We start from the raw sequence: 55556 nt of genomic DNA, 5'->3' as shown, positions 1-55556 counted from the left end.
TTGATCGGGCGACCTCGGGTGGGCAATGGTGCCGGTTATGACGATGTGTTGCGGGTAGAATCGGTCGAGGCACTGAGCGAGCAGTTGCCCGCTCAGTGTCAGGCGTTGCCACCGGAGGGATAGACCGGCGACGGCAGCGAGACTCAGGCCTCGTCGCGGCGGCGCACCAGTCTGGCCATGTAGAAGCCATCAAACCCGGTCGCTGCCGGGCTTATCACCTGCTCGGCCTCGAGCTGGAATTCATCGCCGCGTTGCTCAAGGAAACGGGCGACCTGATCCTGGTTTTCACTTGGCAGTATGCTGCAGGTGGCATACACCAGCTTGCCGCCGGGTTTGACCATCTGACTATAGCGATTCAGGATATCGGCCTGCAGTGCCATCAGCACCGGTAACCGGCTCTCAGTATCGCGCCATTTGGCATCCGGGTTACGCTTGAGTACGCCCAGCCCGGAGCAGGGCACATCCAGCAGCAGGCGATCGGCGGTCTCTTTCAGGCGCTTGATGGTCTTGCTGGAAGTGATCACGCGCGCCTCGACGTTGTGGGCACCGGCGCGCCGTGCGCGCTGACGCAGATTTTCCAGCTTCCACTCTTCGACATCCATCGCCAGCAAGCGCCCCTTGCCATGCATCGCCGCCGCCAGTTGCAGTGTTTTGCCACCGGCTCCGGCACAGGCGTCAATCACCCGCATGCCTGGCTCGACGTTCAAAAATGCCGCTATGTGCTGCGAGCCGGCATCCTGTTGCTCGAACCACCCTTCCTGGAAGGCGGCGGTGCGGAACAGGGCGGCGTCGTTGAGTACCTGAACGGCGTGGGCAACACCGGCCACCGGACGGGTTTCGACGCCTTCGGCGGCCAGGCGTTGCATCAGCTGGTCAACCGATCCCTTCAGGGTGTTGGCGCGCAGGTAGCGTAGCGGCGTCATACCCAGGGCCCGACGCTCCGCCGGCCACTGGTCGCCGAGTTGCTCCTCGCCGAGGGCATCCAGCCAGGCCGGGCAGCCATCCCACACCATGGGAGCGCTGCGCGCCTGCTGTTTGCGTGCTTCATAACCACTCTTGTCAAACTGACGTGCGGCGGCACAGTCCGGCATCGGCAAGTTATAGAAGTGATGCCAGATACACAACAGACTCCAGGCGGCGATACCGGCATGCTCGACCTCGACGCCAGCCAGCAGTGCGTACAGGTTCAGGCGGCGCAGCAGATCCCCGGTCACCAGCGCAATGGCGGCTTGTTCGGACGGGGCCAATCGCAGCTCGGAGAACTGGCGGGCATAGGCGCGGTCCAGGGTTGCGCCATCGCGCAGCACGTCGGCCAGAACGGCGGCAACCAGTTCGCACTGGCGCAGGGTCAGGGGTTTTTTCAGCATCGGAGATCACCGGCGGGGGAAAAATGGGCTGCGATCATAGGCTTTCACCGCGGTTGACGCAATGATTAAGCCGGCCTAAATAGCCGTTGCTGAGTCTGCGCCAGCGCCCGGGATGCCCACGCTGACACGCCGTGAGGCCATGCTGGCAACGCTACCGCGCCTCGCTGTCGAGAGGGGGCCGCATAGGGCTAACCAGTCGATGGCATGAGTGATCCCCCACCTGAGAGATGACTGGTTGGCAACGACTCATTAGTCGCGATCGGTCAGTGACGGGCGCGTAGGCATGCGCAGCAGGTGCAGGCTGACCAGCAGGGCTATCAATAGCAAACCGCCACGGACACCATTGTGTTGCAACAGCCAGATGGAGTAACCGATCCCGGCCCACATCAGGCCGAGCATGATGATTTTGTGGCGCCGCGCCATACCGCCGCCATCCTGATAATGACGCAGATAAGGAGCAAACCAGCGGTGATGCAGCAACCAGTGATGAAATCGCGGCGAGCTGCGGGCAAAACACCAGGCGGCCAGTAACAAAAACGGCGTGGTAGGCACCAGCGGAAGCAGTATGCCTGCCACCGCCAGGGCCACAAAGACAAAACCGAGAAGTTGCAGCAACAGCATGATTTCGCTCGTCTAAATGAGATCTACTATCACTATGCCTGAAGTGTAGACCGGGATCACGCCATGATCGCTGTTTTTGTCTTGGTTTTAGTCTTGATATCCAATATATTGGATTTGATCCAATAAATAGGTTGTTGCAACCATAACCATAGCAGGGCATCACCAGCGGAGGTGTAGGATGGCACAGGCTGATTTTCAACGCTTGCTGGCCACGCGTTTGCGCCAGTTGCGCGAACAGCAGGGCTGGTCGTTGGAGCAGCTCGCCGAACAGGCCGGTGTCAGTCGCTCGAACATCTCTAGCATAGAGCGCGGCCAGAGTAGTCCGACCGCGGCGGTGCTGGACCGATTGGCAACGGCGTTGGGGATCCCGCTGGCATCGCTGTTTGCCGGGCTGCAGGTTAAGCCGACAGAGTCTCCCTGCTATCGTCATGACGAGCAGGATGTGTGGGTCGATCCGGCGTCCGGTTATCAGCGGCGACGGCTGACCGCATTGCAGGCAGCTCCGTTGCAGATGGTGGAGGTGGTTTTTCCGCCCGGGCAACGAGTCAGCTATGAGCCATTGCCACTGGCAACGGATTGGCACCAGCAGATCTGGATGCTGGAGGGGCGCATGCAGATCCATAGCGCAGGGATCGATTGGCAACTGATGCCAGGCGATTGCCTGTGTATGAGCATCGAAGGAGGCACCGAATTTTTCAACCCGGGTGACACGTCTGCACGCTATCTGGTGGCGCTGACGCGTGGCCAGACTCTCTGAACCAAAATTGACAGCAGGAGCACGAGATGGAAATACGACTGGATGATGTCACGGATCCGCGGGTGATCATGTTGCTGGAAGAGCACTTGCGCGACATGCGCGCCGACTCGCCGCCGGAGAGCACTCACGCGCTGGACTGCACGGCCTTGCAGGCGGCCGACGTCAGTTTCTGGACGCTGTGGCAACAGGATCAGGTTGCCGGTTGCATTGCGTTGAAGATGCTGAGCCCTGACCATGGCGAGATCAAATCCATGCGCGTTGCCCCCGCTTTTCGTCGTCAGGGACTGGCGCGCGCACTGCTGGCTCACCTGATTGCCGAGGCGCGACGCCAGGGACTGGTTCGCTTGAGTCTGGAGACCGGCACGCCGCCGGCGTTCGAGCCATCACACCGCCTTTACGAAACCTGCGGTTTTCGCGATTGTGCTCCGTTTGCCGATTATCGCGCCGATCCCTACAGCCGCTACATGACGTTGCTGCTGGAGTAAATCCGTAGCCGGTGCGAGATAAAAAAAGACCGGTTCATAGGTTATGAACCGGTTGAGCGAAACATGAAGGTTAACAATTACAGCGGTTTGACAGTGGGGTGAAACACTAACTCAGGAACAGACTATCCAGTAACTCAGAACAGGGTGACCAGCGAATGACTGGCCAGTTGCAATGCCACTTCGGCACTGCCGCCAATCACTATGCCGATGAGCCAGGCATAACCCAGACTCCAGGTGTTGTCGAAATCGTGCATGGTGTGCTCTCCTCAGCGGATTATTCTCTGTTATGGGCCCAGTATCCTGAGCCTCTGTGACGGCATGATGACGCGCTCTGCCATCAACGCAAAATCAATGTTCAGACATGGTTTTGCGTTTTGTTGCTAATAGCTATTCAAGTGTCATGCCAATCTGTTCGATGCCCATATGAGGCGGCAATATCAGCGTTTTCGTAGCAATTTTGCCGAATTTTAGCGGTGTAGATGATAACTGTTTGCACAATTGCACCTGTTTGGTGCGTAACGCTGGCGCAACAGGACTGATCCAGAGACTCTGTTGCGACGTACATCATTTGTAGCTGGCACTGGCTGAGCTAACATAATGACAAGCAAGCCAATTTTATGAGGCGAACATGGTTGACAGCGTTATTTCTCCGCGCGCTGAGCCCGGCATCGTAGTCGGAATCAGCGCTTGCCTGCTCGGGCACAAGGTGCGTTATGACGGTGGCCATAAGCGGGCTGACTTCTGTGAGCAGATCTTGAGTCACTACTTCCAGTTTGAACCCGTCTGTCCTGAAGTGGCCATCGGGCTTGGGGTTCCCAGGCCGACGATTCGGCTGGTGCAGCGTCAGGGGGAGACGCGAGTGGAAGCCGGAGATGGGAGTTTCGATGTCACGCAACCGCTGACGGATTACGCGATGACGATGAGCCAGAAGTTGGGCCATCTGAGCGGTTATGTGTTCTGCGCCAAGTCGCCCAGCTGCGGTATGGAGCGGGTCCGACTCTACGGTGAGGCGGCCGGCGCCAAGGTCGGGATCGGTGTGTATGCCCGGACCCTGATGCAACAGCTGCCGCTGCTGCCGGTGGAAGAGGATGGCCGGCTGAACGATCCCGAGTTGCGGGAGAATTTTGTCATGCGGGTATTTGCGTACCATGACTGGCAGCAGCTGTGTCGCCAAGGCGTAACGCGCGGACGGTTGATCGCGTTCCACTCGCGCTACAAGTATCAGTTGCTGGCGCATCATCCCGGGGCTTATCGCGAACTGGGGCGCTATCTGGCCAATATGACCGAGCTGCCACTGCAGCACATTGCCGAACGCTACAGTGCCGGTCTGATGCAGGCGCTACGCTGTCGGGCGACGCGCCGCAATCACACCAATGTCTTGCAGCACCTGCAGGGCTATTTCAAGAAACAACTGACGGCGGCGCAGAAAGCCGAATTGCAAGGCTCTATCGACAAGTACCGTCGCGGCATCTTGCCGTTGATGGCGCCGATGACACTGTTGCAACACTATCTGCGTGAATACCCGAATGCCTATTTACAGCAGCAGGTTTACCTTCATCCCTATCCGGAAGAGCTGGCGCTGCGTTACGGACTGTAAGTGACCGATTCAAGGAGTGGCTGTGCGTATCGTATTCTGGTTTCGACATGACTTGCGGATCCACGACAACCCAGGCTTGGCGGCTGCCACCAAGGCGGCCATACAGGCAGGGGTGGTTCTTGAAGCCGTGTATGTCGCGACGCCACAAACCTGGCAGCGCCATCAGTTGGGGCCGCGGCGTGCCGACTTGCTGCTCAGGCGGGTCAACGCCCTGGGGGCTGAGCTGGCGGCACGGGGCATAGCGCTGCACTGTCTGAGTGTGCCGCGGTTTGCCGACGTGCCTGCCGCCCTGCAGCAATGGCTGGGTCTGGCGCCTGCTGCCTTATATGCCAATCGGGAACTACCGCTGGATGAGATGCGACGCGATGCGACTGTCAGTGCCCGTTTAACGCAACAGGGAATCGAGTGTCATTGGTTCGACGAACGCTGCGTCTTGCCGCCGGGACAGGTTCTGACTGCCAATGGCGATATGTTCAAGGTGTTCACTCCATTTAGCCGTGCCTGGCTCAAGCAGGTACTGGCGCAAGGAGTCCAGGTGGCGCCATTGCCTGCTCCTCAGGGCGCACCGTTGTCGTGGTCGGAGTGGCGTTGTGACTATCCGCGGCTGGACAGCGAGTCCTGGCCGGTGACGGAAAAGGCCGTACGGCAGCAGTTGTGGGACTTTGTCCGCTACCAGGCGGTCGCCTATGCCGAGTTACGGGATGTGCCATCCCTAGCGGCGACCAGCCGGCTATCACCCTATCTGGCGCTGGGTGTCATCAGCATACGGCAATGCCTGTTGGCGCTGATGGAGGCGCTTGGCCCCTTGCCGGCAGAGAAAGGCGCTCCCGGTTTTGCCTGGCTCAATGAGCTGATATGGCGTGAGTTTTACCAACATCTGCTGGCACTGGAGCCCAGGCTCAGTCGGGGGCAACCGTTCAAACCCGAGATGGCGGCGCTCGCCTGGCGTCAGGATGACGCCCAGTTTGCGCTCTGGTGTCAGGGCAGGACCGGTTATCCGATTGTCGATGCGGCCATGCGTTGCCTCAATCAGACCGGCTGGATGCATAATCGGTTAAGGATGATAGTGGCTTCGTTTTTGACCAAGGATCTGCAATTGCCATGGTGGTGGGGCGAGCGCTACTTCATGCAACAGTTGATCGATGGCGAGCTGGCAGCGAACAACGGTGGTTGGCAGTGGTCTGCGGGCACAGGTGCCGATGCTGCCCCCTGGTTCCGGATCTTCAACCCCACCACACAGAGCCAGAAATTCGACCCGGATGGTACGTTTATCCGTCGCTACCTGCCTGAGCTGGCCGATGTCCCCGCCAGTGACATTCATGCCCCGCACCGCTGGTTGCAGCTGCGAGGGCGTCAATGTGACTATCCTGCGCCCATGGTCGAACATGCCGTCGCGCGGGAACTGACCCTGGCCATGTTCCGGGCCTTGCCCGGTTGAGGTCAGCTGAGCGGCTTAGCCCGCTTGCCTGCGGCCAGGGCATCATGACACAACCGCTGTAAGTAATTGGGCAATGCCAAGGCACCGACATGGGTGCCGCCATTGTAGTACTGCAGATTGTCAATGCCGCGCATCGCCAGTTGCAGTTCTACCTGTTCGGCACTCAGCGCGGCAATGTCAGTTTGCTGACTGGCACAGGCCAGTGTCCAGCTTCCGCCGTAGAGGGTGACCGGGATCTGATACGGGCGCACGATGGCAAATACCTGGCCCAGTTCAACGAGCAGGGCGGTGACGCGCTCGGGGTGCAGCATGGGTGAGGCCAGGTGCAGGCACAGGCAACCCTGCGCTCCCAGCAGACGGGCGCATGCCCGAAAAAAGTCGGCGCTATACAGCGCTGCCGCCAGACCTTGCGGATCGGTCAGATCGAGAAGGATCAGATCAAAGCACCCGGACGCGGTTTTGACATAGTCGGCACCGTCGGCGATGACGATCTGCAGATGCGGATCGTCCAGGGCGCCTTGGTGCACGGTAAACAGGTATTCGCGAGCCATCGCGATGACAGCCGCATCGATCTCGCATACGACGATCTCTCGCAGCGTCGGGTGTTTGAGCAGTTGGCGCGCCGAGCCGCCATCCCCGCCACCGATAATCAGTGCGCGTTGTGGATGGGGTAGCGCAATCGCGGCTGGGTGGCACAGGTTCTCATGATAGACCCATTCGTCGGCTTCAGTGGTCATCACGCACTCATCCAGCCGGAATAGACGGCCAAAGCTGGCTGTTTGCAAGACCTCCAACTGTTGCAAACCGGTGTGTTGCGAGTGCAGACAAGCCTCGGGCTGCAAACACAGCGCCAGATCTCTGCTCAGGGTTTCATAGCGAACCGCTTCCGTGTGCTGCGGCTGTGCTGAGGTGGTGTGCCGGCGATGCTGGGCCATTCTGGGCTCCTTGAGACCAACGTTGATGTGCTGAGCGTAACAGCGATGTGCCAACCAGGCTGTGCGCCATGGCAGAGAGTTGTCATAGTGGCACTGATCCCTGACATGAGTTGATTCGTACTAGGATTATCATGGGGTTGCAGGAGAGGATGCGATGGCAACAGCAAGGATCGGACCGTGGAATAGCGGCATAGAGGCGGCACGCAGCAAGGGCGCCCGCAGCGAGGCGGTGATACGTTTGCTGATCCTGTTCCCGCAACTGGATAAACATCACCTTGGTTTTTTGCGTGAAATCTATAGCCCTGACATCGCCTTTTCCGATCCGGCCCACCACATCAGCGGCCTGCCGGAACTGGAGCGCTATTTTGAACACCTGTATGCCAACTTGCGTCAGGCGCAGATACAGATCAACAGTGTTCAGGAGCATGATGGCGAAGCCTGGTTGACCTGGAGCATGACTCTGTGCCACTCACGGCTCAATGGCAGTCGACCGTTTAGCTTCGATGGCGTGACCCATCTGCGTTTTTCCGATCAGGTTTATTGGCATCGTGATTACTTTGACATGGGGGCCATGCTCTATGAACGGCTACCGCTGCTCGGGCCGTTGATTGGCTGGATCAAGCGAGGAGTGGGGGGGGCAAGATGAACTGCGTGTTGATAACCGGTGCTTCATCCGGGATAGGCTATCAACTGGCGCGGGATTATGCCAGTGCCGGGTGGCAGGTGCTGGCTTGTGGCCGGAATGCGGAACGGCTGGCAGAGCTGGCTTGCCACAGCCCGCTGATTCAGCCTGTCTGCTTTGACCATGACAACCCGCAACAGGTACATGATGCCCTGACGGCACACCCCGCGCCCCAGCTAGTGATCCTCAATGCCGGCGATTGTCACTATCTGGATGATCCCGGTCAGCTGTCAGTCGCGGCGCTGCAGCCCATGTTGCATGCCAATCTGTTTGGCGCTGTGACTGTGTTGCATGAGCTGCTCCCCCGGCTGGAACGGGGCAGTCGCATCGGCTGGGTGAGTTCGGCCGTGACCCTGTTGCCGCTGCCTCGCGCCGAATTGTATGGCACCGCAAAGGCCGCAGGAGAGTACCTGGCTCGAACACTGGCCATCACATTGGCGACATATGGCTTGTCGCTGTCGTTGATCCGCCCCGGGTTTGTCGATACGCCGTTGACGCGGCGCAATGACTTTGCGATGCCAACCTTGATATCCGTCAGCGAGGCCAGTCGTCAAATCCGTGACGGACTTGCCGCTGGTCGCGCTGTTATCGACTTTCCCCGACGGCTACACTGGCCCATGCGACTCCTTTCGTGGCTGCCCGGCGGGCTGTGGCGCAGAGTGGCACTCAGGATGATCCAGCGTGCCCCGACAGTGGCCGCGGGCAAATAACTCGAATCTTCACCCTTAACCTGTATCTAGCCGGAGCGATACGATGAGAATAGCGATAGTAGGCAGTGGCATTTCGGGTCTGACCTGTGGCTACTTGCTGCACCGCCAGCATGAGATCACGCTGTTTGAGAGCGATCAGCGTATCGGGGGCCATACCCATACGTTTCCGGTGGAGTATCAGGGACAGGCATATGCCATCGACACCGGTTTTATTGTGTTCAATGATTGGACCTATCCGTTATTTCAGCGTTTGCTTGCGCGCATTGGCATCAGCGCGCAACCCACCGAGATGAGCTTCGCTGTCAGTGCGCCGGAGAGCGACTTTGAGTATAACGGTCACAATCTCGATACCCTGTTTGCCAAGCGCCAGCACCTGTTGTCGCCGCGTTTCTACCTGTTTGTTCGCGAGATACTGCGTTTTAATCGGGAAGCCAAGCTGCATCTGAGCCAAGGCCGTGCGACGCAATGGATCACGCTGGGGGACTATCTCCAGGCGCATGGCTATAGCTCATTCTTTGCCCGCCATTACATTCTGCCAATGGGCGCGGCCATCTGGTCATCATCACTCTCCGGGATGCGCGATTTCCCGCTGCATTTTTTTCTGCAATTTTTTAATAACCATGGATTGTTAAACATCGGCCACCGCCCGCAGTGGCATGTCCTGCCGGGTGGCTCAAGCAGTTATATCGCGCCACTGACTCAAGGCTGGCGACAGGGGATCCACACCGGTCGGCATATTCAGCGCATCTATCGGCATGAACGCGGCGTGCGTATCGAGTTTGCCGATCATGCTGCCGAGTTCGATGCCATCATACTGGCGTGTCACAGCGATCAGGCATTGGCGTTGCTGGGTGATGCCAGCGAGGAGGAGCGGCGGATTCTGGGGGCTATCGGTTATCGTGACAATCAGGTCTGGCTGCATACGGATACTCGTTTGCTGCCTCGTCGGCCCAAGGCGTGGGCGAGTTGGAACTATCTGTTGACCGGTGATGAGCAACAGCCTGCTGCGGTGACGTACAACATGAACCGCCTGCAGGGCATAACGGCACCGGCTACCTTCTGTGTGACGTTGAACCGGACCGATCTGATCGACGAAGCCAAGGTGCTGGCCAAGTTTGTCTACCAACACCCGGTGTTTGATCCTGCGGCCATCGCGGCACAACAGCAGCGTGAACAGATCTGCGGCCAGCGTAGTACCCATTTTTGCGGCGCCTACTGGTACAACGGTTTTCACGAAGATGGAGTACGCAGTGCCGTAGATGTCTGTCGGCGCCTGGGAGAGGATTTATGAGCGTGGTTGCGGAATCTGGCATCCAGGATGCGGCCATCTACAGTGGCTGGATCCGTCATCGTCGCTTCTATCCACGGCAACATGCCTTCGGTTACAGCCTTTACATGCTGGCGCTGGATCTTGATCGCTTGCCTGACATTGCAGCCCGCTGCCGCTGGTTTGGACTTGAACGCTGGGCCATGGTCAGTTGGTATCGCAGGGATTACCTGGCGGGATCCGATCACCAATTACCTTTAAAAGAAGCCGTGTGGCAGGAAGTGCAACGGCTTGGAGGGGCGCGCAGCATCGCAGGGGCAGATCGCGTGGTACAGCTGGCGAACCTGCGCTGCCTTGGCATCTATTTCAGTCCGGTCAATTTTTACTATTGCTACCAGGGCTCGCTGCCACGCTATCTGCTTGCCGAGGTCAGCAATACTCCCTGGGGAGAGTGGCATTGCTACCTGGTCGATCTGATGGCTCCGGTGCCCAGTGCCAAGACGTTTACGGTATCGCCTTTTATGGATTTACAGATGGAGTACCACTGGCGGGTTACGCCACCGGGGCGGCGTCTTGGGATCCACATCGAAAACCATGACGTGCATCAGACACGTAAACTGTTTGATGCCACCCTGACGTTAAAACACCATGCCATGACAAGCAGTAGCTGGCGCGGGCTGCTGCGGCATTGGCCGGTCATGACATTAAAAATCTTGCTGGGCATCTACTGGCAAGCCTGTCGATTGTTTATCAAGCGAGTACCATTCTATGGCCATTCAGGACACAAGAAACCAGCTAACCCATGATGGTAAGAGCGAAGCCAGCCTGGCGTTAGCCGACGCTGACATCGTCCAGCGGACACCACCGGAGTGGCTGACCCGTCAGGCCAAGTCACTGATATTGCACGGTCTGTCAGGTCTGCAGGGCGGACAGCTCATTTTGCATGACGGTGCTGAGCGCTATCTGTTCGGACAGGTGGATACCGCTGCGCCATTGGTTGCGGAGATCACAGTGCTCGACCGGCAGTTTTATCGCCAGGTCATACTGGGCGGCAGCCTTGGTGCCGCGGAGAGTCATCTGGCCGGACAGTGGCACAGTCCGCACATGGAGGCGGTGATTCGGTTGCTGGCGCGTAACTTGCCCTGGTTGGATCGAATCGAGCAGCGTTTTGCCTGGGCGACGTGGCCACTGCGGCGCTGGATCAGCTGGCGGGATCGTAATTCACTGCAGGGTTCCAAGCGCAATATCATGGCGCATTATGATCTGGGGAATGCCCTTTATCAGCGCTTTCTCGATCCCTTGATGCAGTACTCCTCTGCCATCTACCCCTCTGCCTCGTCCTCGCTGGCGGAGGCGCAGTGCCACAAACTGCGCCTGATCTGTGACAAGCTGGAGCTCGGTCCGCAGGATCACCTGCTGGAGATTGGTACCGGTTGGGGTGAACTGGCGATCTTTGCCGCGCGCGAGTACGGCTGCCGGGTGACCACCACCACCATTTCTGACGCGCAGCATGCCTACGCTGCGCGACGGATTGCCGAAGAGGGCCTGGAACAGCGGATCCAGTTGTTGAAACAGGACTACCGGCTGCTGGACGGGCAGTTCGACAAGCTGGTCTCCGTCGAGATGATTGAGGCGGTCGGTCATCACTATTTGCCGACCTTTTTCCAGACGTTGCAGCGCCTATTACGGCCTGGCGGGCGCTTGCTACTGCAGGCCATCACCATCGATGACCGCCGCTATGACACGTATCGTCGTGGTGTTGATTTTATCCAGCGTTATATCTTTCCCGGCGGCTGTCTGCCCTCTGTCAGCCGGATGACCGAGCTATTGAAACGCGAGACGGATATGACGCTGGTGCGGCTGATGGATTACGGCCCGCACTATGCCCGCACATTACGCGAGTGGGCACAGCGCTTTGAGGCGCAGTCGCAAGCTCTGGCCGAGCTGGGGTATGGCGACGAGTTCCGCCGCCTATGGCACTTCTATTTTGCCTACTGTGCCGGCGGATTTGCCGAGCGCAGTATCAGTCTGGTGCACTTCGAGGCGGCACGGCCCGGCCCGTTGAGCTGGCAGGGCGGGCTGGAGCCGGAGCGTTAAGCGATGGGAGGGCGTCTGGCTCTGCTCGCCGGGTTTGATCTGTTCTGGTTGCTGGCCGTTGTCCGGGGCGACACCTGGTGGCCATTACTGCTGCTGATGTTGCTACCGTTTTGGTTTCATCCGGCCGGATCCTGTCGCCGGCGTGGCTACTGGTTGGGATTGGCCATCGCCGGTGGCCTGCTGGATTCGTTATTGATCTGGCTGGGGGTGTTTCAGTTCCCGTCTTCGACCCTCTGGGTGCCTCCCTGGTTGTGGTTGCTGTGGCTCGGTTTTGTCATCGTCCTCGATTTGGGGCTCGGTCCCTGGCTGGTGCCGCGGCTGTTGTCAGGCCGTGGTTGGCAATTGGCGTTATTGGGCGCGATCAGCGGGCCTGTGGCCTATCTGTCCGCTGCCGGTTTGCAGGCCGTTACGCTACCACTGGGAGTATGGCAGACCGGCATCCTGTTGGCGCTGATCTGGATGGTGTGTTTGCCCGTACTGGTCTGGGTGTTGGCTCGGATTGGAGATGAGACCCATGGCTGTGTCGTTTCTGCGCCGCTTACTGATTTTGGGCGTCGTGTCTTGTTGCGCTGTGTCAACAGCAAACGCCGCCCCCGCAGCTGAACTGCCCTCTGTTTACCGGGTCGTGGCCACGGCTCGCGTCAGCTGGCTGTGGTGGGAGCTCTACCAGGCGACCCTGCTCACCCCTGATGGGCGCTATCAGCCCGGGCAGCGCAATCTGATGCTGACACTCGACTACGCCCGGGCCATACCGCGTCGCGATCTGCTGGACGCCACCGCCGCTGAATGGCAGCGGCTTGGTCTCGGTACTCCACAGGAGCAGGCCCGCTGGCTGGACGCGCTGGCACAGATGTGGCCCGATGTGCGCCCGGGCGATCGCCTGAGCGTCTGGCTGGATGGACAGGGAGTCAGCCACTTTTTTCATCACCAGCAGCGGCTTGGCAACATCCAGGACCCTCGCTTTGGCGATAACTTCCTGGCGATCTGGTTGTCACCGGACAGTCGGGATACGGCGTTGCGCCAACAATTGCTATCCATCATGAAGGAGCCAGCATCATGAAGACTCTCTGCCTGATCATGCTAACGATGTTGATGGGGGTGGCGGGCTGTTCGCCGCACTCCGTCGATCAGTATGCGGCACAAGGCCCGAGCCTGAAGCTGGAGACCTTTTTTACGGGCCCTTTGACCGCGCATGGCATTGTAACCAACCGGGCTGGCGAGGTGACTGAGCGCTTCTCGGTGCGCATGCAGGGCACCTGGCAGGGGGACAACGGCCGTCTGGAAGAGTGGTTCACCTTTGCCGATGGCCGCAAACAACATCGAACCTGGTGGCTGCAGCGTCTCGGTGATGGCCACTACAGCGGACGTGCCGATGATGTGCTCGATGAAGCCACTGGGCGTAGTCGCGGTTTCGCCATGAACTGGCACTATACGATGAATCTGAAGCTGGCGGACGGCGATGCGGTGAATGTGACGTTTGATGACTGGATGTTTTTATTGGATGAACAGCGGCTGATCAACCGCGCGACCATTAGCAAGTTTGGTTTTCGGGTCGGCGAGGTACTGCTCTATATTGAACAGGATGCTCCGGCTCCGCATTGAGGGGAGCGAGAGGAGGCGTGGATGTCGGTTCCTGAAATTCATACGGCGCGCCTGCGGCTGACTGTGCTCAGTGCCCGCGATGGTGCCTTGCTATACCGCTATGTCAACAACAATCGAGCTCATCTGGCCCCCTGGGAGCCGCAGCGCGACGAGGCATACTATACGCTGTCTGCTTGTGAGGACCGGCTGTTTGTCGGTTATCAACACTGGTTGCGTGGTGACGCCTTACCCTGGGTGGCGTTGCACCCTGAGACTGGAGAGATGGTCGCTTCCTGTCATGCCAGCCAGATCTCGCGGGGGGCGTTTCAGGCCTGCTATCTGGGCTATTCGATCGCAGCGGAGTATCAGGGACAGGGACTGATGCGCGAGGTCGTGGCTGGCTGCATCGATTACCTGTTTACCGAGTTGCGGTTGCATCGGGTGATGGCCAATTACATGCCTCATAACCATCGCAGCGCACGGTTATTGACGGCCCTGCAATTTGAGCGAGAGGGGTATGCCCGGCAATACCTGCAGATTGCCGGGCAATGGCAGGACCATGTGCTGACCGCCAGAATTAATCCGTACTCCTCAGGCTGAGAGCGGTGCCTTAATCCCAGGCTGCGGCCAGCGACAGCAGGGGTACCCGATCCGACAGGGCGCGCAATGCGATCAGATGGATCATCTGGCTGACACTGCTGCAGGCTTCTGGAATCACGGCCATGCGATAACCACTGGCCAGCGGGGACAGCGCCGTGTGCGTGACGCAGTTTTGCGTCATCATGCCGCACAGCAACAGCTCCGTGCAGCCGCTGGCCAGGAGGACTGCGTGCAACCGCGTATTCAAAAAGCTATCGGCATGCTGTTTAACCACCCGTGTGGCTGCCGGCACGGCCGCCAACAGCTTGGGATGCAGCTCGACGCCCGGGGTATCCGGGTTGAAGAACGGGGCCGGACCAGCGTCATTGGCCGCGATATGCTGGATCAGTATCACGTCGTCGCCAGCCGCGCTGGCATGTGCGATGGCGGTCAAGCTGTTTTCCAAAACCCGTTCGGCTTCCCATTGCGGGAACAGGCCGTCGGCAAAATAGTCGTTCTGGACATCAATGACAATCAGGGCGCGTTTTCCCGTTTTATTCGGCTTGGACATGGCCGTTCTCCTGCGGATGATGACCCTGCCATTGTGTGCCGGCCCAAAGGGTATGCCAACGACATCCTGTGCCAAAAAGCGGCAAGTTTGGGCCATACCTGCAGCAAACTAATGGCGCCGAGATGAAGCGCGGTTACCAGTGTAAGGCATAGCCATTGGCCGAGAGTTTCCCGTTCACAATTCGCAACCGGCTTCTTAGCCGGCCGGCACGGTCCTCGATATAGCCCGCCTGGCGGATAGCCAGCAGCGTCGCCTCATCGGTTATGACCGGCGCCAGGTTGCCGGCGGCCTCTATGTCCAGCGATGCCTGGAGCAGGGAGCGAAAGGAAGCCAGATCATGCAGCTCTGCCATATCGAAAGGGCGCGAGGTCACATCACCTTGCGCATGGATGGCGTTATTCGCCAGTTGGAATCCGGACGGTGCAATACGCATATGGAAGCCTGAGCGGGTGACCCGGTTCAATGCGGCGCGCCAGACAGTGCTGTCCTCAAACTGTGTCATGGCGGCCCATAACAAGGCTTGATACCCCTGAATATCAATCCCGGATAAGAGGATGCCCGTATCCAGTTTGGCGAGCTGATAGGCGTGTGTCTGATCAACCCACTCGCCCTTTTCAAGCTGACCTTGCGCTTGCAGATCAATTAATGACACCAACCCTTGGAGGTTGGCCGACGTAGTCAACTTGAGGTCGCTATTGAACAGCGCAAGGCGGCGTTCAGCCGACTCATGCTGTAACAAGCCGAGCTGGCTGTTGAATACTGGCAGCAACCAGCTGTCGTTTTGTCGCACCAGCGTCAGGGCTCCGCGCCAGTCGCCGATAGCAGTATGTTGGTCAGCAGATGAGAGCTCCAGGCTTGCCAGCTGCCAGTTGATCTGCTGCTGCCTGCGGTTTGGCGCGGCCTGCCAGTGCAGTTGAGTGGTACCGCAATGGATGACTAACGGTGCCAGGTTGAGCTGCCAGGCATCGCTTTCTAGCGTGAGTTGCGGTTCTTGCCAAAGAGCCGCGCTCAAGATCAGATGGTGCTCGCCAGCACTCAGGACGCCGGATTGTTGCCACTGACCGGGCGTGCCTCGCGACAGGATCAGGCGTGCATCATGCTGCAGCCAACCTGGCAGCGTGTAGCTGTCGATACTCAGGTAGAGATCGGCGCTGGAGAGCAGGCTCTGCCAATCCACAGTGGCACTATGTGCTAGCGGCCAATGTGCGAGCAAGCTGTTGGCATCGAGTATGCTTAGGTGCAATTCACCTCGTTGCGTGAACACGCCATCATCGATGGATAGCCAGGTTGCACCGACCCCTGGCAGCGCGTTGAGCGCATCCAGCCAGCGTTGGCGCTCATCCTGTGCTTTGGCGGCTGTCCACAGCGTCAGCAGAGTCAGTAACAAGGTTAGGGTGATCAGGCCTGCCGTGGCCAAACCCAAACGGGTCAACGATTTTTTTCTGGCGTCCATGTCGGGGTAATTGAGATCCGTGCTAGAGGTAGGGCTTTATTGCGGCGAGAATGGGGCAGAAGGATGACACTTTGATGAAAATCGACTCAATCGAGACGATATTTTTCTGTTTTGAGTTTCTATCGACAACGTTAGTAGCGGGCTCTCTGCACCTGTGGCTAAGGTTAGGGTGTGGCGAGTGAGGTGAGAAAACAAGCTGATCACAGCGGCTGGCAGACCGAATTGAGCCGCAGCGGCAGCAACATGGCGGTGGCATGACATCGATGACAAGAATCTCAAATAGCACTCGGCCGGGTGGAGGGCGAGGGTGGGTTTATCGCTTTGGGCGGGCCTGCCTTCTTGTGCTGTTCGTCTGGGTGATCGCCACTCCGCTGCAGGCGGCGTCGAAACGCGTCGTGCGTCTATGCGTCGACCCAGATTGGTATCCTTTTGAAGCATTGGCTCCGGATGGAAAACATATTGGCATTGCCCATGATCTGTTGCAGCAGATTGCCAGCCAGGCCGATCTTCGCTTTGATGTGCTGCCGACCCCGGATTGGCAGAGCTCGCTGCAGTTGGCCAAAGCCGGCCAGTGCGACGCGCTCTCGTTACTGAACCAGACACCGGAGCGCCAGCAATGGTTAACGTTCACAACCCCGTATCTGACGGATGCCAATGTCTTCATTACCCGAGACGAACACCCTTATATCTCCAGTCCGACCGAGTTGAATGGACAAATCCTGGCGTTACCGGCTGGGACCAGTATCGAAGAGCGGTTGCGGCGGGATTACCCGCAGATCCGTATCCTGCCGGTGGCTGATGAGGAGGAAGCACTACAAGCGGTAGAGCAAAGACAGGCGCAGGCTACGTTACGTTCTCGCATCATGGCAGCTTATATCATCAACAGCCGGGGCTGGTTCAATCTGAAAATAGCCGGTGAGATCCCGGCATATGCCAACGGTCTGCGCATGGGGCTGGTGCAACATGATGCCGAGCTGCTGGCGCGCCTGAATCTCGCTATTGCCAGCCTGAGCCAGGATGATCTCAATCAGACCATGAATCGTCATATTCCGCTGGTGGTCAAGGATATCGACTATACGTTGGCGTTAATCACCATCGGTAGCCTCGTCATCGTCATTCTGGTGTTTAGCTACTGGTCGCGGAAAATGCGCGGCATCAACGCGCAGTTGCAAGCGTCGCAGACGCACATAGCCGTACAGCTCGACCAATTGTCAACCATAGAGCGCGAATTACGCCTGTCGCGGGAACGCTATAAATTGCTGGTTGAGCAATTACAGGAGTCCATTGTTGTGGTGCGAGGCCGGCATATCCTGTTCAGCAATCCGGCATTTACGGCTTTAACCGGCTTTGAACCGGAGGCGCTGATGCAGTTGGATATCAGCACACTGTTTTTTGCCGATGAGCGTGATGAGCTCTGGCGGCGGGCCAAGGCGCAATTGAGCGGGCTCACGGCCGAGCAGCGGCATCTGTTCCGGCTATGCAACCGCCAGGGACAGCCGGTCTGGGTTGAGGCGCGGCTACGTGAAATCGACTGGGAAGGGGAAAAGGCCATTCTCAACACCCTCAGCGATGTCACCAAACGGGTCGAATACGAAGCCGAGATGAAGCATCTGGCAACCCACGATCCCTTGACCGGGCTGCCGAATAGAGAGTTGCTCAAACGGCGGTTACATCGCTCTATCGAGTTTGCACGCGATACCCATCAAAAGCTGGCGCTGTTATTTGTAGACCTGGATAAGTTCAAACCGGTCAATGATAGCTACGGCCATGATGCCGGAGACATGGTATTAAAGCGGATTGCCCAGCGGTTGCGAGAGGCATTGCGCGAGTCGGATTTGGTTGCCCGCTGGGGCGGGGATGAGTTCATTGTGGTGCTGGAAAATGTCAATGCCAGCGCGACGGTCGAACGGATCGCCCGCAAACTGGTGGCGGTGATCTCCGAGCCGATTGCACTGGCGGCCGATTTGCCGGTGCAGTTGTCATGCAGCATCGGTATCGTGGTGTATCCCGACCATGGTGAGCAGATTGACGACCTGATCAACAAGAGCGATCAGATGATGTACAAGGCCAAAAAGCAGGGGGCAGGCAGCATCATTTTCTTCGCACCCGTGATTCCTCAGAGTGGCAACTCCTTTTTTCGTCTGCTCTGGAGCCGAGATTTGGAGTGTGGTCTTGCACAGATCGATGAGGAGCATGAGGCTTTGTTTGCGCTCGCCAACCAATTACTGGCGACGATTGTGGCTGGCCGTTTTACCGAGCAGACCGAGCCTTGTCTGCTGGGCTTGCTGTCTCATGCAAAATCCCACTTCAAACATGAAATCAGTACCTTGATGAAAATGCGATATCCCGATGCGGTGAGGCATGATCTGATCCACAAGCAGTTGCTACATAAGGCCGGTGAGTTGCAGGCGCGTTATCTGCGCGGGGAGCTGGAGCCGCTGGTGCTGATTCATTTCATTGTCTATGAAATCGTCGATCAGCACATGATGGTAGAAGACAAGAAATGGTTCGGTTTTGTTTACCCGCATACGGGGAACCAGAGGGACTAGCTTTATTTGATCTGTTCAACTTCCGTTCAAGTGTTGGTTTTTTCCGCGGCGCTATGATGCTGACCATCGGCTCTGGGAGCCTAATGAGGTGTCATCATGCGTCACTGTACTGCGTTACTGTTTGCCATCTGCTCTGTCTGCTTAACCGCCTGCGCCGCTACGGCACCATCTGCTTCCACGCCACTGGCTGCATTCAAGACCAATCCGGCGCAACCCAATCAGAAAATTTATAAAGTCCCGTCTGCCGATCTCTCCCGCTATCATGCCGTCAAGCTTGATCCGCTGATGTTTATGCAGCAGAAACCGGATGGCAAGGTGGTGGTGTTGCAGGCAGGGGTAGAGAACGAGCTTGGCAATTACTTTCAGCAGCGTCTGCGCAAGGCGTTGTTTGAACAGGGCGTCACCGTCAGTGATAGCGCTGGTGACGGGGTCGCCACGTTACAGGCCGCCGTGACCGGGATGGATTTGAGCAAGCCGGACATGAAACTGCGCGATTTGCTGCCGGTGAAGGTGGCGATCAATCTGACCAAGGATGCCTTCGGCAAAGAGCCCTACTTGCTGAATGTCTCCAGTATGAGTCGATTGATTGATTCGCAAAGTGGCGCACTGCTGGTCAGTGCCATCAATGTGCGGCAGGACAAGGAGACCATCACCCGAGATCATGCTGTCACGGTGAGCGATATACAGCCTTTGATCGATGACTGGTGCCGGGTAACGGCCAGCCAGCTGGCGGCACATCTGGGCAAGCGGAACCTGCACGGTTAAATATCCTGCGCCGACCACAGCCATAACAACAGGGCGCGGGCATCGGCATAGGTGCCCGGCTGGCGCATCTCGTGCGGGCCGGCCACGTTGAGGATCCGAATCTGGTGTTGTTGCAGCCAGTCCAGCCAGCTTGGCGATCCGTCCAGCGACCACTGGAAGCCGGTTTCTTGCGCCTCGATGACGAACGTCTGAGTCAGCAGGGTTTCGCCAGGCGGCTCGCCACGATAGATGATCAGGGTTCCATGCTGTCACACACATTGGCGCGTCTACATTGCCGGTAGCCGGGAGCGTGGTTCGCGGTGAGATGGTAGCGCAGAGGCAAGGGACCATCGGCGGCCAGTCGTCCTGCCGGACACCAGCCGCCATGTGGAGCCGGCAATGCGATAGCCACATCCAGTGCCGCGCGGTCGACGCCGGCCTGACCACCGGAGACGATCTTTGTGAGGTGATGCATGGGGGCTGCGCTGACGGAAAACGGCTAGATGCCGTGCTCCTGCTCACCACTCATCTCATCAAGACTGAGTGTAAAACTGGGCATAAAGGTGTCGAGAAAATAGCGCACTGCCGGTGTCATTCGTTGCGCCAACATGGCCTCAAGACGGCGTTTGGCCGCGGCGAACTCCTGATTTCCGGCGGTGAGCTCTTCCAGACACTTGCTGTAGGCGCAGAGGGTATCTGCCGCCTTGACCACGGTGGCGTGTGCCGCATCCTGAGCACTGGAGTCGAGCAGCGGGCGAAAGTCGTCAATGAACTCGACAGGGAGCATGGCCAGCAGGCGTTGTTCGGCCAGTTTTTCAATTTTCTTGTATTCCGCAGCCAGGGCGGCGTTCTGGTATTTGACCGGGGTCGGCAGATCGCCGGTCAGGATCTCGCTGGCATCATGATACAAGGCCATCAAGGCCGCGCGCTCGGGGTTGAGTTGCCCACCATAGAAGCGGTTTTCGACCAGCGCCAGCATATGGGCGACCATCGCCACTTGCAGGCTGTGCTCGCTGATGTTCTCGCTTTGTACGTTGCGCATTAACGGCCAACGATAGATCAGTTTCATTCGCGCAAGCTGGGCAAAAAAATGGCTGCTCATCACTGACTCCGTCACTGGACCAGCACCCAGCCCTGCTCGCTCTTGGCGACTTTGAGCTGATGCGTCTTGCGCTGGGCACCAATGACCGGCAGCTTGGATTCTACCTCGACGGTGCAATGCCAACTGCCAGCCTGCTCATCACAGCCCAGTTTGTGAACAGCAAGGATCTCGATTTTCCCTTGATCGCCGAGCACCATGGTGGAGACGGAGTTAGCTTGCTGCAAGCTGTTTTGCAAGGCGCCTTTGATGTCGGCTTCACTGGGCTCGCCACAGGCGGTGAGCAGCAAAGGCATCAACAGGCAGGGAATCAGGTAGGTTTTTTTCATCTGGCAGCTCCTTGTTCGCGTTGGCGCACACAGTAGCATCTGCCGATGCAGGCGCCAACAAACAGCAAGGCATCAAATGACTGCGGGGGCATCAAGCCCCCGCACCGTTGATGCTACGTTTACTGACGATAGCTCTTCAGGAAGCGAGCCAGTCGCCCGATAGCATCTTGCAGTATCTCCTCCTGTGGCAGGAACACCAGGCGGAAGTGATCCGGGGATGGCCAGTTGAAACCAGTCCCTTGCACAACCAACAGCTTTTCCTGCTGCAACAGATCAAACACCAGCTTTTGGTCATCTTTGATCGGATAGACCTTGGGATCGAGCCGCGGGAACATATAGAGCGCTCCTTTGGGCTTGACGCAGGAGACTCCGGGGATCTGGTTAATGAGCTCCCATGCCACATCGCGTTGCTTGCGCAGACGACCGCCAGGCAGGATCAGCTCGTTGATGCTCTGGTAACCACCGAGCGCAGTCTGGATGGCAAACTGCATCGGCACGTTAGCGCACAGGCGCATAGAGGCCAGCATCTCCAGACCATCGATATAACCGCGAGCATTCTGTTTAGGTCCGCTGACCATCATCCAGCCCTGGCGGAAGCCGCAGGCGCGATAGGCTTTGGACAAGCCATTGAAGGTGACGACCAGGACATCGTCACACAAGGAGCAGACGCTGTGATGGGCGATATCGTCGTAGAGGATCTTGTCGTAGATCTCATCGGCAAAGATGATCAACTTATGCTGGCGCGCGATTTCGATCACCTCCAGCAAGAACTCGGTGCTGTAGACAGCGCCGGTCGGATTATTCGGATTGATGAGGACAATACCGCGGGTCTTGCTGGTGATCTTGGCGCGCATGTCATCCAGGTCAGGATACCAATCAGCCTGTTCGTCACAGATGTAATGCACCGCATGGCCGCCGGAGAGTGTGACCGCGGCGGTCCACAGCGGATAATCCGGCGCCGGCACCAGCATTTCATCACCATTGTTCAGCAATGCCTGCATGGCCATGACGATGAGTTCGGAGGCACCGTTACCGATATAGATGTCGTCCACATCCGCCTTACGTAAGCCTTTTTGCTGGTAGTAGTGGGCGATAGCTTTGCGTGCGGCGAATAGCCCCTTGGAATCACAGTAACCTTGGCCCTGTGACATGTTGACGATGACGTCTTTGATGACCTCTTCCGGGGCATCAAAACCAAACGGGGCCGGGTTGCCAATATTCAGCTTCAGAATGCGGTGGCCTTCGTCTTCCAGGCGCCGGGCTTCCTTGTGCACCGGGCCACGAATGTCGTAACAGACATTGTCCAGCTTGTGGGATTTATCGATTGAGTACATCTGTGCCTCTGTATGCGTGTGGGGCGGTTCTCCGTGCCCCGAAGCCGTCTATTCTTCTCCTTCCTTCATGAGGTGACAACCCGATTTACAGGCTTTTTTTTAGTGATAGTGGCGACAAAAATGTATTAATTACAAATATTATTCTTTGTTTTGTTTTTGATATGGAATAAAATGCTGATTGCTGTCTGATGGTGCGTCAGCTGTACTAGGCGCCGGCGATTCGATGGCGGGATCGTCTGTCATGAAAAAGGGGCCTGGTGGCCCCTTTTTTATTCTTAGTCGCTGATTTGTACCGGTTGCTCACGGTAAATCTGCTCCAGCACTGCGCGCTCAAACTTGTAATGTGGTGAGGCGATGCGTCGTGCCTTAAGCGCTTGGCGGATTTTCGGTGCAAACGTCAGGCCATTGACCATGACGACAAACGCCTTGCGCTGACCGGAGGCCGTCTTCATGAATCCGGCCAAATTAGAGACATTCTGCAAGGTGCCGGTCTTGGCGGTGACATTCTTTACCAAAGGGGGCATCTGTACGCTACCGCGGGAGCCGAGCGTACCGCTCATACCGGCGACCGGTAATTTCTCAATTAACTGCAGTTGCTCGTCGTTGCGGGCGATGAAATCCAGCACCTGCAGCATCTGACTGGCCTTGATCAGGTTATGGGCGGACAGACCTGAGCCATCGGCCAGCAGGGCCGAGCCCAGGTCGATGCCGGCCTTGGTCCGCAGAATTTCGCGGATCGCATCGGCACCACTGGCATAGCTGGCGGGGCGTTTGAAATACTCATAACCCAGTGCACGGGCAATGCTGTCCGCAATCAGGTTGTCTGATCGCTTGAGCATGCGGTCCATCAATTTGCCAAGGGGGGCGGATGGTACATGCGCCAGCTCAACCAGGTTGTCCGGGCTCTTGCGTACCGAATAGACCTTGCCGCTCCAGGTCAATCCTGCGCGTTTGGCCGCCCAGCCCGTGAGGTTTACGCCCCAGACCGTGGGATCCTGGACTGCGAAGGAGAGCGGCCAGGGTTTGCCTGGTTGCGAGGGGATACAGCCCGTGAGGTGATAGTTGTTGCCTGAGTCGAGGTTCACCTCGAGTTCGCAGCCGGAATAGTAGTCGTTTAGCGTGACGACCTGGGCCTCACTGCTGATGGTGATGGGTTGGCCACTCTGGATCACGGGTTGCGCAATCTGTCCCACCTGATCAGCCTTGAGCTGGGCAAAGACACAGTTGCGATCGATGACGACCGCTGACGCAGGAGCGGTAAAACATACCGGCAGGTCGTTCCATGACCAGCCATTGCCGCGGTCATAACCGGCGTAATGGCTGACGTCCAGCAGAATGTCGCCCTCAATTCGGCTGATTCCTTGCTGCTTGAGGTAGGAGAGCAGATTGACCAGCGCCTGCCGGGTCAAATCAGGGGCGCCGTTAAATTCCAGTACCAGATTGCCGGGCAGAGTCCCACCATTGCTCTTGGCGCTGGCCAGGGCGCCGTTGCTGGCCAGCATGCGGGTCTTGAATTGCCAATCGAGACCCAAAAACAGGCTGGCAGCGGTTGCCGTCAGCACTTTTTGCGTCGAGGCCGGGATCATGAAGGCATCGGTGTGTACCCCTTCAATGCGTTGGCTGCCGGGGGTGGTATAGGCGACGGCAACCCGGGCACCTTCTGGCGCCGGGATCGCCGCGTGGGCGCTGCTGGCAGCCAACACAATAGTGCACAGCAGGGTGGTAATACGTTTCATCAGGAACCTCATCACAGGGCGTAAGCAGTTCGAAAGCGGCCCTGGTAATCGAATATTTTCTCGGTGATACGCCAGACATGCCCCTGCTTGCGGGCAATAACGAAATCGGGATGGCGCATCTGTGCTTCGGCTGCCAGCAGGGCTGACAGACTGGTCATTTCCGGGGCCAGGCCCGGGGCCCGCCAGTGTCGGGCAACAAATTCATTAACACGCTGGATGGCGATCTCGCCCTCAAACGCCAGCTGCTCGCTAAGCTCGGCCCCCTCTTCGTCGTGGTAGGTCACACGGACACGAGGACGCCCCTGGCGCGAAGTGAGGCTGAATGTCATACCGGCACAGCGAATTACCTTGGCATCCTTCAGGGCCAGCGCGGCCTTCAGCCGATCGTCGGCATCATACAGCAGGCTGTCACACTGATGACAGCGGCGAGCGGCAATATCATTGGCCGCACCGCATTCAGTGCAGTATTTGGCCCGGAAACGATAATCACAAAATTCGCGTTGTCCATCATCATCTTGCAAAAAACCATGGCAGCGTCGCCCAAAATGCTCAATCACGCCACCATTGTTATCCAATCGACCCCAAAACTGATTGGCAAAACCACAGGCGGGACACAATACCTGGACCGGCACGGTATCGGCCTCTGGCCTGGGATCACCAATTTCCGGCGCAAACAGGTCATAGGCGTTGCCGGCGTAGTCGAGGATCAGGCACTCCTGCTTACCAGGGGAGAGGCGCAGGCCGCGGCCGACGATCTGTTGGTAGAGTGAAACGGACTCAGTAGGGCGGAGAATGGCAATCAGGTCGACATGGGGCGCATCAAAACCTGTTGTCAGCACCGCGACATTGACCAGATATTTCAAGCGTTGCTGCTTGAACGCCTCAATGGCGGCATCCCGCTCGGCCAGGGGCGTGCCGCCTGTAATCAGCCCTGCTTGCCCAGTGGGCAGCAGTTGGCACACCTCCCTGGCATGCTCGACGGTAGCGGCGAAGATCATGACCCCCTGACGTTGGCTGGCATAATCGACAATCTGCGCGACGATGCGTGGCGTCACGCGCTGCTGGCGGCGCAATTCGCGGTCCAGGTCTACCTCGCTGAACAGGCCATTGTCCCGCGGTTGTAACTGGCTGAAGTCGTAATGCACGGCCGGAGCATCGATCAGGCGCGGTGGGGTCAGATAGCCCTGCTTGATCATCTGGCGCAGTGGCAGCTCATAGATGCAATCGCGAAACAGTCTGGGCTCATGGCTACGGACCATGCCGCGATAGTGATAGTTGTAGATATAGCCGAATCCGAGTCGGTAGGGCGTCGCCGTGAGACCAAGAATGCGCAGGGTCGGATTGTGTTGGCGCAGGTGGTCGATCAGTTGTCGATATTGACTGTCATCGTCGTCGCTGAGGCGATGGCATTCGTCAATGATGAGTAGAGAAATCGGTGCCGTAAACTCATCCAGATGACGGGCGACCGATTGGATGGAGCCGAAAATGACGCGCCGTTCGCTCTGCTTTTGCCCCAGCCCGGCCGAGAAAATATCCGCCCGCAGCGCACTATCGAACCCCAACGCCTCATACTTGGCGTGATTTTGCGCGACCAGCTCCTTGACGTGGGCCAATACCAGCACCCGGCCACGGGCCAGACGGGCCAGTTCGCCAATCACCAGACTCTTGCCTGCCCCGGTCGGCAGCACGATAACCGCGGGGGTGCTTTGGCGGCGGAAATGGCGGACGACCGCATTCACAGCATCGAGCTGATAAGGGCGCAGCGTCAGATGACCAGACATGATGAGCAGGATAAACGTAGCATGGCGGCATTGTAGCCGTTATGACGGGCAGGATAAATCCTTCCGCCCGCAGGCATGGCTGCGCAGCATGAGACTGAGCCTCCGGTATGGATGCATCAGCGGATAGTGCAGAAAAAACACGATTCTGCTCTCCAGGAGACGTTTAGTGATGGTCGTTTGGTCATCCGCGATGGGACTCGCCACTGGACGCCAGGGCATACTTTTTATAGCGCTTCCATGAACACTGCCTCGCGGGGCGCTTGCGGGCAAACCAGGCCTCCCAAGCGTTGAGTCAGGATCCGGTTCGCCAGGAGTGTGAACGGGAAATACAATGCCACTCTTCGCGCAAACCGGCGTCAACCAACTGATCCGACATCACAAATCGGTTTCTATCGTGTATGCTTGCGCCGTTTCTAGTCATTTTCATTCGAGATGCCAACATGATCATTACCCCCAAGGTTCGTGGCTTTATCTGCACTACCACCCATCCTGCCGGTTGCGAGGCCAACGTTCGGCAACAGATCGCCTATATCAAAAGCAAGGGCAAGCTGGAACAGGGTCCGAAGCGTGTATTGGTGATTGGCGCCTCCACCGGGTACGGTCTTTCATCACGCATCTCGGCAGCATTTGGCTCTGATGCGGCGACCGTGGGGGTCTTCTTCGAGAAGCCGGGGACCGATAAGAAGCCAGGCTCTGCCGGCTGGTACAATGCGGCTGCATTTGATAAGGCAGCCAAGGAAGCCGGCCTGTACGCCAAGAGCATCAACGGCGATGCGTTCTCCAATGAGTGCCGTGACAAGGTGATTGAGATCATCAAACAGGACCTGGGACAAGTCGATCTGGTCGTCTACTCGCTGGCATCGCCGGTGCGCAAGCTGCCGGATACCGGTGAGGTGGTGCGCAGTGCACTGAAGCCAATTGGTGAGGTCTACAAGACCACGGCCATCGATACCAACAAGGACATCATTGTCGAGGCGCAGGTCGAGCCGGCGAATGAAGAAGAAATTGCCAACACCATCAAGGTCATGGGGGGCGAGGACTGGGAGCTATGGATCAATGCCCTGGATGAGGCCGGTGTGTTGGCAGAAGGGACCAAAACCCTGGCTTACAGCTATATCGGTACCGATCTGACCTGGCCTATCTACTGGCACGGTACCTTGGGCAAAGCCAAGGAAGATCTGGACCGCGCCAGTGCCGCCATCAACGCCAAACTGGCCAGCCGTGGCGGTGCCGCTCACGTCGCTGTGCTTAAATCGGTCGTCACTCAGGCGTCTGCTGCGATTCCAGTCATGCCGTTGTATATCTCCATGTCGTTCCAGATCATGAAAAAGATGGGGCTGCATGAGGGTTGCCTTGAACAGATCCAGCGTATGTTCTGGACTCGCCTGTATGCCGGTACGGCAACGCCGACTGACGAGAAAAATCGTATCCGTATGGATGACTGGGAGCTGCGTGAGGATGTGCAACAGGCCTGTCGCGAGCTGTGGCCGCAGATCACCAGCGACAACCTCTCCCAACTGACCGATTATCAAGGCTACAAGGATGAGTTCCTCAAGCTGTTCGGCTTTGGCTGGAGCGGTGTCGACTATGGCGCAGATGTGGATCCGGAAGTGAATTTCGACGTCGTCGAACTCGGTTAAGCGCCCGCTTTGCAAACCACGACAACGCCCTCGAATGAGGGCGTTGTCGTCTTCGCTATCGTTGTCGTCCGCTATCGCTATGTAGCATGGTTCACACCACGAGCGGGCGTCCGTCCACGGGGTGATGCCAAAGCTCGGGGCCGACACCATAAAGGCGGTGTAACAAGGCGGCGGTCAGTGTCTCACGTGGCAGACCATCGGCCAGTAGACGGCCATCTTGCATCAACAATACTCGGTCGGCATAGCGTGATGCGAGGTTCAAATCATGCAGCACCATCAACACGGCGTGGCCGCAGCCCGCCTGCTGTTTGGCCAATTGCATGGCCTGATGCTGGTGGCCAGGGTCCAGCGCCGAGGTTGGCTCGTCAAGCAACAAGATGCCAGGCCGGGTGTCGTCGAGTTGACACAATACCCGCGCAAAATGCAGACGCTGTCGCTCCCCACCGGAGAGGTGCAGATAAGAGGTGTCGCGCAATGACCAGACATCCAGGGCGCGCATGCTCGCTTCGACACGGGCCAGGTTGACCTCCGGCGAGCTGGTCCAGGGCAGACGTCCAAGTTCGACCACTTCACGCGCTAAAAAGTCGAAGCTCAGGCTCGAGCTTTGAGGCAGCACTACCAGCCGCTGGGCCAACTCGCGGGGCGTCCACAGTGCGCGGTGCCGGTCAAACAGAGCTATCTCGGCCTGGCTTGCTATCTCGCCTGTCAGCACCCGCAGCAGCGTTGATTTGCCGCACCCGTTAGGGCCCAACAATACCGTCAAGGAACCCGGTTGCAGTGTCAGGCTGAAGTCGCAAAATAGCGGACGAGTGCCCAATGTCAGATTAAGACGGCTCATCGACAAGGCATTCATGGTCGGCTTCCTCGTTGTTGATGCAGCAACCAGATAAAGAACGGGGCGCCGATCAGCGCTGTGATGAGGCCGACGGGGATTTCGGCCGGCGGGGCCAACTGTCGCGCCAGCAAGTCGGCAAACAGCAGCAGCAGGGCCCCGCCAAGTGCGGACAACGGCAGCAAACGACGATAATCCGGCCCTGAAATCAGACGCACCAAATGTGGAACCATCAGACCGATGAAGCCGATCATCCCTGCGGCTGCCACCGAGATCCCGACGGCCAGCGCACAGACCAGGATGGCGTTTCGCTTCAGTCGCTCGACGGCAACACCAAGGTGGCGGGCTTCTGCTTCACCGAGCAGTAGCGCATTCAGTCTACCTGCCTGGCGTTGACTCCAGCCCCAAAACAGCAGTGCCATCAACAGCGCCAGAATGACCCTCGGCCAACTGGCTCCCGCGAGTGACCCCATTTGCCATAACGAGAGATCCCGCAATTGCTCGTCATCTGCGACATAGTTGAGCAGGCCGAGTACTGAAAACGCGATGGCACCGACCGCCACCCCCGCTAGCAGCATCATGGCCATGGATGTGCCGAAAGGACCTCGTCCCAGCCGGTACACCAGCAGTGTCGTCAGCATGCCACCAACAAAAGCCAGCAGGGTTGTTGAACCCAGGGTCAGCCAAGGCAGCGACAAGGTAGGCAACAGGACGATGGCCAGTCCGGCGCCCAATGCAGCGCCGCCGCTGACTCCTATGATGCCCGGATCAGCCAGCGGATTGCGAAACAGGCCTTGCAATACCGCACCGCTGAGTGCCAGCAGGGCTCCGACGGCGATGGCCATCAGACTGCGGGGGAGACGGATCTGCCAGATGACGAGCTGATGGGTACTGTCGCCCTGACGCCAGAGCGCCTGCCAGGTCTCAGCCAGGCTTAACGGCAGAGCACCGGAGTAGAGCGAGATCAGGGTCACCAGCAACAAGGGTATGCCCAGTAACGGCAGGGCACTGTGAAGCGGCAAGCGCATTGATTATGGCTCCAGCAGTTTCTGTTGCAGCTGACTGGCCGCCTGCAAGGTGCCAAGATTGAGGCCGGCGATCAGGGCCTGTCCCGACACCGGATAGAGGGGCAACTGACGCAGCTCCGGGTGTTGCATCATCTGTGGCAACGCATGTTCCAGTAGCTTGGGATCTTGTTGCAGACTGCGCTGGCTGACCAGCAAGCCATCGGGTTTCATGGCTAGTAAGGATTCAAGGTTCAGTAACTGATAGTTACTGAGCGAGGCGGCCGGATTTTCGCCTCCTGCCAGGGTGATCAGAGTGGAGGCTGCGGTGTTACCGCCGGCAACCATTGGCGGGCGGCCCGGATGAATCATCAGGTACAGCAGTCGAGGGGACTTTTTCAGCCCGTGTTTCCCGGTCTGCAGGGCGGTGATTTGCGCATCGACGGCTTGCTGCAGCTGTTTTGCCTGTTGTTCTTTGGCCAGCAGCTTGCCCAGCGTCTGAATATTCTGCTTGAGGGTGGCAACATCGGCGCGCGACGACAGTTTTTCAATCTTTACACCAGCACTTTGTAACTGCTTGAGCGTCGTATCCGGTCCCATTTCGTCACTGCCAATCAGCAAGGTCGGTTTCAGGGATAACAACCCTTCGCTGGCCAGTTGGCGGTGATAGCCGACGACCGGTAGCGTCAGAGAGGGCGGCAGCCGGCTGGTGGAGTCTACGGCGACCAATTGCGAGCTGGCGTCGAGTTTGACGATGAGTTCAGTAACACCAGCTCCGGCACTGATGATGCGTTGTGACTCGGTGGCGGTCTGGGCTTGCTGCGGCAGCACTGGCAGCAAAGCCAGCAGCATGACAAGAGTTTTCTTCATCTGGACTCCAGGCGTTAGGTGACAAAAAAAGGGCCGGCAGCGCCAGCCCAAAAGGGTGTTCAATAATCAGGTCAGCGTGAAGCGAACCGGCACCAGCGCCTTGCTTGGCCCGGAGATGCCGGTTGGCGCGATGAATTTCCAGTTCCGCACGGCATTGAGGGCGGCATTGTCGAGCATAGAGTGGCCAGTGCTTTGTTTCAGAGCCAACCGGATCACGTCGCCTCGGGTATTCATGACCACTTCAATAATACAGGTGCCTTCCAGACCCCGGCGGCGCGCCAGACGCGGGTACTCCGGTGCAGGCTGAGCCCCCCGATAACGCGCTGGGTAGTGTTCTTGCTGGGCCACGACCGGTTTGGGGCCAATTTTCGGCGCACGGGTGTCATGAGCCGGGGTTACCGGTTTGGCTGCTTGCGTGCTTGGCGTTGGTTCGACGGTCTTAGCCGGCGTGGGCGCTTTGCGCACGCGTTGCTTCGGTTTGACCTGCTTGACCTGCGCTTTTTTGGCCGGGACCGGTTTTTTTACCACCTCGGGTTTCGGCTTGACCTGTGGTTTAGGCGGTTCAGGTTGCGGGGCCGGAGGCTGAACGGCTTGCGTTGGCCTGGCGGCTGTGGTCATGGCAACAGAAATGGCGATGGCCTGCGGTGGCAACGTCACTTTGGGCATGGCCTGTGCCTGGGATAACAGGGCAAACAGTCCGATATGGACGCCGATGGATACACTGGCGGCCAGCCAAATCCTGTGTGTAAGCATGCCGGAATTTTCTCCTGAAGCTGAACCGTGCGTCGTCACGCGCGGATGCGGATCTTGATGACAGCAGAGTACTCGATGACACACTAAATTACAAATGAGAATTGTTTGCAAACGCGTTTTGGTCGTTTTACTCTTTTGCACGGTTTCCGCAAATCTCATGCGAAAGGAGTCAAATGTGAACAAGTTGTCCAAGGTGTCGCTGGCTGTCTGTGGTGTACTGGCGGCCGCCACCTCTGCTCAGGCGGCAGAAGAAGCCTTGAAAACGCTGGATCCAGTCATCGTCACGGCGACCCGTGACAAGAAGCCACTCGAGAAGCAACAGCGTCAGGTGGCGGTGGTGAAACGAGAGGAAATTGACGCCAGACAGGTTGATTCTGTCGTCGAAACCCTCAAATACGAGAGCAATATCGAGAATATCGGCGGTAGCCGCCCTGGCGCACAAGATCCGGTGATCCGTGGTCTGAGTGGTGATCGGGTGCTGCAAGTTATCGATGGCGTGCGCCAGAATACCCGCTCGGGCCATCGTGGCACCTATTTCGTCGACCCTGAGCTCGTCGAACAGGTGGATGTCGTGAAGGGGCCCTCCAGCTCGCTATGGGGCAGTGGTGCCTTGGGTGGGGTTGTATCGACCCGCACTCGCAGTGCAAATGATCTGCTAGCAGCCGATCAAGATCTTGGCGGTTACGTCAAACAGGGCTATCACACGGCGGATGACAAGTCACTGACCAGCGGCGCAGTCTACGGTCGTACGGATGGCAAGCAAGGCGACTGGCTGCTGAATGCCTATTACAACGACGGTAATGATATCCGGCTAGGTAATGGTGAGGACCTGCAGCACTCTGCGGCGCGTCAACAAGGGGTGATGGGCAAGTTTGGCTGGACGCCGGACGATGCCCAGCGGCTGGAACTGTCGCTGCGACACAGCGAGGCCAATCAAAGTGCGCCAAGCAATCCGACCGCCAATGTCAGCAGCTCGGTTCCGTTGGTGGATCAACAGACCAAGGATTTCAATACCACACTGGATTACCAGTTTACGCCCGACAATCCGCTGATCGATAGCCGGGTCACGGCTTACTACAACAAGACCAACTTCGATGAGTATCGCATCGCCAAACAACAGCAGGATGAGGTCAACTTCCAGACCATAGGCCTCAATGCCAATAACCGTGCTGAATTGGCTTTGGGTAATCTGCTGGCCGGCGCCGATATTTACTTCGACAAGACCTATGGTAGCCGTGAGGGGAGCAATCGCCCTGTCCCATCAGATGGCCGTTCCCGCGTATGGGGCACGTTCGCCCAATATGAATTGCCGTTCCTGAATGACTGGACGTTGACGCCAGGTATTCGGTTCGATCAGTTCCATACCGAGGATCAGCAACAAGCTGGCTCCGCCCGGACCCATGAGCACTGGTCGCCATCGGTAGGTTTGAGCTGGTCTACCACCCGCTGGCTGACACTGGCGGCGCGCTATGATGAGGCTTTCCGCGCACCGACCAGCGAGGAGCTCTACACCTCGGGCACCCACTTCTGCATGGGGCCCACCATGTGCAACACCTTCCAGCCAAATCCTGATCTGAAGCCGGAAACTGCCAAGAACAAGGAGCTGTCGGCACGCCTGGCGTTCGAGAACGTGATCACTGCAGATCGCCTCGGCCTGAATGCCACCTGGTTTGATAACGACATCGATGACTTCATCGAGCAGCAAGTGGTGAATGATTTCCGCAACATGATCTTTGAAACCACCTACAACAACGTCGCCAAAGCACAGCTCAGGGGCTATGAACTGGGCGCCGAATATGGCTGGCAAAGCCTGACCCTGAACCTGGGTTATGGTCAGACCCGAGGCACCAATAAGACCACCGGCGAGGCGCTGTCCAGCATACCGGCTGACAAATGGGTGTTCGGTGTCAATCAGGGGCTGCTGGCCGATCAAGTCACGGTCGGTGCCCGCATTGCCCACTATGGTCGTCAAGACCGGGTGCCTTCCAGCAACGATGTGACCAGCTACGACGGCTATACCCTGGTCGATCTGGCGATGCGCTGGCAGCCCAAGCAAAACGGCTGGGATAACTGGCGTGTCAATCTGGCGGTCGACAACCTGACCGATCGTTACTACCTGCCGGCCTTCAACCAGCTCTACTCACCTGGCCGTAACGGCAAGTTGTCTGTGGCTTACCAGTTCTAAAGAGGAGAACAGGCCCCGCACGCGGGGCCGATTCAGCATGGATATATCCCGTTTTGATGAGAGTATCTTGGGGCGCCTGACACCCGACCCGCTGCAGTTTGCCTTCTCGGGCAAGAAAAGCGCGCATGCGGGACGTGGAGGCCGGCCTATCCTGGATCCCGGGCAGCAACAGGCGATGTTCAGTGGACTGCTGGCCGCAGAGCCAGAGCCTGGTCGCGCGCGTTGTCTTTATCTGCACATTCCGTTTTGCCGGGTACGTTGTACGTTCTGTTCCTTTTTTCAATACGCCGCCAGCCCCACCTGGATAGAAAACTACCTGCAGCAACTCTGGCAGGAAATGGAGGCCAAGGCGGCTACGCGCTGGGCACAAGCGGTACCGTTCGATGCTGTCTATGTTGGTGGCGGCACGCCGACGGATATGACGGCGGCTCAAATCGGCGAAATGGGCCGGCGGCTAAAAACACTGTTTCCGTTGCGTGAGGATTGCGAGATCACCCTCGAAGGCCGTCTCAACGGATTCAGCGATGACAAATACGCGGCGGCGTTGAATAACGGCTTCAACCGTTTCTCATTTGGTGTGCAGAGTTTCGACAGCAAGGTGCGCCGCGCCGCGAAACGGCTTGATGAGCGCGAACAGGTTTTAAAGCGTCTCAGTGAGCTGACCCGGGGCAATGAAGCGCCCATCATTCTCGATCTACTGTTTGGCTTGCCGTTTCAGGACGAGGCGTGTTGGCAGCGTGACATTGCCGATTTTCTCGATTCGGGGGCGCACGGTGTCGACTTGTATCAGCTGATCGAGATGCAAGGCACCCCGATGGCGCGTCTGGTGGAGCAGGGCCGACAGCCCCCTCCCGCGGCGACCCCGCAGAAGGCACGACTCTATGCCTATGGTGCACAAACCCTCGAGGCGGCTGGTTTGCGCCGGCTGAGCAGTTGTCATTGGGCGCGGGATGAGCGCGAGCGTAGCCGCTACAACGCCCTGGCCAAAACCAGTGCCGATGTCTTGCCGCTGGGTGCCGGAGCCGGAGGCTCAATCAACGGCGTTGCGCTGATGCAGCAACGTGAACTGCAGCCCTATCAAAGTGCTTGCGACGCCGGGCAATGGCCCGTGGCGATGATGATGGCACCGGCACCCCACTTTCATCGTGATGGCCTGATCAAGGCGGCATTTGATAAAGGGCTGCTGGATAGCCGTCACTGGCGCGAGCAGGGTCAGCCGGAGTTATTTGCCCAACTGAAGCCGCTGCTGGCGATCTGGCAACAGCGCGGTTTGCTGACACTGGGGGAGGAGCAGGCAGAGCTGACGCTCGCCGGCCGTTTCTGGAATGTCAATCTGGCCCAGGGTGCCTTGCAGGCCCTGAGCCCAGCGCAAGCGGCAACGATGCCGCCGGCGCATTTTCAACCCATGGAGAAAAACAATGCCACACATTGAGAATCAGGCGGTTATTGACCTGCTGGCACAGGACCCGGGACAAAACACCCTGGCGATGGCACAGCAGTTAGGGATCAGCGAGGGGGAGGTGATCCGCGCCTTACCGCGCGACATGGTGACGCTGTGGTCGGGTGAGCAAAGCGAGGCCCTGCTCGGCCAGTTGGCGACGTGGGGTAAGCTGACGACGATTGTCGAGTCCTGTGGCTCGATCTTCGAATTCAAAGGGCCGCTGCCAGCGGGGCGGGTAGGCCGCGGTTACTACAACCTGATGGGGGATGACGGCTTGCACGGTCACCTCAAACTCGATGACATTGCGCACATTGCGTTGCTAAGCAAACCCTTTATGGGCACCGAGAGTCACGCCTTTGTCTTTATCGCCAATACGGGGCGCTGTGCCTTCAAGATCTACCTGGGCCGCGATGAAAAACGCCGCCTGTTGCCCGAACAACAACAACAGTTCCTGGCCTGGCGCCAGCAAGCTGCCCTGCCGGCCATTGCGCTGCAGTCGTGATAGAAAATCGAGAGGAGAGTCCTTGATGCAAGATAAACAACAACGCCTGCAACAGCGTCTGGAGCCGGAAATCCAGGCCTTTCGTGATCACTGCCAGACCCTGATGCTGGCCACGGTGGATGTGGATGGCATGCCTAACGTCAGCTATGCCCCGTTTGCACTGGGAGAGCAGGGCTATTATGTGCTGATCTCTGATATTGCCCGGCATGCACGCAACCTCAAACAGGTGCCCAAAGTCTCCTTGATGCTGATTGACGATGAGGCCAGCAGTCGGCAGATCTATGCCCGTCAACGGCTGAGTTTTGATGCCGAGGTGCGCATCGTCAGCCGCGACAGCGCGGAATGGCAGCATGCGACAGCCGCCCTGCAGGCGCGACATGGCGAGATCGTCAGCAACCTGACCAAGATGGAAGATTTCACCCTGTTCTGTCTGCAGCCGCAGATGGGATTGTATGTGAAGGGCTTCGGTCAGGCCTACCGCGTCAACCCCCATGATCTGATCGATGTCCTGCATCTGGATCAGGGGCATAAGCCGATCAGTGGCCACACACCACTGGTCGCGCCAGAGCCGAGCAGCGACTAGGCGGCGTAGACCGACTTGAGTGTTTAACGAGAAGGGCTGTCCTAGGACAGCCCTTATTTGCATTCTTGGTCGCGGAGATAGGTCTAAACTCTACCTGCCCTGGCGGCCAGCGATCAGCTGTGATACTGCTCGCAGGCTTCCAGCGTGTTTTCAATCAGGCTGGCGACGGTCATCGGGCCGACGCCACCGGGCACCGGCGTGATAAAGCTGGCGCGTTCTGCGGCGACAGCGTAGGCGACGTCACCGACCAGGCGGCCATCCGTCAAACGGTTAATGCCGACATCGATGACGATGGCACCGGGCTTGATCCAGTCACCAGGGATAAATTCAGGTTTGCCTACCGCGACGACCAACAAGTCGGCCTGACGCACAAAGGATTCCAGATCCTTGGTGAAACGGTGGGTGGTGATGGTCGTGCAGCCGGCCAGCAGCAGCTCCAGGGTCATCGGCCGGCCGACGATGTTCGAGGCACCGACGATGACGGCATTCAGGCCATAGGTATCGACACCGGTATCCTGGATCAGGGTCATGATGCCCTTCGGGGTACAGGGGCGCAGTGCCGGGATGCGTTGTGCCAGGCGGCCGACATTATAAGGGTGAAAACCGTCGACATCTTTATCCGGCTGGATACGCTCAATCACCTTGGTGGAGTCGATGTGTGCCGGCAGTGGCAATTGGACCAGAATGCCATCGACCGCATTATCGGCATTCAATTCATCAATCAGTGCCAGCAGGGCGCTTTCACTGGTATCGGCCGGCAGGTCATAGGAGCGGGAAAGAAAACCGACTTCTTCACAGGCTCGGCGCTTGCTGCCGACATAGACCTGGGAGGCGGGGTCCTGGCCGACCAGAATTACCGCCAGACCGGGCGCCCGCAAGCCGCTGGCCAAGCGTTGTTGAACCCGGGCCGCAACGGCGTGACGAACTGACTGGGCAATGGCCTTTCCATCGATAATCTTGGCTGACATGCTTCCTTACTCACCTGCTGTTGTCGAGGCGCGCATTGTCGCATTTTTTTACGCGGATCGTTAGTCCGCAGCTGCCGGAAAACCGGGTCAGAACAAGAAGTAGGCACCTGAAAGTACTGGGGGAAAAAGTGTTTGACGCTCTATAGTCAAATCGGTAGTATTCGCCCCCGTCGTCGTTCGAATGACTTGTCGGTGATTAGCGCAGCCCGGTAGCGCATCTGGTTTGGGACCAGAGGGTCGTAGGTTCGAATCCTACATCACCGACCACGCTTTCAAGGCAGTGCGCCCTTAGCTCAGTTGGATAGAGCAACGGCCTTCTAAGCCGTGGGTCACAGGTTCGAATCCTGTAGGGCGTGCCATTCGACGGTCACGATGACAATGAAGCAGTGGTGGCTGTAGCTCAGTTGGTAGAGTCCCGGATTGTGATTCCGGTTGTCGTGGGTTCGAGCCCCATCAGCCACCCCATCCTTACCAGGTTGGCGTTATCGGCTGAACAGATAACGAAAACCAAGCCCTCTTTGCGGAAGTGGCGAAATTGGTAGACGCACCAGATTTAGGTTCTGGCGCCTTAGGCGTGAGAGTTCAAGTCTCTCCTTCCGCACCATACAAACCAAACCCCGGCCATAGCGCCGGGGTTTTTGGTTTTTCTTGCGGCATAAAAATCTGCTTCCGCTCTTCGCTGTTTCATTCAGGAAACATCATCTTGGTGATTGAGGTTGTCGTATGGCTTGAATTTAACAACTCGAAACGCCTCATCAGGCGCTGAACATGAACACCCCGGCACAGGCCTATGCCCAAGCTGATGTTCAACCAGAGCTGAGTTATTACATTAATGTCAGACACACCACCCATCCGGCAGAGTGGTTTTTTTTGTGATAATGGGCCAACATCGCCAATCATTTTCATGCATTCATTGATAATCACGCCATGAACGTCCAGCACCTCAAGCTCTTTGTCCGGGTCGCGGCCCTGCACAACATCAGTCAGGCTGGCAGTGAACTGGGCCTGTCCGCCGCAGTGGCCAGCGCTCAGCTCAATAAGCTGGAACAGAGCCTGGGGGTGCGCCTGTTGCATCGCTCCACCCGCCGGGTCGCGCTTACCGACGAGGGGAAAGCCTTCTTGCCACATGCGGAAGACGTGCTGGCCAGTGTGGAAGCGGCTCAGGAGGTGATCGGCGGCGCCGGTAGCGAGCCGGCAGGCACCTTGCGCATCGCCGCTTCCGCTTCGTTTGGCAGGATGCACTTGATCCCGGCGCTGGCCGCCTTCAACCTGCGCTATCCCAAGATCAATGTCGATTTGCGGTTAAGCGACACGATTGTTGACCTGATTGAAGGCGGCTTCGATATGGCCATTCGGATAGCCGCACTGCCAGACTCCACGCTGGTGGCCAGGAAGCTGGCCACGGACAAGCGCATCCTGTTCGCCTCACCGGACTACCTGGCGCGTCATGGTACGCCGCAGTCACTGGAGCAGCTCAAGGAGCACAACTGCATTACGCTAGCCGGGCTTGATCTCTGGGCATTCGACAGCAGCGAGGGCATCAAGACGGTGAAGGTGCAGGGCAGCTTGCGGATCGATAATGGCGAGGCGGTGCGGGATGCCTGTGTCGCGGGCATGGGCCTTGCGATAAGCTCGACCTGGTGTGCGTATCATCATGTCTTGCGCGGCGAGCTGATTCCCATCCTGACCGCGTTCCCGTTACAGGAGCGCACGGCCATCTGGTCGGTACGGCCCAATGCCAGGATGATGCCCCACAGGGTACGGGTGTTTATCGATTTTCTTGAGGAGCGCTTTGGCTCCCCCCCTTATTGGGATCTGGCTCAGTGAGCCAGCATGCCTTCATATGCGGGTTCGCCGACCTGGCGATTATCAAAAAAAAGTAGAAACTCATTCCAGTGCCAGCGCCTTTTTCACGGTGCCAAGCGGCTTATAATGAGGCTCAACACTGACTCCGCCGAGCGCGCGCAGGCGAGTCGAGCCCATTATTGCGCAAGCTGGAGAATGCCGTGACCCATCCCATCATCCAAGACCTGACCAACCGCTATACCGTGAAGAAGTATGATGCCAGCAAGCGCATCAGTGCCGATGACCTGGCCGTGATCCAGGAAGCGCTGCGCCTGTCGGCCTCTTCCATTAACTCCCAACCCTGGAAGTTCATCATCATCGAGAGCGATGCGGCGAAACAACGGCTGCACGACAGCTTCGCCAACAAGTATCAGTTTAACCAACCCCATGCCAAGACCGCGTCCCATACCTTGCTGTTGGCCTATGACCCCTATTTCACCAAAGAGAAATTCAGCAAGCGCGTGGATGCCGAGGTCAGCTCCGGCCATCTGCGGGCCGAGATGCGCGATGCGTTCATGGGGGCCTACGCTTTTGCCGAGGCCAACACCGATGCCACGGGCTACAACGGTGAATGGACCAAGGCCCAGGTGTATCTGGCCCTTGGCAATGTCATGCACACCCTGGCGCGCCTGGGGATCGGCTCCACCGCGATGGAGGGCGTGGACTCCGAGATGCTCACCGAGTTGTTTAAAGAGGAGCTCGATGGCCATGTCTGCGAAGTTGCGCTGGCGATGGGCTACCACCAGGTTGGGGAGGATTACAACCATGGCCTGCCTAAGGCCCGTCTGGCGATGGATGACATCATCACAGTGCTGTAACGCCGCTCTGTAAGCGCAAAGCCGGATAGTCATTTCAGCCGTTATTGGCCGCTCAGATCCCGATAGTCAAAGCCTCTTTGCGGCGTCGGCGCAATGGGTAGTTACACCCGATTCAGGTTCTGGCGCCCTAGGCGTCAGAATCCAAGTCTCCACCCGCTGCAAACTAACAACCCGGCCTCAAGCCGGGTTGTTGCTTTTCTAGGTATGACATAACCGTTTGTGCCCTGCTGCCGGCATGATGTTCGATTGCGTGTGTGTGTGCGGGTGCGTGTGCGGTTGTTTAACCGGTAAGTGAATTTGTGCAGCAGGTAGGAAATTTGAAATGTGGTGTCGGTATGAGTGAATGTCGCCCCATGGTTTTCTGATGGTGGCCATATGATTAAATCACAATTATTTCAAATTGTTATGTAAATTCTATCCACTGTGTTAACTCAATCTTAACGGTTGGCGCGTTTGGCAAGTAGATTGGCGCGTTCTGCCTATAGGTTATATCTCGCCCCTTGTATTGTTCACTCCGACGCAGTTTGTGACCCATATCCCGTTTTGGCGTCCCTATTGCCATCGCACATCTCGTTTTGTCCCTATTCCACAACTGGAATTATTCATATGAAAAACTTACCTATTTTGCGGCATAACGCGTCGCCTTTGTTGGCCGTGCTGACCTTTGGCTGCCTGTTGCTCGCGGGTTGCAACGAGAAGTCGGCCCCCGCTGCCATGGTGCCCCCCGAGGTGAGCGCGGCGCAGGTTGTCGTCAAGGCGGTGAACCAGTGGGATGAGTACAGTGGCCGCATTGAAGCGATTCAAAGTGTTGATCTGCGTCCCCGGGTCTCTGGTTATCTCGACAGCGTCAACTATCGGGAAGGACAGGAGGTGAAACAGGGCGATGTGCTGTTCACCATCGATGCCCGCAGTTACCGCGCCGAGCTGGCGCGCGCCAATGCACAGCTCGCGCGTGCGGCCAGTGTTGCGGCGCAGAGCCGTAACGAAGCGCGTCGTGCCAAAGCGCTGGTTGCGCAACACGCCATCTCTACCGAGCAGTGGGAGCAGCGTAACGCCGCCGATAAGTCTGCCCAAGCCGACATGCTGGCCGCTCAGGCTGCGGTGGATACCGCAAAGCTCAATCTGGCGTGGACCCAGGTGCGCGCGCCGATCGTCGGCCGGGCCGGGCGGGCGCTGGTGACCCAAGGCAACCTGGTCACGGCAGATGGCGCAGCCAGTGTACTGACCACCTTGGTGTCACAAGACAAGATGTATGCCTATTTTGACATCGATGAGAATGCCTTCCTGCGTTACACCCAGAGCGCCCGCAATACCTTGGGCCACAGTGCCACCATCCCGGTACAGATCGGGCTCGCCAACGAGGCGGGCTTCCCCCATCACGGCGTGGTCGACTTTCTTGACAACCGGGTGGAGCGCAGCAGCGGCACCCTGCGTGTGCGCGCCATCCTCGATAACCAAGATCGCCTGTTGACCCCCGGCCTGTTTGCCCGTGTGCGCCTGTTCGGCGGTCGCATCCCTGATGCGCTGCTGATCGACAGTCGTGCCCTGCTGACTGATCAAGACCGCAAGTATGTCTATGTGGTCGACAAGGACGGCAAGGCCCAGCGCCGGGACGTGGTGCCGGGACGGGAAGCTGAGGGGCTGCGCATCATCGAAAAAGGGTTGGTGGCTGGCGATCGCGTGATCATCGAAGGCTATCAGAAGGTGTTCATGCCAGGCATGCCGGTGAACGCCAAAGCGGTGCCCATGCAGGGCGCGGCCGCATTGACGGCGGCGACGAAATGATCGCACCCCTGTTCACCGTGGCGCCTGTGCTGACAGCCGCAGTGCCTCTTGAACCGTCTGTTTAAGGACCTATTCCATGGACTTTTCCCGTTTCTTTATTGATCGGCCAATCTTTGCGGCGGTGTTGTCGATCGTGATCTTCGCTGCGGGATTGATCACCATTCCCAACTTGCCAGTGAGCGAGTATCCGGAAGTGGTGCCACCGTCGGTGGTGGTGCGCACTGTCTATCCGGGTGCCAACCCCAAGGTGATCGCCGAAACCGTGGCCACGCCGCTAGAAGAGGCGATCAATGGCGTGGAAGGCATGATGTATTTCAAGTCGGTCGCCGGCTCTGACGGCGTGCTGCAGATGACCATCACCTTCCGTCCAGGCACCGATCCTGATGCGGCAGCGGTCAAGGTACAAAACCGCGTGGCGCAGGCCCAGGCCCGTTTGCCGGAAGATGTCCGCCGTCAGGGGGTGACCACACAGAAACAGTCACCGACCTTTCTGATGGTGGTGCATTTGACCTCGCCAGGCGGTAAGTACGACACCCTGTACTTGCGTAACTACGCGCGGCTGAATGTAAAAGATGCCTTGGCGCGTATCCCGGGGGTAGGGGATGCCCAGGTGTTCGGTGGCGGTGACTACGCCATGCGTGCCTGGCTTGATCCGGACAAAATCGCCGCACGCGGCCTGACAGCCAGTGATGTGGTCAGTGCCATGCGCGAGCAAAACGTGCAGGTGTCTGCTGGCCAGTTGGGCGCTGAGCCGATGCCGAACAGCCAGTTCCTGACGCTGATTAATGCGCAGGGGCGTCTGCGTACCGAGCAGGAGTTTGGCGATATCGTGCTGAAAAATGGCGATAACGGCGAAGTGGTGCGGCTGTCGGATGTGGCCCGTCTTGAGCTGGGTGCCGGTGACTACACCCTGCGCTCCCAGCTCGATGGCAAGAACGCGGTCGGGATCGGTATCTTCCAGTCGCCGGGGGCCAATGCGCTGGAGATCCGTGATGCGGTCATCCGGACGATGGACCAGATGCAGAAGACCTTCCCGTCTGATGTGAAGTATGAAGCGGTCTATGACACCACCATCTTTGTGCGCGATTCGATCAGCGCCGTGGTACACACCCTGCTCGAGGCGGTATTGCTGGTGGTGCTGGTGGTTATCCTGTTCCTGCAGACCTGGCGTGCCTCGATCATTCCGCTGATCGCGGTGCCGGTGTCGGTGGTGGGCACCTTTGCGGCCCTCTATGTGCTGGGTTTCTCCATTAACACCCTGAGCCTGTTCGGGCTGGTACTCGCCATCGGGATTGTGGTGGACGATGCCATCGTGGTGGTGGAGAACGTCGAACGTAACATCGAAGAGGGGCTCTCACCAATTGCGGCGGCACACCAGGCGATGCGCGAAGTCTCGGGGCCGATCATCGCGATTGCGCTGGTGCTGTGTGCGGTATTTGTGCCGATGGCGTTTTTGTCCGGGGTCACCGGTCAGTTCTACAAGCAGTTCGCGGTCACGATCGCCATTTCGACCGTGATCTCGGCCATCAACTCCTTGACCCTGTCGCCGGCGCTGGCTGCCCGTCTGCTCAAGCCGCACGATGCGCCCAAGGATGGCCCGAGCCGACTGATTGATACCCTGCTCGGTTGGCTGTTCCGTCCGTTTAACCGGGCCTTCAAGTCGGGCTCCGCGCGCTATGAGCGCGGTATCTCCCGCATTCTTGGCCGCCGTGGCGCCGTGTTTGTGGTCTATGCCTTGCTGCTGGCTGCGACGGGTGTGATGTTCAAGCTGGTGCCACCAGGATTTATTCCGACCCAGGACAAGCTCTATCTGATCGCCGGGGTGAAACTGCCGGAGGGGGCGTCGATTGCCCGGACTGATGCGATGCTGCGCAAGGTCGCCCAGATTGCACAAGAGACTGATGGGGTGGCACACACCATTTCCTTCCCCGGTCTGAATGCGCTGCAGTTCACCAACACCCCCAACACCGGAGTGGCGTTCATTCCGCTCAAGCCGTTTGCCGAGCGCAATGGCCGCACGGCCGCCCAGATCAACGCCGAGATAAACCAGAAGATCGCTGGCCTGCAGGAGGGGTTTGCCTTCGCCATGATGCCGCCGCCGATCCTCGGGCTGGGTAGTGGTAATGGCTATCAGATGTTTATCGAGGACCGAGGCAACTTCGGTTACGGCAAACTGCAAGAAGCGGTGCAGGCGATGCAGGGCACCGTCGCGCAGACGCCGGGCATGGCCTATCCCATCACCAGTTATCAGGCCAACGTGCCGCAACTCGATGCCCATGTCGATCGCCTCAAAGCCAAGGCACAAGGGGTGGCGTTGACCGAGTTGTTCGATACCCTGCAGACCTACCTGGGTTCGACCTATGTCAACGACTTCAACCAGTTTGGCCGTACCTGGCAGGTGATAGCACAGGCGGATGGGGCGTTTCGCCATAGCGTCGAGGACATCGGCAAACTGCAAACCCGCAATGCACGCGGTGAGATGGTGCCGATCGGTTCGATGGTGACCGTCAAGGAGACCTATGGGCCAGATCCGGTGCTGCGTTTTAACGGTTACCCCGCCGCCGATCTGGCCGGTGAGGCGGATCCGCGCATGCTCTCGTCAGCGCAGGTGATGGGCCAGCTAACTGCTATTGCCGGACGGGTCTTGCCGGTGGGAATGACCACCGAGTGGACTGACTTGAGCTATCAGCAGGCTACCCAGGGCAATGCGGCCTTTATCGTCTTCCCGGTGGCGATCTTGTTGGTGTTCCTGGTGCTGGCGGCACTCTATGAGAGCTGGACCCTGCCACTGGCGGTGATCCTGATCGTGCCGATGACGCTGCTCTCAGCGCTGTTCGGGGTCTGGATGACCGGTGGCGATAACAACGTCTTCGTGCAGGTGGGGCTGGTGGTGCTGATGGGGCTGGCGTGCAAGAACGCCATCCTGATCGTCGAGTTTGCCCGTGAGCTGGAGATGAACGGTCGCGGCATTGTCGAGTCCGCATTGAAGGCATGCCGGCTGCGGTTACGGCCGATTGTGATGACCTCGATCGCCTTTATCGCCGGCACGATTCCGTTGGTGGTCTCTACTGGTGCCGGGGCGGAGGTGCGCGCGGTGACCGGTATTACGGTCTTTGCCGGGATGCTCGGGGTGACGCTGTTTGGCCTGTTCCTCACGCCGGTGTTCTATGTGGCGCTGCGTAAACTCTCCGGCCGGCCCCTGGTGCAGCATGGTGAGTCGACCTTCGTCGGTGATCCGCTTTGATGCCGGGCGCAGGCCAACCTCTTTAGGATGAGTGAATTGCTATGTATATGACAGCGAAAACCAACGCCTCTCGGTACGCGCTCAGTGCGCTCACGGTGAGCCTCGCCACACTGCTATCCGCGTGCAGTGTCGGGCCAGACTATCAACGTCCGGAGATGCCGGCCGTGAGCCGCTACGCCCGTCTGGATGCCAGCGTGCGTCAACAGCCAGCACCTGAGGCGGAACCGGCATTCTGGCGCGGATTTAACGACCCGGAGCTCACCAAGCTGGTCGAGCTGGCGCTGCGGCATAACCAGGATGTACAGCGGGCCCTGGCCAACTATCAGCAAGCTAATGCGCTGCTCGGGAGCGCAAAGTACGATTTGCTGCCGACGCTCGTCGCCAACGCGCAGGCCAGTAATGAGCGCAGCAGTGCCGACCAGCAGCCCGGTGTTGCCGCAGCCGATCGGGATTATCACCAATATCAGGGCAGCACCGGCTTTAGTTGGGAGCTGGATCTGTTTGGCCGGGTGCGGCGCTCGGTGGAGGCGCAGCGCGCCGACACCCGTGCCAGTGCCGATGATCTGGCCGCCATGCAGGTGGCCGTGGTCGGGGAGCTGGCCCAGACCTACTTCCAGCTACGTGGCTGGCAGGCTCAACGACAGATAGCCCGTGACAATGCGGCAAACCAGGCGCAAACCCTGTCGCTGTTGCAACTGCAGCAAGGGGCGGGCATGGCCAGCGCGTTCGATGTCGATCGAGGGCGTGCCCAGCTTGAAACCACCCGCGCCAGCATTCCGCCACTCGAGGCACAAATTGCCGTGGCCAGCCACCGCATTGGTGTGTTGACCGGTAATGTCCCTGAAGCGCTGATTAACGAGCTGGCGGCACCGGCGCCGCTCGCGCAGTTGTCGGCAGATGTGCCGATGCAGGCGCCCGGTGAGCTGCTGCGTCGGCGTCCAGATGTCGCGGCTGCCGAACATCGCCTTGCCGCAGCGACGGCGCGCATTGGGGTCGCCACCGCCGATCTGTTCCCCCATTTTACCCTGGGGGGCTTGATTGGTACTCAGGCCCTGGATGCCGGTGCCCTGTTGGCACGAGACAGTGAGACACGGTCGCTGACGCTCGGCGTGGATGGCTCATTTTTGAATGTGGGCCGCGTTCGCGCCCGCATCGCTGCCAGCAATGCGCAGGCGGCAGCGGATCTGGCCAGCTATCAGAAGAGCGTGCTCACCGCGCTGGAAGAGACGGAAAATGCGCTGGCTCAGGTGTCTAACAGTGCACAGCAGCGCCAGCATCTGGCACAGGCAGCCGCCGCCAGCGTGCGTGCCGCCGAGGTCGCCAAGGTGCGCTACGATGAAGGGGCTATCGATCTGCTGACGTTGCTGGATGCTGAAAACGTCCGTCTGCAAAGTCAGGATGCGCTGGCACAAAGCCAGGTGCGATATACCCTGGCGGTGGTGTCGCTCTATCGGGCCATGGCCGGTGGTTGGCCGGACTATGTGGCTGATGAGGCGTCGAACAGGCCCTGAACCAGGCACTGAACCATAAGCCGTTGCGTTGACGGATGACATCGCGCCTGGCGCAGCGCACAAATGTGCATGACAGCTGCGAGGGATGTCAGATATTTTTTGCTACCAGGCGGTATGGCGCAGTCCATGCCGCCGCGCGGTATCCGCGACCTGACCAGGTCACCATGTTCTCTTTGATTGGGTACGCCACACGATGATCGATCGTTTTCGCATTTCCAAGCAGTGGATGCTGCGCATCGCTGAGCTGGGGCTCTCGTTAGAGCTGATGCAGCGCAAAGCCGGGCTGCCGGAGCTGTTTTTTCAGCAAGAGAAAATCTATGCCTCCACTGCGGAGTTGTTCTCGCTGTGGAAGGCGATTGCCGACCATTGCGGCGATGTGGCCTTTGGTCTGAAGCTCGGCTCAGATGTGCGGCTCGAACGCAACCATCCGATGGCGATTGCGGCGGTATGTAGCAGTTGTTTACGCGATGCGTTGCAGCGTATCGCCCGCTACAAACGGGTGGTCTGTCCGGAAGAGATCCGTGTCGAGGTTAAAGGCGATGAGGTGATCATCGACTCCCATTATCTAGCCGCCAGTGAGCCACCGCCGCATATCATGACCGATATTGGCTTTGCCTGGGTGACCGCCATGGCGCGGCACGGGTCGGACGGGCATATCCGCCCGCTGCGCCTTGAATTGACGCGCGGACCCGAGCATCGCGCCTTGCTGGAGGGCCATTTTGGCTGCCCGATCACCTTCAATGCGGCGCGCAATGCGCTGGTGTTTCGCACCAGCGATCTGGATTTTCCGTTTTATACCCACAATGAAGAGTTGCTGGCGGTGATCGCCCCGCAGCTGGATGCCGAGTTGCAGGCGCATGACCAAAACGCCAAAGTCACCTATACGGTGAAACAGGTACTAAAACGCACCCTCGCAGGCCGCCGTCCGACGCTGCAATCGCTGGCCAAAGAGCTGGCGATGAGTACGCGAACCCTGCAACGCCGGTTGACCGATGAGGGCATCACTTTTCAGCAACTGGTGGAGGAGACCCGTCGCGAGCTGGCGCGCTCCTATTTACAGACCGGCGGCATAGAGCCCAACGAGACGGCCTACCTGCTTGGCTACGAAGATACCAACTCGTTTTATCGTGCATTTAACGGCTGGGAGGGGATCTCGCCCGGGGCGTGGCGCGACATGCAGCGCAAAGCTGATAGCGGTATGGTCGACCATTAATAGCCGCGTTCGAGTTTCAGGAAGGATACAAACAAGCTCGGTCTGGAAGGGGATTCACCCGACTCGCTGATGCGCAGAAGCGAAAAAAAGTAAAAAAACAGTGTAAGAAACACTGGGGTGACTCCGACTACGTCAGGGCAAGCAGAAAAAACGGCTTGTAATGACCCGAACAGATTGATGCATAAGGAGCTTCACCATGAACAACGCAACTGCTGCTACCACGCTGGCACTGGCACTGGGATCTGTCTTGACCCTCACGGCTATTCCGGCGCTGGCTGCTGAATCGGCAGGGATGGAAAAATGCTACGGGGTCGCCCTTAAGGGCAAGAATGATTGCAAGGCGGGGGCTGGCACTAGCTGCGCAGGCTCAGCGAAGAAGGATTATCAGGGCAATGCCTGGAAGATGGTGCCGGCGGGAACGTGCGTTCACACGGCATCACCGAGCTCACCCACCGGTATGGGGCAACTGGACGCGTTTATGGAGAAGCAGGGCTGATGGGGCAAGCCTAAGGCGGTGGCCGGAGAGCAATGCCATGACGCACTATGAGTTTCCAAGAACCGGCGCCTCATTTCCGCACGGAGGGGATATGCCCCTCCGTGCCGGGATTGGCCTCAAACCGGAACATTTTGTCGAGATCCTCACGACTCGGCCCGACGTAGGCTTTTTTGAAATTCATGCCGAGAATTACATGGTTGCCGGCGGGGCCTTGCCTCACTATCTAAGCCGGATCCGTGAACATTACTCCTTGTCTGTACATGGGGTAGGCCTCTCACTCGGCGGCGAGCAGTCGCCGAGTCAACAGCACCTGCAACGGCTGGCGACATTACTGGATCGCTACCAGCCGACCTGGTTTTCCGAACATCTTGCCTGGTCCAGCCATGCTGGCCACTGCCTGCATGATCTGCTGCCGCTGCCTTATCACGCCGCCACGCTGGATCGGGTCTGCGACCACATCGGACAGGTCCAGGATCGATTGCAACGCCCGCTGCTGCTGGAGAATCCGGCCACGTATCTGGAGTTTGCGACCTCGGAGTTCAGCGAACCGGAGTTTTTGCGTCAAATAGTGCAGCGCACTGGCTGTGGCCTGCTGCTGGATGTCAACAACGTCTATGTCTCGGCCATCAACCATGGCCGGGATCCCTATGACTACATCCGCGCCCTGCAAGGCTTGTGGATTGGCGAAATCCACCTTGCAGGCTTTGCAAAGGATTTGGATGCCCTCGGGGCGCCACTGCTGATCGACAGCCATGGCGCCCCTGTGGCCGAGGCAGTATGGCAGTTATACGAATTTACGTTGCAGCAGGTGGGCGCGGTGCCCACCCTGATAGAGCGCGATCAGGCGATTCCACCGTTGGCGACCCTGTGTGCTGAAGCGCATCAAGCCTCGCTGCGCCTGGCAGAGTATGCCAGCCCTGCGCCTGTGATGTCTCGGAGGTCGCCGTGAGTTGGCAGCAGGATTTTTATCAGGCGTTAACAGAGGCGGATCCGGTTGTGCCAGCCGGTCTACGTACCTGGAACGGATCCGACCCCGCGGCGCGTTTGGCCGTCTACCGGAACAATGTGTTGACCGCGTTGATCGAGGCGCTGGCGGCGAGTTTTCCGGTCGTCGAGGCGTTGGTTGGCGTGCCATTTTTTCGCGCCATGGCACACCACTTTGTGTCTCAACATCCGCCAACATCACCGCTTTTGGCCGAGTATGGGGCAGACTTGCCGCGGTTTATTCGTCAGTTTGCACCGGCTGCCGCGGTGCCTTATCTGGCGGATGTCGCCGAGCTGGAATGGCGCTATATCCAAGCGTTTCACTGTGCCGATGGCCGCGGCATCGATGCGGCGGCATTGGCCCGGGTCCTGGAGGATGAACGCCAGTTGCCGGCGCGAAAGCTCATATTCCATCCCTCGTTGCAGTGCATCCATTCGTCCTATGCCGTGCTCTCAATCTGGGCGGCACATCAGTCCGAGCATGATGGCAACCACTCGCAGCCAGTCGGACAACAACTGGCACAGCTGTCTCTGGAGAGCCCTGAACAGGGGATATTGATTCGTACTGGCCTGAACGTACATCTGCTGGCGCTGGATATAGGCAGCTATCGTTTCATCTCGGCACTGCAGCAGGGCATGACGCTAGGCGAGGCGATGATGCATGTCCAGCTGCAGGATGCCGGTTTCGATGTCACGCCTGGCTTGCAACTGTTACTGCAACAGCAGGCGGTCATGGGCTTTTCTCAACCCGTTACGCAAGGAGAACCCAAATGAATGGCACGACTCGACCTGAACCGTTGGCGGCGCGGCCCATTGCCTCCGTCATTCGTATGCTATTACAGAGCTGTCAGCGGATCCCTGACAGTGTGATCGCGCTGTTGGCCCGGTTTTCCATCGCCGCCATCTTTTGGCAATCGGGGCAGACCAAGGTCGAGGGATGGGCGATTGATCTGTTCTCTGGGACGCTACAACTGGGCTGGCCTCGTCTGAGCGATGGGGCTGTCTATCTGTTTCGTGAGGAGTACCGCCTGCCGCTGCTCGAGCCGGAACTGGCGGCTCTGCTGGCGGCTACGGCGGAGCATCTGTTTCCGCTGCTGTTGTTATTGGGGTTGGGTACCCGTCTGGCGGCCTGCGGGCTCCTGATCATGACTCTGGTCATCCAGGTGCTGGTCTATCCGGATGCCTACGCCACCCATGGTGTCTGGGCGGCCTGTCTTCTGTTTCTGCTGGCCAGGGGGCCGGGTGTCGTGTCTGTGGATCAATGGCTGGTCAGGCAATGGCAGCGCCAGGCTCAATGCCGGCGCTGAGGCGCAGATGACTTGCGTGCCTCATGATGTTGAGTCATCGTCAGGCGGTTGTTTCCCCTGTACTGGCTTTCCCTGAACATAGAGCCGTGTGATGTGCCGTATCGTTCCAAACTGCTTGTCGACGTTACGGCATCCGCTGCACATCAGTAAGTGAAGTTTTAACAGCAGTCGTTCGTTAAGCGTCAGTGGCCGGTCCTGATTTTCAGACAGCAGGCGTGTCGCCTGGTGACAGTTGAGCATCACGGCTTCTCCCTAAACCAGCGGCTATCCAGGCATTCGCGCAAGCGCATTCTGGCCCGGTATAGCATGACATTAAGATTACTCAGCGAGATATCGACGGCGCGGCAGACCTCATCGGATTCCAGTTCGATAAACTCCCGCATCATGAAGACGCGAGCCTGGGCGCCCGGCAGGTTATCCAGGCACGCCTCGAATACGCGCCAGAACTGATTCTCGAGCACGGCCTCATCGGGATTACCCCAGGCTCTGGGGCGCTCCGCACTCGGCCAGTGACCACTGCTATCGAACAGAGCGGCAAAGTCCTGTTCCTCTTCGTCGCTGCGTAACAAATTGCTCGCATCGGTGAGCCGTTGCTTATGCCGCAAGGTATCGGCAATTTTGTGCTTGAGAATGGCGAACACCCAGGTACGCAGCGCCGCTTGCCCGGTAAAGGCGGCGGCATTTTGCAAGGCTCCGGCCAGCGCTTCTTGCACTGAGTCTTCAGCCAGATGGGGATCCCCCAGTTGCAGTCGCGCAAAGCGCAACATCTGCTGGTGCAGCGCCGCCAGTGCTTGGTTATCGAGCTGTTGCAGGGCCTCTGCCGGCTGTCGGTCCCTGTTAGCGGCGCTGTTCTCTTGCATGGCGCGATCCTTATGCCAGTCGGTTCAGTGCATGATGAGGGTGAATGCGGGCTAAACCGCGATATTCACGGCACCGAATGCATTTTTTGTCTCAAAACGGCAAAAACATAGCACTTCTCGCTGGAGAACACACGCCGGGCACCAGCTGGCGTGTGTCGCCGGTGTTATCCCAGCAGGCGGACCCGGTAGCTGCGGCCCTTGATCTTGCCGTCGTTCAGGCGCTTGAGTGCGAGCTTGGCCTGGCTGCGGCGTACCGCGACGTAGGCAAACTGGTCCTGCACCTGGATCTTACCGACCTGATCGCCGTCTATCCCGCCGTCACCGGTCAGGGCGCCGAGGATGTCGCCGGGACGCAGTTTGTCCTTGCGCCCGCCGCCGATGGAGAGGGTGGCATATTCGGGTTGTACCGGGCGGAGCTGAGCCTCCAGGCTCTCCAAATCGCCCTGCGGCAGTGTGCTGCCGAGGTACTCTTCGATGACGGTAACGCGCTGTGCCTCATTCGCCTGATACAGACTCAGGGCCAGGCCTTGCTGGCCGGCGCGACCGGTCCGGCCGATACGGTGCACATGCACTTCCGGATCATAGGTCAGCTCGTAGTTGATCACGGCACCGAGCTCCTTGATATCCAGACCGCGGGCGGCGACATCGGTGGCCACCAGTATGGCCGCACTGCCGTTGGCAAACCGCACCAGCACTTGATCTCGATCGCGCTGCTCCAGATCGCCGTTGAGCGCCAGCGCCGAGAAGCCGCGTCCGGTCAGATAGTCAGTCACATCGTTGCAGGCGCGTTTGGTATTACAGAACACCACGCAGGAACCGGGCTGGTAGTGGCTCAACAGCCGAGCGAGTGCCTCGGGACGAGCACCCGGGGCTACTTCGAACAGCAGTTGCGCGATGGCATTCTCCTGATGCAGGGCTTCGACGCTGACCTCCACCGGCTGACGCTGCACGCCTCGGCTCATGTTGGCGATGCCCTCGGGGTAGGTGGCAGAGAACAGCAGGGTCTGGCGTTCACGCGGGGCAAAGCTGATGACTTGGTGGATGTCCTCGCCGAACCCCATGTCGAGCATGCGGTCGGCTTCATCCAGTACCAGCGTGCGCAGGCTTTCAAGACGCAGCGTGCCCTGTTGCAGATGCTTGAGCAGGCGACCTGGGGTGCCGACGGCAATATGCGCGCCGAAACCCAGACTGGCCGATTGCGGTGCGGTCGGTACACCGCCACACAGGGTCACCAGCTTGACGTTGGGCAGGCAGCGCGCCAGGCGGCGGATTTCGGTCGCCACCTGGTCGGCCAGCTCGCGTGTCGGACACAGCACCAGTGCCTGTACTTCCAGACGGCTGACATCCAGTGCCGCCAGCAGGCCGAGACCAAAGGCCGCGGTTTTGCCGCTGCCGGTCTTGGCCTTGGCGATCAGATCCTTGCCGGCCAGCACCAATGGCAGACTTTGTGCCTGGATCGGGGTCATCTGCTGATAGCCGAGGCTATCGAGGTTATCTTGCAGGGCAGCAGGCAACCCCAGTTGGGAAAAGTCGGTATGGTTCACGGCGGTCTCTCGCAGGGCCAAAACAGGGTGGCGAAGCATAGCAGAACTGGCGACAAAGCGCGCCGTTATTCCCGCACCTGGCTGCGGTGGAGCTCGTGTTGTCACTGAGGGCCGGGATAGGGAAGGGTATGCATCGACCACGGCGTCGCCATCGGGCGCAATTCGGCGCACTGGCTGACGCTTTTTCACGGCAGACGCGATTGGATTGCGCATAAATTGACCATTAACTTGGGTAAAAGGTAGCGATATAGGGGTGTTCAGAATCTGGAATCAGGATTAATATGCTGCCGCCCAATCCAAATAGTTCGGATGAAGGTAGCAGGAGAGTGATGGGAGACCATCCACCGAAGAAGTAAATCTTTCAGGTTCCGGGTAACCGGTGTGGACTGCTACTGGACGATACTCTGGAGAGACCCGTTTAATCGGGCGCCGAAGGAGCAAGGCTATCACCATGATAGCCGGAAACTCTCAGGCAAAAGGACAGAGGGGATGGGATGATTTTACCCGGGCTTGCCCGCATGATCCTCGCCTCTGTGCGCGCCTTGTCTATGGGAAGATCATCCTTCTCCTCCTTAATTTATATTGCTTAAGGAGGATGCATGTCATCAATTCAATCACTGTTGGAAACGCTGGACTCGCTGGTCTGGGGCCCACCCTTGCTTATCCTGCTGGTCGGTACCGGCATCTACCTCACGTTGCGGCTGGGTCTGCTGCAGATAGTGCGCCTGCCATTGGCGTTGCGGCTGGTATTTGGTCGTGATCAGGGCGAAGGCAAGGAAGGCGATGTCTCCAGTTTTGGTGCCCTGTGCACCGCCCTGTCTGCCACCATTGGCACAGGCAACATCGTCGGCGTAGCAACGGCCATCAAACTTGGCGGCCCGGGTGCGCTGTTCTGGATGTGGATGGCGGCCCTGTTTGGCATGGCGACTAAGTACGCCGAATGCCTGCTGGCAGTGAAGTACCGAGTCCAGGATGCCAACGGTCAGATGGCTGGCGGCCCGATGCATTATCTGGAGCGCGGGTTGGGATCGCCGTTGCTGGCCAAGCTGTTTGCGCTGTTTGGTGTTGGCGTGGCGTTTTTTGGCATCGGGACCTTCCCGCAGGTGAATGCCATTACCGATGCGATGACCATTTCATTCTCGGTGCCGCGCGAGGTGACTGCCGCCCTGCTGACGCTGTTGGTCGCCATGGTGACACTTGGCGGTCTCAATGCCATCGCCAACGTCTCGACCAAAATTGTGCCGTTCATGGCGCTGTTTTATATCGGCTCATGTCTGGCGGTGTTGTATGCCAATCTGGCGGATCTACCGACGGCGATAGCACTGGTGATCAGCAGTGCCTTTACTGGCTCGGCGGCCACCGGTGGCTTTGTGGGGGCCGGTATCATGCTGGCTATCCAGTCAGGTGTGGCGCGTGGGGTGTTCTCCAATGAATCAGGCCTGGGATCGGCACCGATAGCCGCGGCGGCAGCAAAAACCAATTCTTGTGTCGAACAAGGCCTGGTCTCGATGACGGGGACCTTTTTTGACACCATTGTCATCTGCACCATGACCGGACTGGTATTGGTGGTGACCGGTGCCTGGAGTAGTGCCGAGAGCGGAGCAGCCATGACCAGCCTCGCGTTCTCCCACGGACTCAATCCGCAGGTCGGGGTCTATCTGGTCAGCATCGGTCTGCTGTTTTTCGCCTTTACCACCATTCTGGGTTGGAACTATTACGGTGAACGTTGTGCCGAGTACCTGCTGGGTGTTAAAGCCATCAAACCGTATCGGGTTATCTACCTGCTGCTGGTGGCCAGTGGCGCCTTCTTGCACCTGGATATGATCTGGGTGCTGGCGGATATCGTGAACGGCTTGATGGCGGTCCCTAATCTGATCGGCCTCATTGGCTTGCGTCACGTCATCATCGACGAGACGCGAGCGTTCTTTGCCGCCCGCGATGCCGATGATCAGGAGCCTGATATCCAGCCTGCCTGAAGCCTATGCCGTCATCGCCACACTGACAATCCGCCCGGCAGAGCCGGGCGGATTGTTCGCTGGGCAACTTGGTATGAGTGCGGCTTAACGGCTAAATGCCAGCAGACTGGTCAGCACGACATTGATGCTGACCAGCCATCCCAACCAGGCCAACCGTTGGCGTTCGCCAAGTGCTTGCCGGTGGCGGGCGAACATCAGGCCGGGCCAGCCCCCAAGCAACGTCAACGCCGGTAGCAGTTTTTGCAGCTTCGTCAGATGGGGACTGAGCGCTGTGCTCTCCTTGCCGGGCTGCGCGAACAAGGCCAGCAGACTGGCCAACAGATAGAGGATCGGTAATAGCGCTGGCAGGCGATCGTACTGGATGCCCAGCAAGAGCAACACAAACCAGCTGATACAGCCCAGGGTCACCGGCAGCACGCTCGGACGTCGAACCTCCCTGCGCTGTTTCCAGTCATCCAGCAACCAGGCCTCACGTGCTTCTGGCCTGTGGATTTGATCGATATCCGCCTGATAAACCACAATATCGCCGTCCTGGGGAAGGCGCGAGAGCGATGCAAACGCATTGACGTTGAGGTAGACCCGTTGCGTGGCGCCATGAGGCTCAATGAAGCCATAACCACGCTCCTGGCTCCAATCGGTTATTCTGCCCTGAAAATGCATTGTCTTGTCCCTTTCGAAACCGTCTGAGTCCGCTTTGTGCGGCCGAGCTGCATGCCGGCCCGTCAAGGCCGGTCTGGATTGAGACCATTTTACTGTCTGTGGCTGCCAAGAAAATGATTTCTTGCTCAGGATGAGAGGTCTGTCCGGGCTTGAAAACGGCCATCAGCTGGGCCTCGTTCGGTAATCCTCGAAAACGTGAACTAAGCTGTCTGCAAAAGCTCATTTCATTGCGAGGGATGGCATGGACCGTATTCTTAGCGGCTTCCGGTTAACCACCTTGCTGGTCATCATCAGCATGTGTCCCATTTTGTATGCGCTGCTGGTTGGCAGTTATCTGATTGCCGGCCGCATGCAGGCCGTTACGCAAGGCGAAATGACCCTGACCCTGGTTGAGCAGTTGACCGTGCTGGATCAGGCGATGGACGCCAATGCCGTCGAGCGCGGCCTCAGCATGGGCTATCTTGCCAGCCGGGGCAGCAAGTTTGTGGATGAACTGCGTCAGGCAAGAGAGTCCAGCGACGAGGCATTGCGCCGCTTGAGTGCTGCGGATTTGTCTGGCGAACGCACTGGGGTGCTGGTCGCCTCGTTCAGGGCGCGTACCAGCTTGCGCCAGCAGGTGGATCAGCTAGATAAACGCGGCGTGTTTGATGGTTACAGCCGCATTAATCGCGATGCGCTCAATCAAGTGGCGGAATTGGTCTATCAGCTGTCGCCGATCGAAATCAGACAGCAGGGCATTGCCATCTATCGGCTGCTGGCGCTCAAAGAGCTGGCCGGACAGCAACGGGGTTTGGTCAATGGGCTCCTGGCCGCCGACAAGGCC

52 protein-coding genes, 4 tRNA genes, 2 pseudogenes and 2 riboswitches (2 of these 60 only partly in view) are annotated in these 55556 nt (G+C 58.5%); of the genes and pseudogenes, 37 read left to right on the top strand and 21 right to left on the bottom strand.

Translation table 11 applies throughout. The annotated features are described in order from the left end of the window. Window positions 1-123, top strand: the end of a protein-coding gene (locus ACFOSS_RS13100; protein ID WP_377153216.1) for a hypothetical protein. The gene continues 285 nt to the left of window position 1, outside the view; 123 of the gene's 408 nt are visible here — the last part of the coding sequence; the start codon falls outside the window, past its left edge; it ends in the stop codon at window positions 121-123. A 20-nt stretch (window positions 124-143) separates the two neighbouring features. On the opposite strand, the gene ACFOSS_RS13095 is transcribed toward ACFOSS_RS13100, so the two are convergent. Then, window positions 144-1367: an RsmB/NOP family class I SAM-dependent RNA methyltransferase gene (locus tag ACFOSS_RS13095; protein ID WP_377153214.1), complete on the bottom strand. Its 1224-nt coding sequence runs from the start codon at window positions 1365-1367 to the stop codon at window positions 144-146. Window positions 1368-1616: 249 nt separating this feature from the next. Further along, window positions 1617-1988 carry a YbaN family protein gene (locus ACFOSS_RS13090; RefSeq protein WP_377153212.1) on the bottom strand — a complete coding sequence of 124 codons (372 nt, stop codon included), beginning with the start codon at window positions 1986-1988 and terminating at the stop codon, window positions 1617-1619. Between the two features lie 178 nt (window positions 1989-2166). Here ACFOSS_RS13090 and ACFOSS_RS13085 point away from each other — a divergent pair, with 178 nt between their 5' ends. The 4 genes from ACFOSS_RS13085 to phrB all read left to right on the top strand — a co-directional run bounded on the left by ACFOSS_RS13085 (window position 2167) and on the right by phrB (window position 6265). Then, complete coding sequence (locus tag ACFOSS_RS13085) at window positions 2167-2745, top strand: helix-turn-helix domain-containing protein (protein ID WP_377153210.1); 579 nt, start codon at window positions 2167-2169, stop codon at window positions 2743-2745. 26 nt (window positions 2746-2771) lie between these two features. After that, complete coding sequence (locus ACFOSS_RS13080; protein WP_377153208.1) at window positions 2772-3230, top strand: GNAT family N-acetyltransferase; 459 nt, start codon at window positions 2772-2774, stop codon at window positions 3228-3230. Window positions 3231-3858: 628 nt separating this feature from the next. Beyond that, complete coding sequence (locus ACFOSS_RS13075; protein WP_377153205.1) at window positions 3859-4827, top strand: YbgA family protein; 969 nt, start codon at window positions 3859-3861, stop codon at window positions 4825-4827. Between the two features lie 22 nt (window positions 4828-4849). Then, window positions 4850-6265 (top strand): deoxyribodipyrimidine photo-lyase, encoded by a 1416-nt coding sequence (phrB, locus tag ACFOSS_RS13070; RefSeq protein ID WP_377153203.1) that lies wholly within the window; start codon window positions 4850-4852, stop codon window positions 6263-6265. Window positions 6266-6267: 2 nt separating this feature from the next. Here the strand turns inward: phrB and speE are convergent, their stop codons facing one another. Further along, window positions 6268-7200, bottom strand: a complete 933-nt coding sequence (gene speE / locus ACFOSS_RS13065; protein WP_377153201.1) for a polyamine aminopropyltransferase — start codon at window positions 7198-7200, stop codon at window positions 6268-6270. A gap of 154 nt (window positions 7201-7354) precedes the next feature. Here speE and ACFOSS_RS13060 point away from each other — a divergent pair, with 154 nt between their 5' ends. Genes ACFOSS_RS13060 through ACFOSS_RS13020 form a run of 9 tightly spaced genes read left to right on the top strand, consistent with a single transcriptional unit; the run spans window position 7355 to window position 14137 of the window. Continuing rightward, on the top strand, window positions 7355-7846 hold the full coding sequence (locus ACFOSS_RS13060; RefSeq protein WP_377153199.1) for a nuclear transport factor 2 family protein: 492 nt from the start codon (window positions 7355-7357) through the stop codon (window positions 7844-7846). Further along, window positions 7843-8592, top strand: coding sequence for an SDR family NAD(P)-dependent oxidoreductase (locus ACFOSS_RS13055; protein ID WP_377153197.1), 750 nt, complete (start codon window positions 7843-7845; stop codon window positions 8590-8592). Before ACFOSS_RS13060 ends, ACFOSS_RS13055 begins: the two co-directional genes overlap by 4 nt. Before the next feature lie 43 nt (window positions 8593-8635). Further along, on the top strand, window positions 8636-9883 hold the full coding sequence (locus tag ACFOSS_RS13050) for an NAD(P)/FAD-dependent oxidoreductase (protein WP_377153195.1): 1248 nt from the start codon (window positions 8636-8638) through the stop codon (window positions 9881-9883). Then, window positions 9880-10665 (top strand): DUF1365 domain-containing protein, encoded by a 786-nt coding sequence (locus tag ACFOSS_RS13045; RefSeq protein WP_377153194.1) that lies wholly within the window; start codon window positions 9880-9882, stop codon window positions 10663-10665. Before ACFOSS_RS13050 ends, ACFOSS_RS13045 begins: the two co-directional genes overlap by 4 nt. Continuing rightward, window positions 10628-11956 (top strand): class I SAM-dependent methyltransferase, encoded by a 1329-nt coding sequence (locus tag ACFOSS_RS13040; protein ID WP_377153192.1) that lies wholly within the window; start codon window positions 10628-10630, stop codon window positions 11954-11956. Before ACFOSS_RS13045 ends, ACFOSS_RS13040 begins: the two co-directional genes overlap by 38 nt. Before the next feature lie 3 nt (window positions 11957-11959). After that, complete coding sequence (locus ACFOSS_RS13035) at window positions 11960-12559, top strand: DUF2878 domain-containing protein (RefSeq protein ID WP_377153190.1); 600 nt, start codon at window positions 11960-11962, stop codon at window positions 12557-12559. Continuing rightward, window positions 12528-13016, top strand: a complete 489-nt coding sequence (locus ACFOSS_RS13030) for a chalcone isomerase family protein (RefSeq protein WP_377153188.1) — start codon at window positions 12528-12530, stop codon at window positions 13014-13016. Before ACFOSS_RS13035 ends, ACFOSS_RS13030 begins: the two co-directional genes overlap by 32 nt. Beyond that, window positions 13013-13558 (top strand): DUF3833 domain-containing protein, encoded by a 546-nt coding sequence (locus ACFOSS_RS13025; protein WP_377153186.1) that lies wholly within the window; start codon window positions 13013-13015, stop codon window positions 13556-13558. The genes ACFOSS_RS13030 and ACFOSS_RS13025 overlap by 4 nt, the downstream gene beginning before the upstream one ends. A gap of 21 nt (window positions 13559-13579) precedes the next feature. Next, window positions 13580-14137 (top strand): GNAT family N-acetyltransferase, encoded by a 558-nt coding sequence (locus tag ACFOSS_RS13020; RefSeq protein WP_377153183.1) that lies wholly within the window; start codon window positions 13580-13582, stop codon window positions 14135-14137. Window positions 14138-14147: 10 nt separating this feature from the next. On the opposite strand, the gene ACFOSS_RS13015 is transcribed toward ACFOSS_RS13020, so the two are convergent. Together ACFOSS_RS13015 and ACFOSS_RS13010 are read right to left on the bottom strand one after the other, a co-directional pair. Next, the gene (locus ACFOSS_RS13015; RefSeq protein ID WP_377153181.1) at window positions 14148-14687 is read right to left on the bottom strand and encodes a cysteine hydrolase family protein; all 540 of its coding nucleotides are present in this window, start codon (window positions 14685-14687) and stop codon (window positions 14148-14150) included. A gap of 133 nt (window positions 14688-14820) precedes the next feature. Next, on the bottom strand, window positions 14821-16119 hold the full coding sequence (locus ACFOSS_RS13010; protein WP_377153178.1) for a hypothetical protein: 1299 nt from the start codon (window positions 16117-16119) through the stop codon (window positions 14821-14823). A gap of 284 nt (window positions 16120-16403) precedes the next feature. Between ACFOSS_RS13010 and ACFOSS_RS13005 the strand changes: the two genes are divergently transcribed. Together ACFOSS_RS13005 and ACFOSS_RS13000 are read left to right on the top strand one after the other, a co-directional pair. Next, window positions 16404-18689, top strand: coding sequence for a diguanylate cyclase domain-containing protein (locus ACFOSS_RS13005; protein WP_377153176.1), 2286 nt, complete (start codon window positions 16404-16406; stop codon window positions 18687-18689). Window positions 18690-18785: 96 nt separating this feature from the next. Further along, entirely contained in the window at window positions 18786-19454 is a 669-nt protein-coding gene (locus tag ACFOSS_RS13000) for a DUF3313 domain-containing protein (protein WP_377153174.1), read from the top strand. 86 nt (window positions 19455-19540) lie between these two features. On the opposite strand, the pseudogene ACFOSS_RS12995 reads toward ACFOSS_RS13000, so the two are convergent. From ACFOSS_RS12995 to ACFOSS_RS12970, 6 genes and pseudogenes are all read right to left on the bottom strand, one after another. Next, window positions 19541-19908, bottom strand: a pseudogene (locus ACFOSS_RS12995) (YpsA SLOG family protein); the annotation flags it as partial. Window positions 19909-19932: 24 nt separating this feature from the next. Continuing rightward, window positions 19933-20538, bottom strand: a complete 606-nt coding sequence (gene yfbR / locus ACFOSS_RS12990; RefSeq protein ID WP_377153948.1) for a 5'-deoxynucleotidase — start codon at window positions 20536-20538, stop codon at window positions 19933-19935. Between the two features lie 8 nt (window positions 20539-20546). After that, window positions 20547-20861, bottom strand: a complete 315-nt coding sequence (locus ACFOSS_RS12985) for a hypothetical protein (protein WP_377153172.1) — start codon at window positions 20859-20861, stop codon at window positions 20547-20549. A 119-nt stretch (window positions 20862-20980) separates the two neighbouring features. Beyond that, a complete protein-coding gene (locus ACFOSS_RS12980) occupies window positions 20981-22195 on the bottom strand; it encodes a pyridoxal phosphate-dependent aminotransferase (RefSeq protein WP_377153169.1) in 1215 nt (404 codons plus the stop codon). A gap of 275 nt (window positions 22196-22470) precedes the next feature. Further along, on the bottom strand, window positions 22471-23931 hold the full coding sequence (gene dacB, locus ACFOSS_RS12975; RefSeq protein ID WP_377153167.1) for a D-alanyl-D-alanine carboxypeptidase/D-alanyl-D-alanine endopeptidase: 1461 nt from the start codon (window positions 23929-23931) through the stop codon (window positions 22471-22473). 11 nt (window positions 23932-23942) lie between these two features. Next, the gene (locus ACFOSS_RS12970) at window positions 23943-25712 is read right to left on the bottom strand and encodes a DEAD/DEAH box helicase (protein ID WP_377153165.1); all 1770 of its coding nucleotides are present in this window, start codon (window positions 25710-25712) and stop codon (window positions 23943-23945) included. Between the two features lie 440 nt (window positions 25713-26152). On the opposite strand from ACFOSS_RS12970, the gene fabV reads away from it, so the two are divergent. Continuing rightward, window positions 26153-27352, top strand: coding sequence for an enoyl-ACP reductase FabV (gene fabV, locus ACFOSS_RS12965; protein ID WP_377153163.1), 1200 nt, complete (start codon window positions 26153-26155; stop codon window positions 27350-27352). 91 nt (window positions 27353-27443) lie between these two features. Here fabV and ACFOSS_RS12960 read toward each other — a convergent pair whose 3' ends face one another. The 4 genes from ACFOSS_RS12960 to ACFOSS_RS12945 form a co-directional block, all read right to left on the bottom strand. Further along, window positions 27444-28205 carry a heme ABC transporter ATP-binding protein gene (locus ACFOSS_RS12960; protein WP_377153161.1) on the bottom strand — a complete coding sequence of 254 codons (762 nt, stop codon included), beginning with the start codon at window positions 28203-28205 and terminating at the stop codon, window positions 27444-27446. Further along, window positions 28202-29212 carry a FecCD family ABC transporter permease gene (locus ACFOSS_RS12955; protein ID WP_377153159.1) on the bottom strand — a complete coding sequence of 337 codons (1011 nt, stop codon included), beginning with the start codon at window positions 29210-29212 and terminating at the stop codon, window positions 28202-28204. The genes ACFOSS_RS12960 and ACFOSS_RS12955 overlap by 4 nt, the downstream gene beginning before the upstream one ends. Before the next feature lie 3 nt (window positions 29213-29215). Next, on the bottom strand, window positions 29216-30058 hold the full coding sequence (locus tag ACFOSS_RS12950) for a heme/hemin ABC transporter substrate-binding protein (protein ID WP_377153157.1): 843 nt from the start codon (window positions 30056-30058) through the stop codon (window positions 29216-29218). A 66-nt stretch (window positions 30059-30124) separates the two neighbouring features. Further along, the gene (locus ACFOSS_RS12945) at window positions 30125-30811 is read right to left on the bottom strand and encodes an energy transducer TonB (RefSeq protein ID WP_377153155.1); all 687 of its coding nucleotides are present in this window, start codon (window positions 30809-30811) and stop codon (window positions 30125-30127) included. Window positions 30812-30986: 175 nt separating this feature from the next. Between ACFOSS_RS12945 and ACFOSS_RS12940 the strand changes: the two genes are divergently transcribed. Genes ACFOSS_RS12940 through hutZ form a run of 4 tightly spaced genes read left to right on the top strand, consistent with a single transcriptional unit; the run spans window position 30987 to window position 35522 of the window. Continuing rightward, complete coding sequence (locus ACFOSS_RS12940; RefSeq protein WP_377153153.1) at window positions 30987-32996, top strand: TonB-dependent hemoglobin/transferrin/lactoferrin family receptor; 2010 nt, start codon at window positions 30987-30989, stop codon at window positions 32994-32996. Window positions 32997-33033: 37 nt separating this feature from the next. Continuing rightward, window positions 33034-34428, top strand: a complete 1395-nt coding sequence (gene hutW / locus ACFOSS_RS12935) for a heme anaerobic degradation radical SAM methyltransferase ChuW/HutW (protein WP_377153151.1) — start codon at window positions 33034-33036, stop codon at window positions 34426-34428. Continuing rightward, window positions 34415-34939, top strand: a complete 525-nt coding sequence (hutX, locus tag ACFOSS_RS12930; protein WP_377153149.1) for a heme utilization cystosolic carrier protein HutX — start codon at window positions 34415-34417, stop codon at window positions 34937-34939. The genes hutW and hutX overlap by 14 nt, the downstream gene beginning before the upstream one ends. Window positions 34940-34964: 25 nt before the next feature. Next, the gene (hutZ, locus tag ACFOSS_RS12925; RefSeq protein ID WP_377153147.1) at window positions 34965-35522 is read left to right on the top strand and encodes a heme utilization protein HutZ; all 558 of its coding nucleotides are present in this window, start codon (window positions 34965-34967) and stop codon (window positions 35520-35522) included. 113 nt (window positions 35523-35635) lie between these two features. Here hutZ and folD read toward each other — a convergent pair whose 3' ends face one another. Further along, complete coding sequence (folD, locus tag ACFOSS_RS12920; RefSeq protein WP_377153145.1) at window positions 35636-36490, bottom strand: bifunctional methylenetetrahydrofolate dehydrogenase/methenyltetrahydrofolate cyclohydrolase FolD; 855 nt, start codon at window positions 36488-36490, stop codon at window positions 35636-35638. A gap of 190 nt (window positions 36491-36680) precedes the next feature. Here folD and ACFOSS_RS12915 point away from each other — a divergent pair. From ACFOSS_RS12915 to ACFOSS_RS12900, 4 genes are all read left to right on the top strand, one after another. Continuing rightward, window positions 36681-36757, top strand: a tRNA-Pro gene (locus ACFOSS_RS12915). A 15-nt stretch (window positions 36758-36772) separates the two neighbouring features. Next, a tRNA-Arg gene (locus tag ACFOSS_RS12910) sits at window positions 36773-36849 on the top strand. Between the two features lie 30 nt (window positions 36850-36879). Next, window positions 36880-36955, top strand: a tRNA-His gene (locus ACFOSS_RS12905). A gap of 55 nt (window positions 36956-37010) precedes the next feature. Continuing rightward, window positions 37011-37094: transfer RNA gene (locus tag ACFOSS_RS12900), tRNA-Leu, on the top strand. Between the two features lie 80 nt (window positions 37095-37174). On the opposite strand, the gene ACFOSS_RS12895 is transcribed toward ACFOSS_RS12900, so the two are convergent. Next, the gene (locus tag ACFOSS_RS12895) at window positions 37175-37432 is read right to left on the bottom strand and encodes a hypothetical protein (RefSeq protein WP_377153143.1); all 258 of its coding nucleotides are present in this window, start codon (window positions 37430-37432) and stop codon (window positions 37175-37177) included. Here ACFOSS_RS12895 and ACFOSS_RS12890 point away from each other — a divergent pair. From ACFOSS_RS12890 to ACFOSS_RS12845, 10 genes and pseudogenes are all read left to right on the top strand, one after another. After that, window positions 37418-38317 (top strand): LysR family transcriptional regulator, encoded by a 900-nt coding sequence (locus ACFOSS_RS12890; RefSeq protein WP_377153141.1) that lies wholly within the window; start codon window positions 37418-37420, stop codon window positions 38315-38317. The two genes, ACFOSS_RS12895 and ACFOSS_RS12890, sit on opposite strands and share 15 nt — an antisense overlap. A 179-nt stretch (window positions 38318-38496) precedes the next feature. Next, entirely contained in the window at window positions 38497-39153 is a 657-nt protein-coding gene (locus tag ACFOSS_RS12885; RefSeq protein ID WP_377153139.1) for an NAD(P)H-dependent oxidoreductase, read from the top strand. A gap of 675 nt (window positions 39154-39828) precedes the next feature. Further along, window positions 39829-40938 (top strand): annotated as a pseudogene (locus tag ACFOSS_RS12880) (efflux RND transporter periplasmic adaptor subunit); the annotation flags it as partial. Window positions 40939-41014: 76 nt separating this feature from the next. Beyond that, entirely contained in the window at window positions 41015-44182 is a 3168-nt protein-coding gene (locus ACFOSS_RS12875; RefSeq protein ID WP_377153135.1) for an efflux RND transporter permease subunit, read from the top strand. A gap of 41 nt (window positions 44183-44223) precedes the next feature. Further along, window positions 44224-45693, top strand: coding sequence for an efflux transporter outer membrane subunit (locus ACFOSS_RS12870; protein ID WP_377153133.1), 1470 nt, complete (start codon window positions 44224-44226; stop codon window positions 45691-45693). Window positions 45694-45886: 193 nt separating this feature from the next. Further along, window positions 45887-46906 carry an AraC family transcriptional regulator gene (locus tag ACFOSS_RS12865; protein WP_377153131.1) on the top strand — a complete coding sequence of 340 codons (1020 nt, stop codon included), beginning with the start codon at window positions 45887-45889 and terminating at the stop codon, window positions 46904-46906. A gap of 196 nt (window positions 46907-47102) precedes the next feature. Next, entirely contained in the window at window positions 47103-47402 is a 300-nt protein-coding gene (locus ACFOSS_RS12860) for a BufA1 family periplasmic bufferin-type metallophore (protein ID WP_377153129.1), read from the top strand. A gap of 91 nt (window positions 47403-47493) precedes the next feature. After that, window positions 47494-48351 (top strand): MNIO family bufferin maturase, encoded by an 858-nt coding sequence (bufB, locus tag ACFOSS_RS12855; protein ID WP_377153127.1) that lies wholly within the window; start codon window positions 47494-47496, stop codon window positions 48349-48351. Further along, window positions 48348-49160 (top strand): HvfC/BufC family peptide modification chaperone, encoded by an 813-nt coding sequence (locus ACFOSS_RS12850; RefSeq protein ID WP_377153125.1) that lies wholly within the window; start codon window positions 48348-48350, stop codon window positions 49158-49160. Before bufB ends, ACFOSS_RS12850 begins: the two co-directional genes overlap by 4 nt. Further along, window positions 49157-49693 (top strand): DoxX family protein, encoded by a 537-nt coding sequence (locus ACFOSS_RS12845; RefSeq protein WP_377153122.1) that lies wholly within the window; start codon window positions 49157-49159, stop codon window positions 49691-49693. The genes ACFOSS_RS12850 and ACFOSS_RS12845 overlap by 4 nt, the downstream gene beginning before the upstream one ends. Before the next feature lie 21 nt (window positions 49694-49714). On the opposite strand, the gene ACFOSS_RS12840 is transcribed toward ACFOSS_RS12845, so the two are convergent. The 3 genes from ACFOSS_RS12840 to dbpA all read right to left on the bottom strand — a co-directional run bounded on the left by ACFOSS_RS12840 (window position 49715) and on the right by dbpA (window position 52097). After that, a complete protein-coding gene (locus tag ACFOSS_RS12840; protein ID WP_377153119.1) occupies window positions 49715-49933 on the bottom strand; it encodes an anti-sigma factor family protein in 219 nt (72 codons plus the stop codon). Continuing rightward, window positions 49933-50553: an RNA polymerase factor sigma-70 gene (locus tag ACFOSS_RS12835; protein WP_377153117.1), complete on the bottom strand. Its 621-nt coding sequence runs from the start codon at window positions 50551-50553 to the stop codon at window positions 49933-49935. Before ACFOSS_RS12835 ends, ACFOSS_RS12840 begins: the two co-directional genes overlap by 1 nt. 164 nt (window positions 50554-50717) lie before the next feature. Further along, window positions 50718-52097: an ATP-dependent RNA helicase DbpA gene (gene dbpA / locus ACFOSS_RS12830; protein ID WP_377153115.1), complete on the bottom strand. Its 1380-nt coding sequence runs from the start codon at window positions 52095-52097 to the stop codon at window positions 50718-50720. 309 nt (window positions 52098-52406) lie between these two features. Then, window positions 52407-52486: riboswitch (glycine riboswitch) on the top strand. 5 nt (window positions 52487-52491) lie between these two features. Then, a riboswitch (glycine riboswitch) is annotated at window positions 52492-52591 on the top strand. 105 nt (window positions 52592-52696) lie between these two features. Between dbpA and ACFOSS_RS12825 the strand changes: the two genes are divergently transcribed. After that, window positions 52697-54073 carry an alanine/glycine:cation symporter family protein gene (locus ACFOSS_RS12825; protein ID WP_377153113.1) on the top strand — a complete coding sequence of 459 codons (1377 nt, stop codon included), beginning with the start codon at window positions 52697-52699 and terminating at the stop codon, window positions 54071-54073. Window positions 54074-54157: 84 nt separating this feature from the next. Here ACFOSS_RS12825 and ACFOSS_RS12820 read toward each other — a convergent pair whose 3' ends face one another. Beyond that, the gene (locus ACFOSS_RS12820; RefSeq protein ID WP_377153111.1) at window positions 54158-54733 is read right to left on the bottom strand and encodes a cold-shock protein; all 576 of its coding nucleotides are present in this window, start codon (window positions 54731-54733) and stop codon (window positions 54158-54160) included. A 241-nt stretch (window positions 54734-54974) separates the two neighbouring features. On the opposite strand from ACFOSS_RS12820, the gene ACFOSS_RS12815 reads away from it, so the two are divergent. Continuing rightward, on the top strand, window positions 54975-55556 hold the beginning of the coding sequence (locus tag ACFOSS_RS12815; RefSeq protein WP_377153109.1) for a methyl-accepting chemotaxis protein. Its footprint extends 1392 nt past the window's final position; 582 of the gene's 1974 nt are visible here — the first part of the coding sequence; its start codon is at window positions 54975-54977; the stop codon falls past the right edge of the window.

The organism is Pseudaeromonas sharmana (assembly GCF_042649925.1).
Classification (GTDB): Bacteria; Pseudomonadota; Gammaproteobacteria; order Enterobacterales; family Aeromonadaceae; genus Pseudaeromonas; species Pseudaeromonas sharmana.
The sequence above is the reverse complement of the archived record's forward strand: the minus strand, read 5'-3'. Positions and strand labels throughout refer to the sequence as shown.

Excerpts from the sequence above, each read along its gene's own strand:
- ACFOSS_RS13095 (WP_377153214.1), bottom strand. The coding sequence starts at position 1,367 with ATGCTGAAAAAACCCCTGACCCTGCGCCAGTGCGAACTGGTTGCCGCC.
- ACFOSS_RS13090 (WP_377153212.1), bottom strand. The coding sequence starts at position 1,988 with ATGCTGTTGCTGCAACTTCTCGGTTTTGTCTTTGTGGCCCTGGCGGTG.
- ACFOSS_RS13085 (WP_377153210.1), top strand. The coding sequence starts at position 2,167 with ATGGCACAGGCTGATTTTCAACGCTTGCTGGCCACGCGTTTGCGCCAG.
- ACFOSS_RS13080 (WP_377153208.1), top strand. The coding sequence starts at position 2,772 with ATGGAAATACGACTGGATGATGTCACGGATCCGCGGGTGATCATGTTG.
- ACFOSS_RS13075 (WP_377153205.1), top strand. The coding sequence starts at position 3,859 with ATGGTTGACAGCGTTATTTCTCCGCGCGCTGAGCCCGGCATCGTAGTC.
- speE (WP_377153201.1), bottom strand. The coding sequence starts at position 7,200 with ATGGCCCAGCATCGCCGGCACACCACCTCAGCACAGCCGCAGCACACG.
- ACFOSS_RS13060 (WP_377153199.1), top strand. The coding sequence starts at position 7,355 with ATGGCAACAGCAAGGATCGGACCGTGGAATAGCGGCATAGAGGCGGCA.
- ACFOSS_RS13055 (WP_377153197.1), top strand. The coding sequence starts at position 7,843 with ATGAACTGCGTGTTGATAACCGGTGCTTCATCCGGGATAGGCTATCAA.
- ACFOSS_RS13050 (WP_377153195.1), top strand. The coding sequence starts at position 8,636 with ATGAGAATAGCGATAGTAGGCAGTGGCATTTCGGGTCTGACCTGTGGC.
- ACFOSS_RS13045 (WP_377153194.1), top strand. The coding sequence starts at position 9,880 with ATGAGCGTGGTTGCGGAATCTGGCATCCAGGATGCGGCCATCTACAGT.
- ACFOSS_RS13040 (WP_377153192.1), top strand. The coding sequence starts at position 10,628 with ATGGCCATTCAGGACACAAGAAACCAGCTAACCCATGATGGTAAGAGC.
- ACFOSS_RS13035 (WP_377153190.1), top strand. The coding sequence starts at position 11,960 with ATGGGAGGGCGTCTGGCTCTGCTCGCCGGGTTTGATCTGTTCTGGTTG.
- ACFOSS_RS13025 (WP_377153186.1), top strand. The coding sequence starts at position 13,013 with ATGAAGACTCTCTGCCTGATCATGCTAACGATGTTGATGGGGGTGGCG.
- ACFOSS_RS13020 (WP_377153183.1), top strand. The coding sequence starts at position 13,580 with ATGTCGGTTCCTGAAATTCATACGGCGCGCCTGCGGCTGACTGTGCTC.
- ACFOSS_RS13015 (WP_377153181.1), bottom strand. The coding sequence starts at position 14,687 with ATGTCCAAGCCGAATAAAACGGGAAAACGCGCCCTGATTGTCATTGAT.
- ACFOSS_RS13005 (WP_377153176.1), top strand. The coding sequence starts at position 16,404 with ATGACAAGAATCTCAAATAGCACTCGGCCGGGTGGAGGGCGAGGGTGG.
- ACFOSS_RS13000 (WP_377153174.1), top strand. The coding sequence starts at position 18,786 with ATGCGTCACTGTACTGCGTTACTGTTTGCCATCTGCTCTGTCTGCTTA.
- ACFOSS_RS12985 (WP_377153172.1), bottom strand. The coding sequence starts at position 20,861 with ATGAAAAAAACCTACCTGATTCCCTGCCTGTTGATGCCTTTGCTGCTC.
- ACFOSS_RS12980 (WP_377153169.1), bottom strand. The coding sequence starts at position 22,195 with ATGTACTCAATCGATAAATCCCACAAGCTGGACAATGTCTGTTACGAC.
- dacB (WP_377153167.1), bottom strand. The coding sequence starts at position 23,931 with ATGAAACGTATTACCACCCTGCTGTGCACTATTGTGTTGGCTGCCAGC.
- ACFOSS_RS12970 (WP_377153165.1), bottom strand. The coding sequence starts at position 25,712 with ATGTCTGGTCATCTGACGCTGCGCCCTTATCAGCTCGATGCTGTGAAT.
- fabV (WP_377153163.1), top strand. The coding sequence starts at position 26,153 with ATGATCATTACCCCCAAGGTTCGTGGCTTTATCTGCACTACCACCCAT.
- ACFOSS_RS12960 (WP_377153161.1), bottom strand. The coding sequence starts at position 28,205 with ATGAATGCCTTGTCGATGAGCCGTCTTAATCTGACATTGGGCACTCGT.
- ACFOSS_RS12955 (WP_377153159.1), bottom strand. The coding sequence starts at position 29,212 with ATGCGCTTGCCGCTTCACAGTGCCCTGCCGTTACTGGGCATACCCTTG.
- ACFOSS_RS12950 (WP_377153157.1), bottom strand. The coding sequence starts at position 30,058 with ATGAAGAAAACTCTTGTCATGCTGCTGGCTTTGCTGCCAGTGCTGCCG.
- ACFOSS_RS12945 (WP_377153155.1), bottom strand. The coding sequence starts at position 30,811 with ATGCTTACACACAGGATTTGGCTGGCCGCCAGTGTATCCATCGGCGTC.
- hutW (WP_377153151.1), top strand. The coding sequence starts at position 33,034 with ATGGATATATCCCGTTTTGATGAGAGTATCTTGGGGCGCCTGACACCC.
- hutX (WP_377153149.1), top strand. The coding sequence starts at position 34,415 with ATGCCACACATTGAGAATCAGGCGGTTATTGACCTGCTGGCACAGGAC.
- hutZ (WP_377153147.1), top strand. The coding sequence starts at position 34,965 with ATGCAAGATAAACAACAACGCCTGCAACAGCGTCTGGAGCCGGAAATC.
- folD (WP_377153145.1), bottom strand. The coding sequence starts at position 36,490 with ATGTCAGCCAAGATTATCGATGGAAAGGCCATTGCCCAGTCAGTTCGT.
- ACFOSS_RS12890 (WP_377153141.1), top strand. The coding sequence starts at position 37,418 with ATGAACGTCCAGCACCTCAAGCTCTTTGTCCGGGTCGCGGCCCTGCAC.
- ACFOSS_RS12875 (WP_377153135.1), top strand. The coding sequence starts at position 41,015 with ATGGACTTTTCCCGTTTCTTTATTGATCGGCCAATCTTTGCGGCGGTG.
- ACFOSS_RS12870 (WP_377153133.1), top strand. The coding sequence starts at position 44,224 with ATGTATATGACAGCGAAAACCAACGCCTCTCGGTACGCGCTCAGTGCG.
- ACFOSS_RS12865 (WP_377153131.1), top strand. The coding sequence starts at position 45,887 with ATGATCGATCGTTTTCGCATTTCCAAGCAGTGGATGCTGCGCATCGCT.
- ACFOSS_RS12860 (WP_377153129.1), top strand. The coding sequence starts at position 47,103 with ATGAACAACGCAACTGCTGCTACCACGCTGGCACTGGCACTGGGATCT.
- bufB (WP_377153127.1), top strand. The coding sequence starts at position 47,494 with ATGCCCCTCCGTGCCGGGATTGGCCTCAAACCGGAACATTTTGTCGAG.
- ACFOSS_RS12845 (WP_377153122.1), top strand. The coding sequence starts at position 49,157 with ATGAATGGCACGACTCGACCTGAACCGTTGGCGGCGCGGCCCATTGCC.
- ACFOSS_RS12840 (WP_377153119.1), bottom strand. The coding sequence starts at position 49,933 with ATGCTCAACTGTCACCAGGCGACACGCCTGCTGTCTGAAAATCAGGAC.
- ACFOSS_RS12835 (WP_377153117.1), bottom strand. The coding sequence starts at position 50,553 with ATGCAAGAGAACAGCGCCGCTAACAGGGACCGACAGCCGGCAGAGGCC.
- ACFOSS_RS12825 (WP_377153113.1), top strand. The coding sequence starts at position 52,697 with ATGTCATCAATTCAATCACTGTTGGAAACGCTGGACTCGCTGGTCTGG.
- ACFOSS_RS12820 (WP_377153111.1), bottom strand. The coding sequence starts at position 54,733 with ATGCATTTTCAGGGCAGAATAACCGATTGGAGCCAGGAGCGTGGTTAT.